Raw genomic sequence first — 57,671 nt, 5'->3', positions numbered from 1 at the left:
GGACTGAAATGGACCGATAGTCGTGAAATCGGGGAAGCGCTGTACGACGCTTTCCCGGATCTCGACCCGAAAACCGTTCGCTTCACCGATCTGCATCAGTGGATTTGCGATCTGGAAGAGTTTGATGACGATCCGAACGCATCCAATGAAAAAATTCTTGAGGCGATTCTGCTAGTCTGGTTAGACGAAGCAGAATAATTTTCGCGTCATGATTTACCCGGTGGTTTAAGCCGGATGAATCAACGAGCGAAAGAACTTTACGGGCTGCCATACGGCGGCCCGTTTGCTAAGAAGGATAATGATAATGACCGAAGCTATGAAAATTACGCTTACCGCTCAGCCAGCCGATGCGCGCTGGGGAGAAAAAGCATCTTACAGCATTAATAACGACGGCATCGCCCTGCATCTGAACGGCAAAGACGACCTCGGTTTGATTCAGCGCGCGGCGCGAAAAATTGACGGCATGGGCATCAAACATGTCGCGCTTGACGGCGAGGGCTGGGATATCGATCGCGCATGGGCGTTCTGGGCCGGTTATAAAGGCCCGAAAGGCAGCCGCAAAGTGGAGTGGCCGGCCCTCGACGATGCGCAGAAAAGCGAACTGGATAACCGCCTGACCATTATTGACTGGGTCCGCGACACCATCAACGCCCCGGCGGAAGAGCTGGGGCCGGAACAGCTGGCGCAGCGTGCGGTAGACCTGCTGTGCAGCGTGGCCTGCGATAACGTCTCTTATCGCATCACCAAGGGCGAAGATCTGCGCGAACAGAACTACCTGGGCCTCCACACCGTTGGCCGCGGCTCCGAGCGTCCGCCGGTCCTGCTGGCGCTGGACTATAACCCAACCGGCGACAAAGAAGCCCCGGTGTACGCCTGCCTGGTCGGTAAAGGCATCACCTTTGACTCCGGCGGATACAGCATCAAGCAGAGCGCGTTTATGGACTCGATGAAGTCCGATATGGGCGGCGCGGCGACGGTAACCGGCGCGCTGGCGTTCGCCATCACGCGCGGCCTGAACAAGCGCGTGAAGCTGTATCTGTGCTGCGCCGATAACCTGATTAGCGGTAACGCCTTCAAACTGGGCGATATTATTCACTATCGCAACGGCAAAACCGTGGAAATCATGAACACCGATGCGGAAGGTCGCCTGGTGCTGGCGGACGGCCTGATCGATGCTTCGGCGCAAAAGCCGGCGCTGATCATCGATGCCGCCACGCTGACCGGCGCGGCGAAAACCGCGCTGGGCAATGATTATCACGCGCTGTTCAGCTTTGATGATGCGCTGGCGAATCGCCTGCTGGCGAGCGCGCAGGCTGAAAACGAAGCTTTCTGGCGCCTGCCGCTGGCTGAGTTCCACCGCGGCCAGCTGCCGTCCAACTTTGCTGAACTGAACAATACCGGCAGCGCGGCCTATCCGGCCGGCGCCAGCACCGCGGCGGGCTTCCTGTCCCACTTCGTGGAGAATTATCATGAAGGCTGGCTGCATATCGACTGTTCGGCGACCTACCGCAAATCTGCGGTTGAGCAGTGGTCGGTGGGCGCGACCGGCCTCGGCGTGCGCACTATTGCTAATTTGCTGACCGCGGAATAACCCTTTCCCCTGACCCTCCCCCTGATGTTTCAGGGGGAGGTCACGTTCGGCTTTCTCCCGCTTCCTTCGTGGAGAGAGCCGGGGTGAGGGGATTTTCGTTGTGGAACTACTATGTCCGAAACTAAAAATGAGCTAGAAACCCTGCTGGAGAAGGCGGCTACCGAGCCAGGCCATCGTCCGGCGTTTTTCCGTACGCTGCTGGAAGCTACCGTGTGGGTACCCGGAGCCGCCGCTCAGGGCGAGCAGGTCGTTGAAGACAGCGTGCTGGATCTGCAGCACTGGGAAAAAGATGATGGCACATCGGTCATTCCTTTTTTCACCTCGCTGGAAGCGCTGCAGCAGGCCGTTGAGGACGAACAGTCTTTTGTGGTGATGCCGGTGCGCACGCTGTTCGCCATGACCCTCGGCGAAACGCTCTATCTCAATGCCAAACTCGCCACCGGCAAAGAGTTTGCGCCGCGTGAGATTAGCCATCTGCTGGGGGAAGAGGGCAGCCCGCTCAGCACCCAGACCGTGCTTGAAGGTGGAGAGTCGCTGCTGCTGTCTGAGGTTGCCGAGCCGCCCGCGCAGATGGTGGACTCGCTGACCGCGCTGTTTAAGACCCTGAAAACGGTGAAGCGCGCGTTTTTATGCTCTATCAAAGACAGCGCCGATGCGCCAGCCAACCTGCTGATTGGCATTGAAGCGGAAGGCGATATTGAGGAGGTTATTCAGGCGACCGGCAGCGTGGCGACCGATACGCTTCCCGGCGACGAGCCGATTGATATCTGTCAGGTGGTGGAGGGGGAAAAGGGGATTAGCCACTTTATGATCGCCCACATCACGCCGTTTTATGAAAAGCGCTGGGGCAGCTTCCTGCGCGACTTTAAGCACAATCGGATTATTTAACTCAACGGGGGCTCAGGCCCCCGTTGTTCTCTTTACTGCCTACTGCGCCGGTTCAATCGGCAAATCCGTCCGCGCGCCCCATTCGCTCCATGAGCCGTCGTACAGGCTAACGCCGTTAACGCCGAGGGTGGTGAGCGCCAGCACGACGACCGCCGCCGTTACGCCGGAGCCGCAGCTGGCAATAATCGGCCGTTCAAAATCGACGCCCTGACGCGCGAAGATCTCGTTGAGTTCATCGGTGGTTTTCAGTTCGCCGTTAATCACCAGTTCCGTCCACGGTACGTTTAGCGCGCCGGGAATATGCCCGCTGCGCAGTCCCGGTCGCGGCTCTGCCACCTGGCCATTAAAGCGTCCTGCCGGGCGCGCATCGACGATCTGCGCCGATCCTTCGTGGCTGACCAGCAGCACATCCGTCAAGCGCTTGATCGCCAGCGGATCGACGCGGCCGTCAAAATCACCTTCCGGCAGTTCGGGGAGGCCTTGCTCCAGCGGTAGCCCATCGCGGCGCCAGCCCTCCAGCCCACCGGCGACAATCGATACCTTTTCAACGCCGAACGTGCGCAGCATCCACCAGGCGCGCGGCGCGGAGAAGAGATTGCCTTCATCGTATACCACCAGATGCTTATCGCTGCTGACGCCAAGTTCGCGCATGGCGACGGCAAACGCCTCCGCGCGCGGTATCATGTGCGGCAGCGGGCTGGTGTGGTCAGAGAGGGCTTCGATATCGAAAAAGACGGCGCCGGGAATATGGCCTGCCTGATACTCGGCGTTAAGATCGCGCTCTTCCTGTCCCGGGGGGGCCATCCGCGCGTCGATAATCTGGATTTCCGGGTCATCAATATGCTCTGCCAGCCAGTCGGCAGCGACAAAAAACGAGGTAGACATGAGTGCCTCCGTGTCATCAACAATAGAGTGATTGTTGTTGTTTTTTGCGATATCGACAAGGCATTTTCAAGGAGAGGCGGCGGGAATGTGATATTCCCCCGAGCGGCGTCGGGGGAGAGTTGGCTTAAAACGCGTTTTGCTGCAGGTAGCGCCAGGCGTACTGCGCGTACAGTTCAGCGCCGCTTTTCATCACCTGCTCGTCGATATTAAAGCAGCCGTGATGGTGCGCGTAGTCGCTGCCTTTCTCTTTATTGCCCGAGCCGAGCAGCGCAAAGGCGCCGGGGATATTTTGCATATAAAAACTAAAATCTTCTCCGCCGGTGGTCGGTTTTTCATTGAAAAGGACGCCATCGCCGAACGCGTCGCGGATAACCGACTGCGCCAGCAGCGCGCTGCGCTCTTCGTTGATCACCGGTAGCGTACCGTAGCAGTAGTCAACCTGAGCGGTCGCCCCATATACCGCGGCGGTATGCTCGGCATAGCGGGTAATGGCCGTTTCCAGGCGCTGGCGCGCTTCCAGGCTGAAGCAGCGCACGGTACCGTCAAGAACGGCGTTCTCGGCAATGACGTTAAAGCGCGTGCCGACATCCATTTTGCCGATGGTGACTACCGCGGACTCCAGCGGGGAGGTTTCTCGCGCCACAATAGCCTGCAGATTCATCACGAAAGCGGAAGCGACCACCGCCGCATCGACGCAGGCCTCCGGCATCGAACCGTGGCCGCCGCGGCCGCGGAAGGTCACTTTCAGCAAATCGGCTGAGGCAAAGGAGGAACCGACGTTGCAGGAGATTTTGCCGGACGGCGTGCCGGACCAGATATGCATCCCGAAAACGTTATCCACGTTATCGATAGCCCCCTGCTGAATCATCGCCTTCGCCCCCTCGGCAATCTCTTCCGCAGGCTGAAAGATCAGCCGGACGTTGCCTGCCAGCTGCTCGCGGACGTCATATAACGCACGGGCGGCGGTCAGCAGCATGGCGGTATGGGCGTCATGGCCGCAGGCGTGCATTTTCCCGGGGGTTTGTGATTTATAGTCGAGCGGATCGTTCAGCTCCACCACCGGTAACGCATCCATATCGGCGCGCAGAGCCACGGTTTTACCCGGCTGGCCGCCGGCGATGTCGGCGATGATTCCGGTAGGATGCGTCCGGCGGTAAGGGATACCGATGGCCTCCAGTCCGGCGGCGACGCGATCCGTGGTGCGCTTCTCCTCCCAGGGAAGTTCCGGATGGGCGTGCAGGTCGCGACGAAAAGCGATCATCGCCTGTTCTTCTCTGGCGATAATCGCGGTGATGTCAGGGTTAATCATCAATGGCTCCATCATTTGCTAAAAATTCAACGCGCTCAGCCGATAGCGGGGGTCAGATAGCCGACCAGAATTCCGGCTAACACCACCGACACCATGGTGACGGAGACGAATCCGCCGACCAGCATCGGGCCCAGCATATGGTGGGTCAGCATCTGGCGCTCTTTTTCATCGTGGGTGAGGGCGTTAATGGCCTCGTTGGTAATAATATAGTCGGCGGGGAAACCGTACAGCGCGGTCAATGAGATGGCGAAAGCCATTGGGCCGCTGACGCCAAGCAGTTTCCCGACCAGCCAGGAGACAACAAACATCCCGATCGCCGCCGTGGCGATTAACACCACCATCGGGAAAAGCAGGCGCAGCAGCATCTCCGGCGTGGCTTTGTTTAAGGTATCAAAGATAAATAGCATCAATGCCATAATAGCGAAGCCAAAGCCGTTCGCCTTATGCAGCATATGCTTTTCAAGAAAGCCTAACGAGGTAAACACCACGCCAAAAAACAGGCACAGCACGAAGGGGCTGATATTCACTATCGGCTTCGCGAGATCGGCGACAAGCCAGGCCAGACAGCCGACCAGCGCCAGCCGCAGGAATTTAAAGTAGTTGCTGTTGTAGCTAACGGGGATTTTACTGAACAGGCGCGGCATTTTCTCCTCGCCAACGGTGAGCATCGCGTGCTCACCGGCGATGTCATCGGGTCGGTGCTCGCCGCTGCGGTAGCGGGCAAGCAGCGTTTTACCTTCGCGCTGCAGCATGATGGCGGTGAGCGGATATCCCGCAAACCCCTGCATTACGTAAATCAAAATGGCAAAAACCGACAGGTCGACCAGTCCGGCGCTGCTCGCGCCCTGAGACATAATCAGCGATGAGACGATACCGCCGACCAGCGGAGGAATGGTGACCAGAGCGGTGTTGCGGTCGAACAGCGCCAGGCTCACCGCAAAGACCGCCGCCGCGATCCCGGCAATGCCGGCGAGGGAGATGACTACGGTCTTCCACTGCTGCGCCAGCTCTTTTAGCGACAGCAGGGTGCCCATATTGGTGATTAACAGATACATCAGCATTATGGCAACCGGCGTGCCGATTCCGGCCCGGCTGATAATATCTGCCGGGAAAAATGTCCAGTACCCGATTAAAAACAGGACCGCACAGACAAATACGGAGGGAATCCAGGCTTTTGTGCGGGTTGAAACAACGTCGCCGATATAAAGAATTAAAATAATAATCGACAGTGCGACCATCTGAGACATAAATAACTTCCATATTATTAATCTCATATATATTGATATGAGATGGGTTGATGTTGTGTTATCTGGTAAACGCTGGAACGTACAGTCAATACCATCGCCAGCGTAATAATTTATATTTTAAAGGCAATGATATCCCGAACAATAAATAGAAAGCGCACGCCTTGTCAATTTATATGGGCGGAGAGAGTGGGATTTCAGAATAAAAAGTATTGATAGCTGAGCATATTAAAAGTTGATATAAGAAAAATCGTAGCGCGGTATATCCGCTAAATTAATCCACTCCAGCTATCCGTGGTCCCTACCAATATTGCTTGCTAGCGCGCTATTGGTAATTCTGCCGTTAACGCATAATAATGTGTTCACTGAAATTATCTGGCCTGCGGGCCGAGGGGTTAGAAGGATGAAACCATTTCGTTTGGCGGCGCTATCTCTGGCGCTACTTACCGCGCTATCGTTGACCGCCTGTGACGACAGCGGCAAACCGCAGGCGGTCGCGTCGGCGCCATCCGCGGCGTCAGATAGCGCGCCCGCAAAGCCGGACAGCGCCCAGCTGGCGGCGCTGGCTGAAAAAAGCAAAGGCAAAGCGTTAACGCTGCTGGATGCTTCTGAGGTTCAGCTCGACGGCGCGGCGACGCTGGTGTTGACCTTCTCTATTCCTCTGCAGCCGGATCAGGATTTCTCCCGCAGCGTGCATCTGGTCGACAAAAAAAGCGGCAAAGTCGATGGGGCATGGGAGCTGGCGCCCAACCTTAAAGAGCTGCGTCTACGCCATCTTGAGCCAAAACGCGAGCTGATCGTTTCGCTCGACCCCACCCTGACCGCGCTGAATAAAGCGACCTTAGACAGCAGCGTTGAAAAAACCATTACCACCCGCGATATCGCCCCGAGCATCGGCTTTGCCAGCCGCGGCTCGCTGCTGCCGGGGAAAGTGGTGGCCGGACTGCCGGTGATGGCGCTGAATGTCGATAACATCGACGTCAATTTTTTCCGCATCAAACCTGAATCGCTCTCCGCCTTCGTCAGCCAATGGGAATACCGCAATTCCCTGAGCAACTGGGAGTCGGACGAGCTGCTGAAGATGGCCGATCTGGTCTACACCGGCCGTTTTGACCTTAACCCGGCGCGCAATACGCGCGAAAAACTGCTGCTGCCGCTGGCGGATATCAAGCCGTTGCAGGAGCCGGGCGTCTATATCGCGGTGATGAACCAGGCGGGCCGCTACAGCTATAGCAACGCCGCGACGCTGTTCACCCTCAGCGATATCGGCGTATCCGCGCACCGCTACCACAACCGGCTGGATGTCTTTACCCAGAGCCTGGAGAACGGCGCGGCACAGTCCGGTATCGATGTGCAGCTGCTGAACGCCAAAGGGCAAACCCTGGCGCAGGCGAAGAGCGACGCTCAGGGGCACGTGACGCTGCAAACGGACAAAGAAGCGGCGCTGCTGCTGGCGCGTAAGGACGGGCAAACCACTCTGCTGGATCTCAAGCTCCCGGCGCTGGACCTGGCTGAATTTTCCATCGCCGGCGCGCCGGGCTTCAGCAAACAGCTATTTATGTTTGGCCCACGGGATCTCTATCGTCCGGGCGAAACGGTTATTCTCAACGCGCTACTGCGCGATAGTGACGGTAAACCGCTCCCCGAGCAGCCGGTGAAGCTGGAAGTCGTGCAGCCGGATGGCCAGGTTATTCGTTCGACGGTCAGCAAACCGGTTAACGGCCTGTATCAGTTGACTTATCCGCTCGATAGCGGCGCGGCGACCGGGATGTGGCACATTCGCGCCAGCACCGGCGACAACCAGCCGCGCGAGTGGGATTTTCACGTTGAAGATTTTATGCCTGAGCGCATGGCGCTGAATCTCACGGCGCAAAATGCCCCGGTTTCGCCGGCTGCGGATGTCAGCTTTGCCGTGAGCGGGGCGTATCTGTACGGCGCGCCGGCCAGCGGCAACTCGCTGCAGGGTAAACTGTTCCTGCGTCCGCTGCGCGATGCGGTGCCTGCGCTGCCGGGCTTCCAGTTTGGCGACATTGCCGAAGAGAACCTTTCCCGCAGCCTGGATGAAGTGCAGACCACCCTGGACGATCGCGGACATGCGGAAGTCACCGCCGCCAGCCAGTGGCAGGAGAGCCGCTCGCCGCTGCAGGTGATCCTGCAGGCCAGCCTGCTGGAGTCCGGCGGCAGACCGGTCACGCGCACCGTCAGGCAGCCGATCTGGCCGGCCGAAACGCTGCCGGGTATCCGACCGGAATTTGCCCTGAAAGAGGTTTACGACTATCGCACCGACAGCACTATCAAGCAGCCGGTGGTGGATGAAAACGGCACCGCCGCGTTTGAGATTGTGTATGCCGACGCCAAAGGTGAGAAGAAAGCGGTCTCCGGGCTGCAGGTTCGGTTGATTCGCGAACGCCGCGACTACTACTGGAACTGGTCCGAGAGCGAAGGCTGGCAGTCGCAGTTCGATCAAAAAGATCTTCAGGAAGGCGAGGAGTCGCTGGATATTTCAGCCGGACAAACGGCGAAAGTGAGCTTCCCGGTCGAGTGGGGTTCTTATCGCCTGGAAGTTAAAGGGCCGGATGATGCGGTCAGCAGCGTGCGCTTCTGGGCCGGATACAGCTGGCAGGATAACAGCGATGGCCAGGGGGCGGCGCGTCCGGATCGCGTCACCATGAAGCTGGACAAACCGACCTATAAACCGGGCGATACGATCAAGCTGCATATCGCCGCTCCGGCAGCCGGTAAAGGCTACGCGCTGGTGGAATCAAGCGAAGGGCCGCTGTGGTGGCAGGAGATTGACGTCCCGGCGGAAGGGATGGAGTTATCGATCCCGGTGGATAAAGCGTGGAATCGTCACGACCTCTACCTCAGCACCCTGGTGATTCGTCCGGGGGATAAATCCCAGTCCGCGACGCCAAAACGGGCGGTGGGTCTGCTGCATCTGCCGCTTGGCGATGAAAATCGCCGTCTGAACCTGACGCTGGAAGCGCCGGATAAAATGCGCCCCAACCAGCCGCTAACGGTCAACGTTAAGGCCAGCGTCAAAGGAGGCGAGACGCCGAAACAGGTTAACATGCTGCTCTCCGCCGTCGATAGCGGCGTACTCAATATCACCGACTATGCAACGCCGGATCCGTGGAACGCCTTCTTTGGCCAGAAACGCTACGGCGCCGATATTTACGATATCTATGGTCAGGTGATCGAAGGGCAGGGGAGACTCGCCAGCCTGCGCTTCGGCGGCGACGGTGATGAACTCAAACGCGGCGGCAAACCGCCGGTTAATCACGTGACGATTATCGCTCAGCAGGCGCAGCCGGTGGTGCTGGATGAGAAAGGCGAAGGGACGGTGACTTTGCCGATTGGCGACTTTAACGGCGAACTGCGGGTTATGGCCCAGGCGTGGACCGCAGAGGATTTTGGCAGCAGCGAAGGAAAAACGATCGTGGCGGCGCCGGTTATTGCCGAGCTGAATATGCCGCGCTTCCTCGCCAGCGGAGATACCACTCGCCTGGCGCTGGATCTCAGCAATCTGACCGATAAGCCGCAGACCCTCAACGTTGCGCTGGCCGCCAGCGGTCTGCTGCAGCTTGAAGGGGGAGAAATACCGCCGGTGCATCTGGCTCCCGGCGCGCGCAGCACCCTGTTTGTGCCGGTTCGCGCGCAGCAAGGCTTTGGCGATGGTCAGGTGAATGCCACCATCAGCGGCCTGAACCTGCCGGGTGAAACCTTCGCGCCGATGCAGAAGCAGTGGCAGCTGGGCGTGCGTCCGGCTTTCCCGGCGCAAACCGTGAATTCCGGCGCTGTCCTCCAGCCGGGTGAAAGCTGGCAGGCTCCGGCGGCGCAAAGTGAGGGCTTCTCGCCGGCCACGTTGCAGGGGCAGCTGGTGTTCAGCGGCAAGCCGCCGCTGAACCTGGCGCGCTATATACGCGACCTGAAAGCCTATCCTTACGGCTGCCTGGAGCAGACCACCAGCGGGCTGTTCCCGTCGCTCTATACCAACGCCGCCCAGCTTAAAGCCCTGGGGATCGGCGGCGATAGCGATGAAAAGCGACGCGCGGCGGTGGATATCGGCATTTCTCGTCTGCTGCAGATGCAGCGCGATGATGGCGGTTTCGCCCTGTGGGATAAAGAAGGGCCGGAGGAGTACTGGTTGAGCGCCTACGCGATGGACTTCCTCGTCCGGGCGGGCGAGCAGGGCTACAGCGTACCAACGAACGCCGTCAATAACGGCAACCAGCGCCTGCTGCGTTATTTACAGGAGCCGGGGCTGATGTCCGTCCGCTATAGCGATGATGCCCAGGCCAGCCGCTTTGCCGCTCAGGCCTACGCCGCGCTGGTACTGGCCCGGCAGCAGAAAGCGCCGCTCGGCGCGCTGCGCGAAATCTGGAGCCGTCACGACCAGGCGCGTTCCGGTCTGCCGCTGCTGCAGCTGGGCGTGGCCCTGAAATTGATGGGCGATGCGCCGCGCGGCGACGAAGCCCTGAAGCTGGCGCTGACGACGCCGCGGCAGGACGCGAACCGCTGGCTCGGCGATTACGGCAGCGAGCTGCGCGATGATGCGCTGAAGCTGGCGCTGCTGGAGGAGAACAAACTGCTGCCGGAAGCGCAAAATACGCTGCTCAGCCATCTGGCGGACGAAGCCTACGGCCAGCGCTGGCTCTCGACGCAGGAGAGTAACGCCCTGTTCCTGGCCGGGCGTACGCTGCAGGATCTCCCCGGCAGCTGGCAGGCGCAAACCTCCGTGCAGGCCGAACCGCTCTCCGGCGAGAAAGCGCAAACCCGCAACCTGACCGGCGACCAGCTGGCGGCCTTGCAGGTGACCAATACCGGCCAGCAGCCGCTGTGGCTCCGTCTCGACAGCAGCGGCTATCCGCAGAACGCGCCGCAGCCGGGGGGCAACGTGCTTGGCATTGAACGGCAAATTTTCGATACCCAGGGCCAGCAGAAATCGCTCTCTTCGCTGCGCAGCGGCGAACTGGTGTTGGTGAAGCTGGAAGTGACGGCTAAGCGTAACGTCCCGGACGCGCTGGTGGTGGATTTACTCCCGGCGGGGCTGGAGTTGGAAAACCAGAATCTGGCCAACAGCAGCGCCAGCCTGCAGGAGAACGGCGAGGTGGTGCAGAATCTGCTTAACCAGATGCAGCAGGCCGATATTCAGCACATTGAGTTTCGCGACGATCGCTTCGTCGCCGCGGTGGCTATCAATGAAGGCCAGCCGGTGACGCTGGTTTATCTGGCGCGCGCGGTGACGCCGGGCACCTATCAGGTACCGCAGCCGCAGGTCGAGTCAATGTACGTGCCGCAGTGGCGGGCAACCGGCGCGGCCAGCGGACCGCTCACCGTTGTACCCTAAATGCGGGCACTGAAGCGCATTAAACGCCGCTGGCGCTGGCTGGCGGCGTTTATTTTTTTGCTGTGGCTGCTGCTGCTGGCCGCCGATCGCCTGTGGCCGCTGCCGCTGCGCGAGGTGACGCCTGCCCGAGTGGTGGTGGCGGAAGACGGGACGCCGCTGTGGCGTTTCGCCGACGCGCAGGGCGTCTGGCGCTATCCGGTGACCCTGGCTGACGTTTCGCCGCGCTATTTACAGGCGCTGATCCAGTATGAAGATCGCTGGTTCTGGGATCACCCCGGCGTTAATCCGTTCTCGATCGTTCGCGCCGCCTGGCAGGATCTCACTTCCGGGCGGGTGATCTCTGGGGGCAGCACCCTGACCATGCAGGTGGCGCGCCTGCTCGATCCGCATCCCCGAACCTTCGGCGGCAAGCTGCGTCAGCTATGGCGCGCGCTGCAGCTGGAGTGGCATCTGTCAAAAAGCGAGATCCTCACGCTCTACCTCAACCGGGCGCCGTTCGGCGGTACGCTGCAGGGGATAGGCGCAGCCAGCTGGGCCTATCTCGGTAAACCGCCCGCGCAGCTTAGCTATGGCGAAGCGGCGCTGCTGGCGGTACTGCCGCAGGCGCCGAGCAGGCTGCGTCCGGATCGCTGGCCGGAGCGAGCGCAGGCGGCGCGCGATAAAGTGCTGCTGCGGATGGAAAATCAGGGCGTGTGGCCATCGCTGCCGGTACGAGAAGCTATCGAAGAGCCCGTCTGGCTCTTTCCGCGGCAGATGCCGCAGCTGGCGCCGCTTTTTGCCCGCCGCGCGCTGGCGAGCAGCCGCGCAGAGAAGGTGGTAACGACGCTGGATGCCGGACTGCAGCGGCAGCTGGAAGACCTGGCGCTGAACTGGAAATCGCGCCTGCCGCCGCGCAGCTCTTTAGCGATGATTGTAGTTGACCATACCAATATGAAGGTGCGCGGTTGGGTAGGGTCGGTGGATATCAACGATGATAGCCGCTTTGGTCATATTGATATGGTCTCGGCGATCCGCTCCCCGGGCTCGGTTCTGAAACCGTTTGTTTATGGTATGGCGCTGGATGAGGGGCTGATCCATCCGGCTTCGTTGTTACAGGATGTGCCGCGACGGTTTAGCGACTACCGGCCGGGGAATTTTGACAGCGGTTTTCACGGGCCGGTGAGCGCCAGCGACGCGCTGGTTCGCTCGCTGAACCTTCCGGCAGTGCAGGTGCTGGAGGCCTACGGGCCGAAGCGTTTTGCCGCCAGGCTACGCAATGCCGGATTACCGCTGATGCTGCCCGCCGGCGCGGAGCCGAATCTGTCGCTGATCCTCGGCGGAGGCGGCGCGCGTCTGGCGGATATCGTGGCGGCGTACAGCGCGTTTGCCCGCCATGGTAAGGCGGGACAATTGCGCATCACGCCAGACTCACCGCTGGTTGAGAGGCCGCTGCTGTCGCCGGGCGCCGCGTGGATCGTGCGGCGCATACTGGCCGGCGAAGCGCAGCCGGTGCCCGATGCGTCGCTGGTGCAGGTGGTGCCGCTGGCGTGGAAAACCGGAACCAGCTACGGCTACCGCGATGCCTGGGCGATCGGCGTGAACGCCCGCTATCTGATAGGTATCTGGACCGGGCGACCCGACGGCACGCCGGTCGTCGGGCAGTTTGGCTTCGCCAGCGCGGTGCCGCTGCTGAACCAGGTGAATAATATGCTGCTGGCGCGCCCGGCGATGAGCCGCGGCGGATTGCCTGCCGACCCTCGCCCGTCGTCGGTCAGCGCCGGGACGGTTTGCTGGCCCGGCGGGCAGAATTTACCCGCGGGCGACGCGAACTGCCGCCGACGGCTGGCCACCTGGCTGCTCGATGAGAGCCAGCCGCCGACCCTGCTGCTGCCCGGCCAGGAAGGTATCCGCGGGATTCGCTTCCCGGTGTGGCTGAATGAGAAAGGGCTGCGGGTGGCGGCAGATTGCCCCGGCGCGGTAGAGAAAAGCCTCGACGTCTGGCCGCTGCCGCTTGAACCCTGGCTACCCGCAGGCGAACGGCGTCGCGTCAGGCTGCCTGCGGTTTCGGCGGCGTGTCCGCCGGTGCAAACCGCTGATGCCGCTCCGCTGGTGCTCTCCGGTCTTCGTGAAGGCGCGGTGGTTAAACGGCTGCCCGGCGAGCAAAAGGTGATGCTGCCGCTGCAAACGACCGGCGGGGAAGGGCGCCGCTGGTGGTTTCTTAACGGTGAGCCTCTGTCGGCGGAAGGCGCCAGCGCGACCCTTAACATCGATCGCCCTGACCGTTATCAGCTGGTGGTGATGGACGAGGCGGGGCAAATTGTTGCCGCGAACTTCACCGTGCAATAAACGTAACGTGCCTTAATTGGCGGGATTTGTTGTTTAAGGTCGCTTTTTTTTAAAAAAATGTTACCTAAACACATAGGCAATCGCCTTAGATGATGATTATAATTCGCGCCGTATTTATCGGTCTCATCTGCTCATCTGCAAAACAGAACAACATATATAAAGAGGTTATCATGGCTATTGAACGTACTTTTTCCATCATCAAACCAAACGCGGTGGCAAAAAACGTTATTGGCGGCATCTTTTCTCGCTTTGAAGCTGCAGGGTTCAAAATTGTTGGCACCAAAATGCTGCATCTGACCGTTGAGCAGGCTCGCGGCTTCTATGCTGAGCACGAAGGTCGCCCGTTCTTTGACGGTCTGGTTGAATTCATGACTTCCGGCCCGATCGTGGTTTCCGTGCTGGAAGGCGAAAATGCGGTTCAGCGTCATCGTGACCTGCTGGGCGCAACCAACCCGGCGAACGCGCTGGCGGGTACCCTGCGCGCAGACTACGCTGACAGCTTCACCGAGAACGGCACCCACGGTTCCGATTCCGTTGAATCCGCTGCGCGCGAGATCGCGTTTTTCTTTGCTGAAGGCGAGGTTTGTCCGCGCACCCGCTAATCTCCCGCGTCTTTCACGCCACCGCTTTGTTGGCTTCATTCGCGCACCCCGGTCACATAGTTATCTATGCTCCCGGGATTTGCGAATTCGCCGCCTCGCCGTGACGTAAAATACTTTGGAGATACCCATCCTCGTCGTCTTTTCGACTATCGCGGTGTTGGCTGCGCGCGTTCACCCCGGTCGCTTATCTTTGCTCCCGGGGCTTCGCTTGCTTACCGCCTTGCGACAATCGAAAATCCTTAGAGGATCTGCCAGGCAGTTACAGATTTTTTCATCATTGCTGCGTGCAAACGTGGTATTGATGGACCAGAATTTGTAGAATACAGCGCCCCGGATGAGCAGTCGCTCCCGGGGCGTTTCTTTTTTCAACCCTCCAGGGGCCATAACGTGTAATAACGAGGCCGGAATCAATTATGTCTGAACAAATAGTCACACCTGATAGCGCCGCTCTGACGGTGCCGAACAAAGATGCCAAAATCAACCTGCTGGATTTGAATCGTCAGCAGCTGCGCGAGTTTTTCAAAAACATGGGCGAAAAGCCTTTCCGCGCCGATCAGGTGATGAAATGGATGTATCACTACTGCTGCGATAACTTTGATGAGATGACCGATATCAACAAAGTTCTGCGCGGCAAATTAAAGGAAGTCGCGGAGATTCGCGCCCCGGAAGTCGTTGAAGAGCAGCGCTCCAGCGACGGTACCATTAAGTGGGCGATTGCCGTTGGCGATCAGCGCGTCGAAACCGTGTATATCCCGGAAGACGATCGCGCCACCTTGTGCGTTTCTTCCCAGGTGGGCTGCGCGCTGGAGTGTAAATTCTGCTCTACGGCCCAGCAGGGCTTTAACCGCAACCTGCGGGTTTCGGAAATTATCGGCCAGGTCTGGCGCGCGGCGAAAATCGTCGGCGCGGTGAAGACCACCGGCGTACGTCCGATTACCAACGTGGTGATGATGGGGATGGGCGAGCCGCTGCTGAACCTGACTAACGTGGTGCCGGCCATGGAGATCATGCTCGACGACTTCGGCTTTGGTCTCTCTAAACGTCGCGTCACGCTCTCCACTTCCGGCGTGGTGCCGGCGCTCGATAAGCTTGGCGATATGATTGACGTCGCGCTGGCCATCTCTCTGCACGCGCCGAACGATACCATTCGTGATGAAATCGTGCCGATCAACAAGAAATACAATATTGAGACCTTCCTGAACTCGGTGCGTGGCTATATTTCGAAGTCCAACGCCAACCAGGGACGCGTCACTATCGAATACGTCATGCTGGATCACGTCAACGACGGCACCGAGCATGCGCACGAGCTGGCCGCGCTGCTGAAAGATACGCCGTGCAAGATCAACCTGATCCCATGGAACCCCTTCCCGGGCGCGCCGTATGGCCGTAGCTCCAACAGCCGTATCGACCGTTTCTCCAAGGTGTTAATGGAGTATGGTTTCACCACGATCGTGCGTAAAACCCGCGGCGACGATATTGATGCCGCCTGCGGTCAGCTGGCCGGCGACGTTATCGACCGTACCAAGCGTACGCTGCGTAAACGTATGCAGGGCGAAGCCATCGACGTGAAGGCGGTCTGATAATCAATGATGCAGCGCACAGCCCTGGCGGTGCGCTGCATATTTATGTGGAATCGCCGGGCGAAATACGCTGTTGTGGTTAATAATTACGGTGCGTTTTTGTCGACTTTGAGGCAGTATGTAGCGGTACAACAACCGCTTAGCATTCAATATTGATAAGTCTCTGTGATACCAGGTCATACGGACTTATACTGTTTGTCTGACGTTGAGCAGATGTCTCGCGGCGCGGGGTCACCGGCGCTGAATTTTAAATTTCACGTACCAGTAGTTGTAGCGAATGAATACTGAAGCCACTCAAGACCATCAAGAAGCAAACACCACGGGCGCGCGTCTGCGTAATGCCCGCGAACAACTCGGGCTCAGCCAGCAGGCGGTGGCTGAACGCTTATGCCTGAAGGTTTCCACGGTTCGTGATATTGAAGACGATAAGGCACCCGCCGATCTTGCTTCAACCTTCCTGCGCGGCTATATCCGCTCTTATGCCCGCCTTGTGCACATTCCTGAAGAAGAGCTGCTGCCGATGATGGCCAAGCAGGCTCCGATCCGGGCGGCGAAAGTTGCCCCCATGCAGAGCTTCTCGCTGGGTAAACGCCGTAAAAAGCGCGACGGCTGGCTAATGAGCTTTACCTGGCTGGTGCTGTTCGTGGTGATTGGCCTCAGCGGCGCCTGGTGGTGGCAGGACCACAAAGCGCAGCAGGACGAGATCTCCACGATGGCCGATCAATCCTCCGCCGAACTGAATGCGGGCGATAGCAACAGCCAAAGCATCCCTCTGGATAATCAATCGGCGAATTCTGCACCGGATACCGCCGCCAACAGCGCGCCTGTAGAAACGTCTCCGGCGCCAGCGGCGTCGACTCCGGCCCCGGCTCCGGCCGAGAATAACGCCGTTGTCGCGCCTTCTCAGGCCAACGTCGATACGGCGGCAGCGCCGGCAACTTCGCCGTTACCGACCGACCAGGCAAACGTGACCGCTGCGGCGGCCTCCGCCCAGGATCTGGTGCTGAATTTTACCGCCGACTGCTGGCTGGAAGTGAGCGATGCGACCGGTAAAAAGCTGTTCAGCGGTTTACAGCGTAAAGGCGGTAACCTCAATCTGAGCGGCCAGGCGCCTTATAAGCTGAAAATCGGTGCCCCGGCGGCGGTACAGATACAGTATCTGGGTAAACCAGTCGATTTGAGTCGTTTTATCAGAACTAACCAGGTTGCACGTCTGACCCTCAATGCCGAACAATCACCGGCGCAGTAACAGACGGGTAACGCGGGAGATTTTTCATGCATAACCAGGCTCCGATTCAACGTAGAAAATCAAAGCGAATTTACGTTGGGAATGTGCCGATTGGCGATGGCGCTCCCATCGCCGTACAGTCGATGACAAACACGCGCACCACCGATGTGGCGGCGACGGTAAATCAAATTAAAGCCCTTGAGCGCGTTGGCGCGGATATCGTGCGCGTTTCGGTACCAACGATGGATGCGGCGGAAGCGTTCAAGCTTATCAAACAGCAGGTTAGCGTACCGCTGGTTGCCGATATCCACTTCGATTACCGCATTGCCCTGAAGGTAGCGGAATACGGCGTTGATTGCCTGCGCATTAACCCGGGCAATATCGGCAACGAAGAGCGTATCCGCATGGTGGTGGACTGCGCTCGCGATAAAAACATCCCTATCCGTATCGGGGTGAATGCCGGTTCTCTGGAAAAAGATCTCCAGGAAAAATACGGTGAACCCACCCCGCAGGCGCTGCTGGAATCGGCAATGCGCCATGTCGATCACCTCGATCGTCTTAACTTCGATCAGTTTAAAGTCAGCGTGAAAGCTTCCGATGTGTTCCTGGCGGTTGAATCCTACCGCCTGCTGGCGAAACAGATCGATCAGCCTCTGCACCTCGGGATCACCGAAGCGGGCGGGGCGCGCAGCGGCGCGGTGAAGTCCGCGATCGGCCTCGGCCTGCTGCTGTCTGAAGGGATCGGCGATACGCTGCGCGTTTCTCTGGCGGCGGATCCGGTTGAAGAGATCAAAGTGGGCTTCGATATTCTCAAGTCGCTGCGCATTCGCTCTCGCGGGATCAACTTCATTGCCTGTCCGACATGTTCACGTCAGGAGTTTGACGTTATCGGTACCGTTAACGCGCTGGAGCAGCGGCTGGAAGATATCATTACGCCGATGGATATTTCGATCATTGGCTGCGTGGTAAACGGTCCCGGCGAGGCGCTGGTTTCCACCCTCGGCGTGACCGGCGGCAACAAGAAAAGCGGCCTGTACGAAGACGGCGTACGTAAAGACAGACTGGATAACGACGATATGATCGATCAGCTGGAAGCGCGTATTCGCGCTAAAGCATCGATGCTTGATGAGGCGCGTCGCATCGATATTCAGCAGGTTGAAGCGAAATAACGTGTTGGGAAGCGATACGCTTCCCGTGTATGATTGAACCTGCGGGCGCGAGGCGCCGGGGTTCATTTTTGTATATATAAAGAGAATAAACGTGGCAAAGAACATTCAAGCCATCCGTGGCATGAACGATTATCTGCCGGGCGAAACCGCTCTCTGGCAGCGCATTGAAGGCTCACTGAAGCAGGTGCTTGGTAGCTACGGTTACAGCGAAATCCGTTTGCCGATTGTAGAGCAGACCCCGTTATTCAAACGCGCTATCGGCGAAGTGACCGACGTGGTTGAAAAAGAGATGTACACCTTTGAGGACCGTAACGGCGATAGCCTGACTCTGCGTCCGGAAGGTACCGCTGGCTGCGTACGCGCCGGCATCGAACATGGTCTCCTGTACAATCAAGAACAGCGCCTGTGGTATATCGGGCCGATGTTCCGCCACGAACGTCCGCAAAAAGGGCGTTATCGCCAGTTCCACCAGATTGGCGCGGAAGCGTTCGGTCTGCAGGGGCCGGATATTGATGCCGAGCTGATTATGCTGACCGCCCGCTGGTGGCGCGAGCTGGGCATCTCCAGCCACGTTGCGCTGGAGCTGAACTCTATCGGTTCGCTGGAGGCTCGCGCTAACTATCGCGACGCGCTGGTGGCCTATCTTGAGCAGTATAAAGATAAGCTGGACGAAGACTGCAAACGCCGCATGTACACTAACCCGCTGCGCGTGCTGGATTCTAAAAACCCGGACGTCCAGGCGCTGCTGAACGACGCCCCGACGCTGGGCGACTATCTTGATGAAGAGTCCAAAGCGCATTTTGCGGGACTTTGCGCGCTGCTGGATGATGCCGGTATCCGCTATACCGTGAATCAGCGTCTGGTGCGCGGTCTCGACTATTACAACCGCACCGTGTTTGAGTGGGTCACCACCAGCCTCGGTTCCCAGGGCACCGTCTGCGCCGGCGGCCGTTACGATGGTCTGGTTGAGCAGCTTGGCGGTCGCGCAACCCCTGGCGTCGGCTTTGCGATGGGGCTGGAACGTCTTGTTTTACTGGTTCAGGCAGTGAATCCGGAATTTAAAGCCGATCCTGTTGTCGATATATACCTGGTAGCCTCCGGAACTGACACCCAGTCCGCAGCAATGCGTCTGGCTGAACAGGTACGCGATGCGTTACCCGGCGTTAAGCTGATGACCAACCACGGCGGCGGCAACTTTAAGAAGCAGTTTGCGCGCGCTGATAAATGGGGCGCTCGCGTTGCGCTGGTGCTGGGCGAATCAGAAATCGCTGACGGAAACGTGGTAGTGAAAGATTTACGCTCAGGAGAGCAAACTACCGTAACGCAGGATAGCGTTGCCGCGCATTTGCGCACACTTCTGGGTTAATCTCCCGGGAATCATTAGTCAGGAGAAGGACTGCGTGGAACTTTACAATAACGAAAACGATCAGGTCGACGCGCTGAAGCGTTTCTTTGCTGAAAATGGCAAGGCGCTGGCCGTTGGGGTGATTTTGGGCGTTGGCGCGCTGGTTGGCTGGCGCTACTGGACCTCCCATCAGTTGGATACCGCCAGAGGCTCGTCCCTGGCTTATGAAAATGCGATTTCCGCCCTCAAATCGGATAAACCAGAAGCGCTGAACGCTGCGCAGAAATTTGCCGCCGACAGCAAAAACACCTATGGTGCGTTTGCTTCTCTTGAGCTGGCGCAGCAGTTTGTCGATAAAAACGACCTGCAGAACGCTGAAAAGCAGCTTCAGCAGGGGCTTACGGCCGCTTCTGATGATAACCTGAAATCGGTTATCAATATGCGTCTTGCTCGCGTCCAGCTGCAGCTTAAGCAGCCTGATGCCGCGCTGAAAACCCTGGATGCCGTGAAAGGCGAAGGCTGGACCGCGATTGTCGCTGACCTGCGCGGCGAGATCCTGCTGAGCAAAGGCGATAAGCAAGGGGCGAAAGCAGCATGGGAAGCGGGCGCGAAAAGCGATGCCTCACCGGCGCTCAGCGAAATGATGCGTATGAAAATAAATAATTTGTCCATCTGAGAGGGACTCGATGCAATTGCGTAAATTACTTCTGCCAGGGCTGCTTTCCGTTACCTTATTGAGCGGCTGTTCGCTGTTTAACAGCGAAGAAGATGTGGTGAAAATGTCGCCACTGCCGACGGTGGAAAACCAGTTTACGCCGTCCACCTCCTGGAGCACCTCCGTTGGCGGCGGTATTGGCGAATTCTACTCTAACCTGCACCCGGCTTTTGCTGATGGCGTTGTGTATGCCGCCGATCGTAAAGGTACCGTTAAAGCCCTTAATTCAGGCGACGGCAAAGAGGTGTGGTCGGTTAATCTGGCAGAGAAAGACGGCTGGTTCTCCCGCGCGCCTGCGCTGCTCTCCGGCGGCGTGACCGTCTCCGGCGGCCACGTTTATATCGGTAGCGAAAAAGCGAAAGTTTATGCGCTGAACACCAGCGACGGTACCGTCGCGTGGGAAGCGAGCGTGGCGGGTGAAGCGATTTCTCGTCCGGTCGTCAGCGACGGCATGGTGCTGATTCATACCACTAACGGTCAGCTTCAGGCGCTGAACGAAGCCGATGGCGCGGTGAAATGGACCGTTAACCTTGATATGCCAGCGCTCTCCCTGCGCGGCGAATCCGCTCCGGCTACCGCCTACGGCGCAGCTATTGTGGGCGGCGACAACGGTCGCGTCAGCGCGGTGCTGATGCAGCAGGGCCAGATGATTTGGCAGCAGCGTATCTCTACCGCGACCGGTCCGACGGAAATCGACCGTCTTAACGACGTCGACACGACGCCGGTTATCGTGAACGGCGTGATTTACGCGCTGGCCTACAACGGCAACCTGACGGCGCTGGATCTGCGCAGCGGCCAGATTATGTGGAAACGCGAGCTGGGTTCAGTGAACGATTTCATTGTCGACGGCAACCGTATTTACCTGGTTGACCAGAATGACCGTCTGCTGGCGCTCACCACCGACGGCGGCGTGACGCTGTGGACGCAAAGCGATCTGCTGCACCGTCTGCTGACGGCGCCTGTGCTGTATAATGGCAATCTGGTTGTTGGCGATAGCGAAGGCTATATGCACTGGGTCAACCCTGAAGATGGTCACTTTGTGGCTCAGCAGAAGGTGGACAGCTCAGGCTTCCTGACCGATCCGGTTGTTGCTGACGGCAAACTGCTGATTCAGGCGAAAGACGGCACGCTGTACGCGATTACGCGTTAACAACAGCGGTAGTCTATTTTTGAGAAACGGCCCCTGGCAGACAGGGGCCGTTTTGGCTTTTTTAAAAACGCCGTGAAAACGGGCGTTGTATCGATTTTTGTATGAGGCATTTAACATGATACCTGTGGTCGCGCTTGTCGGGCGCCCTAACGTTGGAAAATCCACGCTCTTTAACCGCTTAACGCGCACTCGCGATGCGTTGGTCGCGGATTTCCCGGGGCTGACTCGTGACCGTAAGTACGGTCGTGCTGAAGTGGAAGGCCGCGAATTTATCTGTATCGATACCGGCGGGATCGACGGTACCGAAGATGGCGTAGAAACGCGAATGGCGGAACAGTCGCTGCTGGCGATTGAAGAAGCGGACGTGGTGCTGTTTATGGTCGATGCGCGTGCGGGCCTGATGCCGGCGGATTCGGCAATTGCGAAACATCTGCGCTCCCGTGAGAAACCGACTTTCCTGGTGGCAAACAAAACTGACGGTATCGATGCCGATCAGGCGATTGCCGATTTTTGGTCGCTGGGGTTAGGCGAGATTTATCCTATCGCCGCTTCCCATGGCCGCGGCGTCACCAGCCTGCTCGAGCACGTGCTGCTGCCGTGGGTTGACGAGGTGAACCCGCCGGAAGAAGTGGACGAAGACGCGGCATACTGGGCGCAGTTCGAAGCCGAGCAGAACGGCGAAGCGCTTGAAGAGCCGGAAGATGATTTTAACCCGCAGGATCTGCCGATTAAGCTGGCGATTGTGGGCCGCCCGAACGTGGGTAAATCAACGCTCACCAACCGTATCCTGGGTGAAGATCGTGTGGTGGTTTACGATATGCCGGGAACCACTCGCGACAGCATCTACATCCCGATGCAGCGCGATGAGCGTGAATACGTCCTTATCGATACCGCAGGCGTGCGCAAGCGCGGAAAAATTACCGATGTCGTCGAAAAATTCTCGGTGATCAAAACGCTGCAGGCGATTGAAGACGCCAACGTGGTGCTGCTGGTGATTGATGCGCGCGAAGGGATTTCCGATCAGGATCTCTCCCTGCTGGGCTTTATCCTCAACAGCGGTCGTTCGCTGGTGATTGTCGTCAATAAATGGGACGGCCTGAGCCAGGAAGTAAAAGAGCAGGTGAAAGAGACCCTGGACTTCCGTCTGGGCTTTATCGACTTTGCCCGCGTGCACTTTATCTCCGCGCTGCACGGCAGCGGCGTAGGCAATCTGTTTGAATCCGTGCGCGAGGCGTACGACAGCGCAACCCGTCGCGTGGGTACCGCTATGCTGACCCGCATCATGACCATGGCTGCTGAAGACCATCAGCCGCCGCTGGTGCGCGGCCGTCGCGTGAAGCTGAAATATGCCCACGCCGGTGGTTATAACCCGCCGATCGTGGTTATTCACGGTAACCAGGTTAAAGATCTGCCGGATTCTTATAAACGCTACCTGATGAACTACTTCCGTAAATCGCTGGAAGTGATGGGCACGCCGATTCGTATTCAGTTCAAGGAAGGGGAAAACCCGTTTGCCAACAAACGCAATACCCTGACGCCGAACCAGATGCGTAAGCGTAAGCGCTTGATTAAGCACATCAAGAAAAGCAAATAAGCTATCCGCCAGCATCAAAAACCTAAAGCCCGCATCCGCCGGGCTTTTTTATTATCGCCATTGTACATGCGCAGAATAATAATAAACTCGCTTGAGGCCGGGTTATAAATGTGAGAAAAACCAGGGAGGATAAATATTTTTGTGACAATGAGGTCAGAATGAAAAGCCTTTTAACTCTCCTGATGCTGTTTCTTATTCCCATAGCCTGTGCCGCTGAATCACAACCGATTGAACCGCGCGTTAAGCCTGCTTATCCCGCGAAAGCCGAAAAAAAAGGGATACCGGGTCAGGTTAAAGCGCAATTTGACGTTGATGAGAATGGGAGGGTGACTCACGTTCGGTTATTAAGCTCAGATCCTTCCGGAATGTTTGATAATGAAGTCAGGGCCGCAATGGAAAAATGGCGATACATCAAAGGGAAGCCTTCCAGCAATAACATCATTACCATTCATTTCAAGCCGGGGCCGCCTTGCGTAGAGGTGCCAGCGCCAAACCAGCCCGGCAGTATTCAAAGCAGCGGCGTTCCTTTTCGCTAAAGTAGAACGCAGGTAAATGAGCGTAGGGAGAATCGTGTCAAACGATGGGGGCAGGGATATGAAAAAAACAATAGTGATGGTCGGTTTGGTTATTTTAGCCAGCAGCTGTACGCCGTTTCATCCTTCTGACTGCCATAAAACATCAGCGCTTGGGAGCTGTAGCTCCGGACGCTTCAGCGATGACGATAAATATGGCAAACAGGCGAGAGCGATAAAAGAGTCTATTGATTCCCGGTTATCCAATCGCTACGGCTGGACGGGGAAAAAATGCAGAATACATCTGAGATTTAGCGATGAGGGGAAACTGAATAGCGTGACAACGAGTGAAGGTCATAAAGCCTATTGTGCCGCGCTGGTTGATGCCGCTAAACGGGCCACTTTTCCGCCGTTTACCGATAAGCAGGTCTATGATGCTTTTGCTCAGTCCCGATTCAGTATGCAGGGTGAATAAAATTAAAGGCGGCGGACCGCCTGGGGGCGAATAACCTGCTGGAGGATAATGACTGGCAGCAGCCACAGATTGTGCAACCGTGATAAAATAAAGCGATATACCCCTCGTCAGGAGTCACCATGGAATTTGATTGCCCCGTGTGCCATGCGCAGCTTGCTGTGCAGGGCAATAGCGCCCGCTGCGAGCGTTGTGCGAAAGAGTATGTTGTCGAAGCCCGCTGCCCGGACTGCCACAAGCCGCTGGAGGTGTTAAAAGCCTGCGGCGCGGTGGATTATTTTTGCCAGAATGGCCACGGGCTGATTTCGAAAAAACGCGTCGAGTTTGTGCCGATTTAATCTTTATCGCTGACGCAGCCTTCGCCGTCGCGCCAGAGTTCAACCAGTGAATCTGGCGCACGATCCTCCGGAATGAGAATAATCAGGCTGTGGTAGTGCTGCTCGCTGACGATCTGGATGCGAAAAAAACGCTGGTCGCCCCGTCCAGGCGAGTCGGGCTGGCCCGGCGGCTTGCCCAGCGGTAGCGACTGTTGGAGAATCGTCGCAATCCGCTGCTTCTGTTGCTCGTTGAGCTTCGCCACGACGATCTTACGCATCCCGCTGAGCGCCGGGATCCAGGCAACGCCGCCCTCGCGCGCCAGCTCAATCACCGCGTCATCGCTAAGATCGGCAAGATTCATAGCACCACTCCGACCCGCTCCCAGGCCTGAGTAATCGCCTCTGCGGTCTCTTTGCCAGAGCGTTTCTCGCCGTGGCGAATCGTCAGTCTGGCAAAGGCTGAGAAATCGGCGTCTTTTGCCAGAGATTGATCGCACACCGCGTCGTACCAGGCGTATCCCGCTTTCTCCCATGCAAAACCGCCGAGGGCGCTGGCGGCGAGATAAAAGGCGTGATTAGGAATGCCGGAGTTGATATGCACGCCGCCGTTATCCTGCTGGGTATGAACAAAATCTTTCATATGGGCGGGTTGCGGATCTTTGCCAAGGACAGGGTCATCGTATGCGGTACCCGGCTGCGACATTGAGCGCAGACCTTTGCCGTGGATGCCTTTCGCGAGTAGTCCCTCGCCAATGATCCAGTCCGCTTTGTCTGCCGTCTGCTGGCGCTGATACTGTTTGACCAGCGAACCGAAAACATCGGAAAGCGATTCGTTCAGCGCGCCGGATTGTTCGAAATAGATGAGACCGGCTTCGCTCTCCGTCACGCCGTGGCTTAGTTCGTGCGCCACTACGTCAATGGCGATAGTAAAACGATTAAAAATCTCGCCATCCCCGTCGCCAAACACCATTTGTTGGCCGTTCCAGAATGCGTTTTGATATTCGTGACCATAGTGGACGCTGCCGGTGAGCTTCAATCCGCGGTTATCCAGCGAATCGCGCTGGTAGCTCTTCCAGAAGAAATCATGGGTGATGCCGAGATAGTCATAGGCTTCATCAACGGCAACGTCGCCGTTGGAGGGCTGTCCCTCAAAACGGACCTGAGTACCCGGTAGATCCTGGGTCTGCCCGGCATCATAAATGTCGCGTTCAAGCAGGCCCGGCGTGGTGACGTGGGGCGCGGCAGGGCGCCCCGGAACGTGCGCCATCAGGGTCTGAACGTGGCTGAGGGTATTCTGCGCGCAGCGCTGCTGCTGAAGGGAACCACGATCGACAATGCGGCGTAAAATGTAGGGCGGAATTACAAAACGAGGATAAGCATCTGGCATATCACGCTCCTTAGCCGGATAGAACCGTTTAAAAAGGGCATGACAGCAGTATAGTTATCCTCGGTTGAAATGGCAGGCTTATCCGGCTTTTTTGCGAGAACGGGTTTTCTTCACCGGCGTGATGTTCTTCACTTCGCTCTCTACCCAGCCATCGTTCAGACGGGTAGTGAGAACGTCTCCCTCGCGCACCTGTTTCGTTTGTTTCAGCACCTTGCCGTCGCTGGCGGAAGTGACGCTATAGCCGCGGGCCAGCGTCGCCAGCGGGCTGACGGCTTCCAGGTGCGTGACCATATTACCGAAGCGTTCACGTTGCTCGCCAAGACGCGCGCGGATGTTTTCCGCCAGCCGGTATTCCAGCTGTTGAATACGGCTCTGGGCGCGGTGAATTCGCGGCTGTGGGTTTTGTTGATTCAGGCGCTGCGCGGCGCGCTGCTGGCGCTGGTCGGCGCGCTTTATTTGCGTCTCAAGAGCGAAACGCATGCGCTGACGCAATCTTTCAAGCTCCGTTTGCTGACGGGCCAGCCGCAGCTGAGGATGCTGTTGCTGCAGGCGGTGAAAAACCTGGGTAAAGCGACGATGGCGGTTGGCAAGGAAGTAGTCCATCGCCATTTCAAGGCGCTGCTGCACGGACTGGAGCTGGCGCAGCAGCTCCTGCTGGTTGCGGCTGACCATTTCCGCCGCCGCGGAAGGCGTCGGGGCGCGCAGGTCGGCGACAAAATCGGCGATAGTGACGTCAGTCTCATGGCCTACGGCGCTGACGATGGCAATAGGGCTGGCAAAAATCGCCCGCGCCACTCGCTCATCGTTAAAGCTCCATAAATCTTCCAGCGAACCGCCGCCGCGCCCGACAATCAGCACGTCGCATTCCTGGCGCGCGTTGGCCAGCTCAATCGCGCGAACGATCTGCCCCGGCGCATCTTCCCCCTGGACGGCGGTCGGGTAAATAATCACCGGCAGGGAAGGATCGCGGCGCTTGAGCACGTGTAAAATATCGTGCAGCGCAGCACCGGTTTTAGAGGTGATGACGCCGACGCAGTGCGCGGGAGAGGGGAGCGTTTTTTTATGCTGCTGATCGAACAAGCCTTCCGCCGCCAGCGCGGTCTTGAGCTGCTCATACTTCTGCTGAAGCAGACCTTCGCCCGCAGGCTGCATGCTTTCCACGATGATCTGATAATCGCCGCGCGGCTCGTACAGCGTGATATTGGCGCGGACCAGCACCTGCTGCCCGTGCTGCGGACGGAACGTCACGCGGCGGTTGCTGTTGCGGAACATTGCGCAGCGCACCTGGGCGTTATCGTCTTTTAGGGTGAAGTACCAGTGGCCGGAAGAGGGCTGGCTGAAATTGGAAATCTCGCCGCTGATCCATACCTGACCCATTTCACGTTCGAGCAGCAGCCGGACCGACTGATTGAGGCGGCTAACCGTGTAAATTGAGGGGGATTGAGATGGCAACATGTGAGCAAGATCAAATTCTAAATCAGCAGGTTATTCAGTCGATAGTAACCTGCTGGGAGGGGATCGCAAGTATTATTTGCAAAAAAGGGTAGATGCAATCGGTTACGCTCTGTATAATGCCACGGCAATATTTATCCACCCTGGTCGAGATATTGCCCATGCTACGTATCGCTAAAGAAGCCCTGACGTTTGACGACGTCCTCCTCGTTCCCGCTCATTCAACCGTTCTGCCAAATACCGCCGATCTCAGCACTCAGCTGACGAAAACCATTCGTCTGAATATTCCAATGCTCTCTGCTGCAATGGATACCGTGACGGAAGCGCGTCTGGCAATTGCCCTGGCACAGGAAGGCGGCATCGGCTTTATTCATAAAAACATGTCCATCGAGCGCCAGGCGGAAGAAGTTAAGCGCGTGAAGAAGCATGAGTCCGGCGTGGTTACCGACCCGCAGACCGTCCTGCCGACCACCACTCTGCGCGAAGTGAAAGAGCTGACTGAACGCAACGGTTTTGCTGGCTATCCGGTGGTGACCGAAGACAACGAGCTGGTCGGCATCATCACCGGTCGCGACGTGCGTTTCGTCACCGACCTGAATCAGCCGGTGAGCGTTTATATGACGCCGAAAGAGCGTCTGGTGACCGTTCGCGAAGGCGAAAGCCGCGAAGTGGTTTTTGCCAAAATGCATGAAAAACGCGTTGAGAAAGCGCTGGTTGTTGATGACAGCTTCCATCTTCTCGGCATGATCACTGTTAAAGATTTCCAGAAAGCGGAGCGTAAACCAAACGCCTGTAAAGATGAGCAGGGTCGCCTGCGCGTCGGTGCGGCGGTGGGTGCGGGCGCCGGTAACGAAGAGCGCGTGGATGCGCTGGTTGCCGCGGGCGTAGATATTCTGCTGATCGACTCCTCTCACGGCCACTCTGAAGGCGTATTGCAGCGTATCCGCGATACCCGTGCGAAATATCCTGACCTGCAAATCATCGGCGGCAACGTGGCGACCGGCGCGGGCGCACGTGCGCTGGCGGAAGCCGGCTGCAGCGCGGTGAAAGTGGGTATCGGTCCTGGCTCCATCTGTACGACTCGTATCGTGACCGGCGTGGGCGTTCCGCAGATCACCGCCGTTTCTGACGCGGTTGAAGCGCTGGAAGGCACCGGTATCCCGGTTATCGCCGACGGCGGTATTCGTTTCTCCGGCGATATCGCGAAAGCGATTGCCGCAGGCGCAGCCGCCGTCATGGTTGGCTCAATGCTGGCCGGTACCGAAGAGTCCCCGGGTGAAATCGAACTCTATCAGGGCCGTTCGTACAAATCTTACCGTGGTATGGGTTCCCTTGGCGCGATGTCTAAAGGTTCCTCCGATCGCTACTTCCAGACCGATAACGCCGCCGACAAACTGGTACCGGAAGGTATCGAAGGCCGCGTCGCCTATAAAGGCCGCCTGAAAGAGATCATTCACCAGCAGATGGGCGGCCTGCGCTCCTGTATGGGCCTGACCGGTTGTGGTACCATCGACACCCTGCGGACCAAAGCGGAATTCGTGCGCATCAGCGGCGCGGGTATCCAGGAGAGCCACGTTCACGACGTGACTATCACCAAGGAATCCCCGAACTACCGCATGGGCTCCTGATTTTCATCGCCCGGCCACGCGCCGGGCGATTTATTTAACCTGTATCACTTGCCTCGGAATTATCGTCAATGACGGATAACATTCATAAACATCGTATTCTTATCCTGGACTTCGGTTCTCAGTACACCCAGCTGGTTGCGCGTCGCGTTCGTGAATTAGGTGTCTACTGTGAACTGTGGGCATGGGACGTGACTGAAGCTCAAATTCGTGAGTTTAATCCTAACGGCATTATTCTTTCCGGCGGTCCGGAAAGCACCACCGAAGATAACAGCCCGCGCGCGCCGCAGTATGTCTTTGAAGCCGGCGTGCCGGTATTCGGCGTATGCTACGGCATGCAGACCATGGCGATGCAGCTGGGTGGCCACGTTGAAGCCTCTAATGAACGTGAGTTTGGCTATGCGCAGGTTGAAGTGCAGACCAATAGCGCCCTGATTCACGGTATCGAAGATGCGCTGAGCGCGGATGGTAAGCCGATGCTGGACGTCTGGATGAGCCACGGCGACAAAGTCACCGCCATCCCGTCTGACTTCGTCACCGTTGCCAGCACCGAAACCTGCCCGTTCGCCATTATGGCTAACGAAGAGAAGCGCTTCTACGGCGTACAGTTCCACCCGGAAGTCACCCACACCCGTCAGGGTCTGCGCATGCTGGAGCGTTTCGTACGCGATATCTGCCAGTGTGAAGCGCTGTGGACCCCGGCTAAAATTATCGACGATGCCATCGAGCGCATTCGTCAGCAGGTTGGCGACGATAAAGTGATCCTCGGCCTGTCCGGCGGCGTGGATTCCTCCGTGACCGCCATGCTGCTGCACCGCGCCATCGGTAAAAACCTGACCTGCGTCTTTGTGGATAACGGTCTGCTGCGTCTGAATGAAGCCCAGCAGGTTATGGATATGTTTGGCGATCGCTTCGGCCTGAACATCGTTCACGTCGAAGGCGAGGCGCGTTTCCTGGCTGCGCTGGCGGGCGAAAACGATCCGGAAGCGAAGCGTAAAATCATCGGCCGCGTGTTCGTTGAAGTGTTTGACGAAGAAGCGCTGAAGCTGGAAGACGTGAAATGGCTGGCGCAAGGGACCATCTACCCTGACGTCATCGAGTCCGCTGCTTCCGCAACCGGTAAAGCGCACGTCATCAAATCTCACCACAACGTGGGCGGCCTGCCGAAAGAGATGAAGATGGGCCTCGTTGAACCGCTGCGCGAGCTGTTCAAAGATGAAGTGCGTAAGATTGGCCTCGAACTGGGTCTGCCGTACGATATGCTGTACCGCCACCCGTTCCCGGGGCCGGGTCTGGGCGTGCGCGTGCTGGGCGAAGTGAAGAAAGAGTACTGCGACCTGCTGCGCCGCGCGGACGCAATCTTCATTGAAGAGCTGCACAAAGCCGACCTGTACAACAAAGTGAGCCAAGCGTTCACCGTGTTCCTGCCGGTCCGTTCCGTCGGCGTCATGGGCGATGGCCGTAAGTACGACTGGGTCGTTTCCCTGCGTGCGGTTGAAACCATCGACTTTATGACCGCTCACTGGGCGCATCTGCCGTACGATTTCCTCGGCCGCGTATCCAACCGTATCATCAATGAAGTCAACGGTATTTCCCGCGTGGTGTACGACATCAGCGGTAAGCCGCCGGCGACTATTGAGTGGGAATAAACTTTATTCTTTGCGTTAATTGAATAAAAAAATAATGCCATTAATGATTGACGTCATTAATGGCATTTTTCTTAACAAGATCGCCGAATTACGGCATTCCCTGAGACGATGAATACCGATACACCGGGTTTCTACTGTCAACCCCGTTCTTCAATCGCCGCTGGCGTATTCTCCCGCTGACACCATGCAATGGCCATCGCCAGAGCTGCCACCACCAGGGCCAGCGCGGCGGAAACCGCTAAACTGCCCCTTATCCCGAGATGATCATTCAGCCACGCGTAGGCAAACGGCGAGGCGGCGGCCAGCAGCTGCGCGGGAATCAACAGAATACCGGTTCGTCGGGCATAATCCTCGGCGGCAAAAAGCTGCAGCGGCAGAGTAGCTTTAAATACGGTCGTCAGGCCGTTGATCGCGCCGTAACCCAGCACAAATCCGCCGGCCGCCCACGACAGATATGGCCCGCTCAGGCCGAGCGCAAAGCAGAGCGGCATCAACAGGGTGGTCAGTATCGTTAGCCGCAACGGCGTAAGGACAGAACCGGATGCCACTTCGAGAAAGCGCGCGCCGGTTTGCCCAATCCCCCACAGCATTCCCACCGCGACAGGAAGCCCGACGCTGGCGATATACTCGGGGAGATGCGTCGAGGTACCGTTGGAAACAAAGGTTACCAGCGCAATCAGCGACGCGTACAGGAGGGCAGGGCGTTTATCGCGGTGGGAGAGCCGCTGGCGTTGCATTATCCGTTTCGGTGACGGCAGTCTGTGATTTGGCATTTTCCACAGCAGCATCGCGCTAAGCAGGCCAAACAGGGCATAAATCAGCAGCGCATGCCGCCAGTCCATCTGCGTCAACAACCCGGCGCCGAGCGGCCAGAACAGAGCCGAAGCCAGGCCGCCGGCCAGCGTCACGCGCGAGATAGTTAATCTGGCGCTTTGCCCATAGATATTCACCAGCGCGGCGAACAGCGCGTCGTAGAGCGCCAGACGCATCCCGGCGCCGGTCAGAACCCAGGCGGCGAACCAGCCCGGCAGACTCTGGACGTAAGCCATTACCAGGCAGCCCGCTGAAATCATCAGCGTACCCGTGACCACCACCCGTTGGCCCCCAAAGCGGGCCAGTAGCCGGGCGACAAACGGGGAGAGCATCGCCATCATCAGCATGGCGATAGTCAGGCCAAAGTAGATTTCCGTTGCGGCCCAGCCGGTCTCCTGAGCAATAGCTCTGGCGAAAGTGCCGGGCATATAAAATGAGATTCCCCAGTTTATTAGCTGGTTGCACCCGGCGGCAAGCGTGACAGCGCCCGGCGCGGAGAGTGGTTTTGCAGATGTTTTCATGATCGTCCATTTTGTTACGCTGTTGTCGGCAGCATACCCTGCACGCTATTGTGGAGGCAGGCCGGTCCATTTATGACCCTTATAAGAGAAACTTTGTGATGATGACGCTCAATCTGGGAAATCTGGCGACGTTCCGCCTGGTGGTACAGCGCGGAAGCTTTTCCGCCGCAGCTGACCTGCTGGGGCTGTCGCAGCCTGCGGTAAGTCTGCAGGTACGTCAGCTGGAACAATTTCTCCAAACCAGACTGCTTGAGCGAACAGGACGAGGCATCAAAGCGACGGCGGCCGGCATCGCCCTGCTGGCGCACAGCGAGCGGATTGAACTGGCGGTGGGCGCGGCAGTGCAATCGGTTAGCGAATTCAATCGAGAAATCAGCGGCTCGATAACGTTGGGTACCGGGGCGACCGCCTGTATCCACCTGTTACCGCCGCTGCTGCAGAAGCTGCATCAGGATCACCCTCTGCTGACGGTGAGGGTCACGGTTGGCAATACCCTGGAAGTGGTTCGGGCTATCGAGGAGAACCGGCTTGATCTGGGCCTTTGTACGCTTCCGGCGAACGGACGCAGCCTGGCGGTGACGCCAGTTTTAGATGAAGAGTTTGTCGGTATTTTTAGCGATGCTCATGACGACCTGCCCTCGCCGCTGACGCCAGAGGTTCTGCAATCATTGCCGCTAATTGCTTTTGAAGCGGGGAGCGGAACCCGGGATCTGATTGACGGCTGGTTTCGCCATAATGGACTGATGGTCGTGCCAGTCATGCAGTTAGGCAGCATTGAGGCGATTAAGCGCATGGTGCGAGCGGGGCTGGGATACAGCATCGTGCCGCGTATGGCGGTAGAGGATCCGCAGGATCGCGTCGGCCTGAACGTGCAATCGTTGACTCCGCGCCTGTATCGGCAGTTAGGCATCGTCATGCGGCAGGATAAAATCATCAGCAAAGGCATCGCTGAAGTGCTGCGTTTGCTCTCTCAGGCCGGTTGCTGAACAACGTACCGCGCTTATTTTTGTACCGGCGTTTTTAGCGGATCTGAAGGTTCAACGGTGATAGTGGATTGCTGCGATTGCTTTTTGTCCTGATGATGGTACCAGGCACCGATGGAGGAGTAGACAAAGCGTCCAAAGAAGAAGATAAAGCTGATAAGCAGTACGATACGGGTCATGCGACGGTTAAATCGATGTCGTTTACGCATACTGGGTGCCTGACTCACAAAAGGTTCCTTAAAGTATACCCAAAGGATGGGCGATGTGCGTATTAAGGCACAGTAACGCGGAAGGGTCAATTGATGAGGATGTAAAAATCCCAGGGGTAAAACATTAATTAATGTTATATAAGATAATCCTCGTATTTACATGCTTTCTGCTTATCGCAAATTGATGTTAAAAAAAAGACATTATTAATATTAGCGACGTGATTTTTTGATTTATATCAATCGTCTATTCTCACCGACAACTAAAATCACCAGCCAGTTCCGCGTTGTTATTCCTTGCGCGATTATGACGGTTGGTTGGATGCCTGCCTGAATATACCCTGCAGGATTTAGGGTTATCCGTAGAGCATCTATGAACATTATTAAACTTTACAGACGATATCGGGATAAATGGTGGTCGCTGCCGCTCATCTTACCCATCCTTTTACTCCCCCTGGCAAGATGGGCGAACACCGTTGCTGTACTGAATGGTAATGAAGTTTATCTTTACTATTTACCTCTGGCGTTAGTGCTGAGCCTGATGCTGTTTTTCGGCTGGGCTGCTTTACCGGGGATCGTTGTCGGTTTGCTGCTTTCCATTACGCGCGGCATGGCGCTGGAAGATTCCATCGGCGTGATTTTCCATTTTCTTATTCCGACCGTCCTTTGCTGGGGCGGGTATCGCGTTTTTGTCCCGCGAAGACAGCAAATCTCGCATGGCAATGTGCGACTGATGCCTCAGCGATTGTTCTGGCAAATGTTGCTGCCATCGCTGATCTTTCTTATCCTTTCCCAGCTCGCCGAGTATTTGGGGATCCATCCTCGCGCGACCGGGTTGATCGGAGTCAATCCCTTAAGTTTGCGTTCGCTTATCACCTTTCAGGCCCTGATGGCCGGATGCCTGACCGGCGTGCCGCTATGCTACTTTCTGATTCGAATTATCCGCAACCCGCTCTATATTCGGGGTTTTGTTTCTCAGATTCGCCTGCAGATCGATCCGAAAATAAAGTACTTTGAGTTTATTTTATGGGCGGTAGTGCTGTTAATTTTATTAGTTTTGCTATTAATGCCGCTAAGTAGTACGAGCACTATTTTTAGTACAAATTATACCTTGTCCTTGCTTATGCCGGTGATGCTGTGGGGGGCGATGCGTTTTGGCTATCGCTTCATTTCATTGGTCTGGTCCCCTATATTAATTGTTATTATCCACTTTCATTATCAATATCTCCCGCATTCACCGATTTACAGTAATCAGCTGGCTATTATCTCCTCAAGCTATCTGGTGTTTTCATTTATTATCGCCTATATGGCGATGCTGGCGACGCAGCAGAGAATTTTTTATGCGCGTATGCGGCGGATGGCCTTCATTGATCCGGTTGTACGCTTGCCCAATATCCGCGCGCTGAGCCGGGCGTTAAATAAATCCTCCTGGTCAGTACTGTGCTTCTTACGCATTCCCGAGCTGGAAATATTGGGCCGCCATTACGGCGTTCTGTTGCGCATTCAGTACAAGCAGCTGCTGGCCGAGTCGCTTGGCGATCTATTGCAGCCCGGGGAGGATATCTATCAGATGGCCGGGCACGAGCTGGTTATCCATCTGCACAGTGAAGACCATCAGCAGCGAGTCCCCCTGCTGTTTGACCATCTCAAAAAGTTTCGCTTTGTCTGGAACGGTATGCCGCTGCAGCCGCCCGTGGGATTCAGCTATTGCAACGTTCGCTCTCCGGTGATGCATCTGCATTTACTGCTTGGAGAACTCAGCGGCGCGGCTGACCTTTCCCTGGCGACCGGAAGTCCTGAAAATTTACAGCGTCGCGGCGCCATTAATACGCAGCAGGAGCTGAAAGACAAAGTCATGATAATGAATCAGCTGGTGAAGGCGCTGGAGCACGATCGCTTCGTTCTGATGGCACAACCGATCGTCGGCATCCGGGGGGATAGCTATCATGAAGTTCTGCTGAGAATGCTGAACGACAACGATGAAATCATCATGCCGGATGTCTTTTTACCGGTGGCGCACGAGTTTGGACTGTCGGCGCGTATCGATAGCTGGGTCCTCGAACATACGCTGATCTTTATGGACAAGCGGCGCAAAAAGCTTCCTGGAATGCGCCTGGCGATAAATATCTCGCCGTTTTCAGTGAGTAACAGTTATTTTCATCAGCAGGTAAAAACGCTGCTGGAGCATTATGACATTGAACCCTGGCAGATTATTTTTGAGCTGACGGAGAACCATTCACTGACCAATCCCGAGCAGGCGCGGAAAACCCTGGCGCAGCTTCAGGACCTGGGCTGTCGGGTAGCGATTGATGACTTTGGCACCGGCTATGCCAGCTACGCGCGGCTGAAAACGATGAATGCGGATCTGCTGAAAATCGACGGTAGTTTTATTCGTAATCTGGTGACCAGCAGTCTGGACTATCAGGCCGTTGCCTCTATTTGCCTTCTGGCGAGGATGAAAAATATGCAGGTGGTGGCCGAATATGTCGAAACGCCCGAGATTCGGCAGGCTGTGGTTTCGCTGGGGATTGATTATATGCAGGGCTATGATATCGGCAAACCGGCCCCGCTTGAGGCGCTGGTTGAGGATTGATAAGCGAATGGGCCGGACGTCCGGCCCATATGCGCGAAACTAGCTTGCCGCGTCAGGCTTCTCTTCTTCGCTGATTTTCAGCCACCAGTCAGGTACCCCTTCCCAGTATTCCTGCTCTTTTTCCAGGTCGAGCAGCACCAGCGCATTCTGGCTAAACCAGTCGTGCGGGAAGGTCAGCGTCCAGTGGTTTGCCTCGGTTTTCAGCGTAAGGCTCGGCGGCGTTGTCGTTGCCTGACGCTGGTTATTCAGCAGCACGCCAAGGCGCAGCAGCTGAATTAACGGCAGAAACTGCTTCTTCTTAAACAGCGTGAAACGCGGTAAATCATCCAGCTTAATCGCTTTACGGTGATAGCGAACTAAGGTGGCCATCAGCATCTGCTGTTCCTGATTAAAGCCCGGCAGATCGCTGTTTTGCAGGATATAAGCCGAATGACGGTGCATGCCGCTGTGGTTAATATTCAAGCCGACTTCATGCAGCATGGTCGCCCATTTCAGCAGCGCCGCCAGATGGGGGTTCGCGAGCTTGGGATTCTGCTCCTGCCATTGCTCATAAATATGCGTGGTGGTCTCCAGCACCCGACGCGCCTGCTCGCGATCGATATTGTACTGGTTCGCCAGGCTCTGCGCGGTGCGGCTACGGATATCCTGGTGACGGAAACGTCCTTCCATCTCGTACAGTACGCCTTCGCGCAGCGCGCCGTCGGACAAGCGCAGCTCTTTAATCGCCAGCGCGTCAAACACCCCGCACAGGATAGCCAGACCGGGCGCAAAAACGGCTTTCCGATCTTCAGACAGCCCGGGCAGGCTTAGCGAGTCGAAGTTTTTATACTTCAGCAGCTCTTCGACCAGCATCTCGAGGCGCTCGGGAGTGATGAAGCCGTCTTTCTCGCCCATGGCCACCAGCACTTCGTGAGCGGCTTTAATGGTGCCCGATGCGCCCAGAGCGACGTTCCACCCCTGGATGCGGAACTGCCAGGCCAGAGTTTCCAGCTTCTGCACGGCGGAAAGACGCGCGCGCTGGAAATTCTCTTTGTTGATGACGCCGCCAGCAAAGTAGGCCTGAGAGAAGCTCACGCAGCCCATACGGCGGCTTTCCACCAGACGAGGCTCGAAATCCTCGCCGATAACCAGCTCGGTAGAGCCGCCGCCGATATCGATGACCAGCTTACGGCCTCGCTCCGGCTGCGTGTGCTCCACGCCCATAAAAATCAGACGCGCTTCTTCGTTGCCGGGAATGATTTCGATCGGGTAGGGGATGACCTGCTCCGCGCGCTTGAGGAACTCTGCGGCGTTTGTCGCCTGGCGCAGCGTGTGCGTGCCGACGATACAGACGCTTGATGGGTCAAAACCCTGCAGGCGCTCGGCGAACAGCGACAGGCAGTTCAGCCCGCGCGCAATAGCCTCTTCGCTCAGTACAGAGTTTTCATCCAGGCCGTCGGCCAGATGTACGCGCTGCTTCAGACGACCGATGATCTGCATTGCCCCGTCAACGACACGGGCGATCACCATATGAAAACTGTTCGAACCGAGGTCGACCGCAGCGAACTCCTGCGGCCGAGGGGCATTTTCGTTTATTGGCATAGGTTAATCGGGCTGTTCAAGTGATTTGAGGTAGTCGTATATCGCCATCTGTGCGCGCACTTTGCGGCGATTGCCGCGCGGCACGTAGCGATTACTCAGTTCTTTATCAAGATAGCGTGCTTTCACCGTATCGTTGAAGAGGAGATCGAAAATATCCAGCACCCGCTGTTTCAGGCGCGGATCCAGCAGCGGCGCGGCCACTTCGATACGATAGTCAATATTGCGCGTCATCCAGTCCGCGGACGATAGCCAAACCTGCTTATCGCCGCCGTTTTCAAAGCAATAAACGCGGTCATGCTCAAGGAAACGGTCAACAATGCTGGTCACGCGAATATTTTCGCTGATTCCTTCCAGACCGGGGATCAGCGAGCACATACCGCGAATAAGCAAATTAACCGGCACGCCGGAGCTGGAAGCGGCGTAGAGACGGTCTACCAGCCCCTTATCGACCAGGTTGTTCAGCTTCAGCATGATGCCCGATGGCTGACCATTTTGCGCGTTGGCGATTTCACGATCGATCATCTCATAAAGCAGGCGACGCGAGTTTTGCGGCGACACCAGCAGATAATCGAAGCTGACCGGGCGGTAGGGGTTTTCGATAAAGTTAAATACCCGGCGGACTTCATTGGTGATGCGCGCATCGGCGGTCAGCAGCGAGTAGTCGGTGTAAAGACGCGCGGTTTTTTCGTTGAAGTTGCCGGTACCGATATGCGCATAGCGCACGACTTCATCGCCCTCTTTGCGCGAAACCAGGAACAGCTTGGCGTGGATCTTGAGGCCCGGCGCGGAGAAGATAACGTGCACGCCAGCTTCGGTCAGGCGTTTAGCCCAATGAATATTGGCTTCTTCATCGAAACGCGCCTGCAGCTCCACGACCACCGTCACTTTCTTACCGTTGTGGGCGGCGTGAATCATCGAGTCGATAATCCGTGAATCTTTCGCGACGCGGTAGATGTTGATTTTGATAGCCAGCACGCTTGGGTCGAAAGAGGCCTGGCGCAGCAGCTCAAGGACGTGTTCAAACGTATGGTACGGGTAGTAAAGCAGCACGTCGCGTTCGCGGATTGCGTCAAAGCCGTTGCGGAATTTATCAAACCACAGATGACGCAGACGCGGCATCGGTTTGTTGACCAGATTGGCTTTGCCGACGTTCGGGAAGCCGATAAAGTCTTTAAAGTTGTGGTAACGACCGCCCGGCAGCATTGAATCGTAGTTGGAGATGGAGAGCTTATCGCGCAGCATTTCGACCATCGCGTCGGGCATATCGCGCTGATAAACGAAGCGCACCGGCTCGGCGGTCAGGCGCTGTTTCAGGCTGGAGGACATCAGCTCCATCAGGCTCGATTCCATCTCGTGCACCAGATCGTATTCGGCGTCACGGGTCATTTTCATCGAGTAGGCGTTCAGCGCGTCGTAATCAAAAAAGCCCTTGAAGATATCATCCAGGCAGTAGCGCAGGATATTATCTAACAGAATCATCGGCTTGCGGCGGCGAGGCGCTTCCGGCGGCAGGTTCACAAAACGCGGCACCTTGTCTGACGGAATTTCAAGCAGCGCGTAATTGATGGTATCCCCGCGAATAATCTCGACGGCCAGGTAGGTGTAATCATCCTTCAGGAACTGCACCAGATCCGTTTCGCGGTTAATCAGTATTGGCGTGATGTGCTGACGAAGATACAGCTTGAAGTAGTTACGCAGCCAGGACTGCTGGTTGACGGAGAGCTGGCGTTCGTTGATCAGGAAAATCTGGTTACGCGCCATTTCCAGCAGCAGCTCGTTGTATAAGCCGTCAAACTCCTGATCGGCCTTGAGCACGCGGGCCTGAATTTTGCCCAGCAGATGGCGAGAGTGTGCGGTACTGCCTTGTTCTTCGCTGATGATGATGCGGCGCTTCAGCTCGGCAAAGCGCACTTTATAAAATTCATCGAGGTTATTGGAGTAAATCCCTAAAAAGCGCATGCGCTCGATCAGCGGGTTGCTTTTGTCCGCCGCTTCCTGAAGTACGCGCTCGTTAAAGGATAACCAGCTGAGTTCTTTTTCGATGTATAGCTTTTCCTGGCCCATTACAGCTCACACTCCGTTTTACTCACAGGACATAGACTATTATGACGAAATTTTCCGCATAGCGATTCACTCTGTCACAACTATATGACAGTAAGAAGAACTATTTCTTCAATATGATTGATTGTTAAACGATTTTAATCAAAAAAAAGCCCCGCGTGGATAAAACGCAGGGCGATGGATTACTCTTCGGCGGCGTAGCCTTGCGGCGGTAGTTTTATTTCATCAAGCCAGGCTTCGTTTCCTTCCGCGCGCAGGCGGCCGTCGACAAACCAGCTGATAGCCAGGGGATAGATATCGTGTTCCTGCGCCTGTACGCGGGCGGTAATGTCGTCCTCGGTATCTTCAGCGAAAACCGGTACCTTTGCCTGCAGAACCACCGGACCTCCGTCCAGCTCATCGGTCACAAAATGCACCGACGTCCCGTGCTCCTCATCGCCATTTTCCAGCGCCTGACGATGGGTGTGCAGCCCCGGATATTTTGGCAGCAGGGAAGGGTGGATATTCAGCATGCGCCCCTGGTAGTGGGCGACAAAAGCCGGGCTAAGAATACGCATGTAGCCGGCGAGAACCACCAGATCCGGCGCGTAAGCATCGATCTCGTGCATCAGCTCTCGGTCGAAAGCTTCCCGGTTGGCAAACTGGCTGGCGGCGAGCGCGTGAGCCGGAATATTGGCCGCGCGCGCGCGCTCAAGGCCGAACGCGTCGGCCTTGTTGCTGAAGACTGCACGCAGGGTGCCGTTGATTTTTTTCCGGGCGCAGGCGTCAATAATCGCCTGCAGGTTGCTACCGTTACCGGAAATCAGCACCACGATGTTTTTCATTCAATGACCACACGCTGTTCGGAATCAGAGGCTTTGATATACCCTATTTTCCACGCGCTTTCACCTTTGTCGTTCAGGAAGGCAATGGCTTTATCCGCCGCTTCCGCCGGCAGCGCGATGACCATGCCGACGCCGCAGTTAAAGGTGCGATACATTTCGTGGCTGCTAACGTTACCCGCGGTTTGCAGCCAGTTGAACACGTCCGGCCACTGCCAGGAGGATTCATCAATGACCGCCTGGGTGTTGTCCGGCAGCACGCGCGGGATGTTTTCCCAGAAGCCGCCGCCGGTCAGGTGGGCGATGGCGTGCACGTCAACGTTGGCGATCAGGTCGAGTACGGATTTCACATAAATGCGGGTCGGCGCCAGCAGATGGTCGGCCAGCGGCTTACCGTTGAGATCGGTGGTTTGCGGGTCAACGCCGCTGACTTCGATAATTTTGCGCACCAGAGAGTAGCCGTTAGAGTGCGGGCCGCTGGAAGCCAGCGCCACCAGCACGTCGCCATCGGCCACTTTGCTGCCATCGATAATTTCTGATTTTTCTACCACCCCAACGCAGAAACCGGCCACGTCATAATCTTCGCCGTGGTACATGCCCGGCATTTCCGCCGTCTCGCCGCCCACCAGCGCGCAGCCTGACTGCAGACAACCTTCGGCAATGCCGCTGATTACGCTCGACGCAGTATCGACATCCAGTTTGCCGGTCGCGTAGTAATCAAGGAAGAACAGCGGCTCTGCGCCCTGAACCACGAGGTCGTTTACGCACATAGCGACCAGGTCGATACCGATAGTGTCGTGACGCTTGAGGTCCATCGCCAGACGCAGCTTGGTGCCGACGCCGTCGGTGCCGGAGACCAGAACCGGTTCGCGATACTTCTGCGGCAGCGCGCACAGCGCGCCGAATCCGCCCAGTCCACCCATCACTTCCGGGCGGCGGGTTTTCTTCACCACGCCCTTAATACGGTCGACGAGAGCGTTGCCTGCATCAATATCCACGCCGGCATCTTTATAGCTGAGAGAGGTTTTATCGGTCACTGCGAAGTCTCCACGCGTTTGCGGTAGCAATAAAAAACGGCGCAATTCTAACAGGGATAGCAAACGTTTGCGAGCCTGCTTTGCAGCCGATATAAAACGGCCGTTAAGTGCGCAAATTTGATACTGTTCACGAAAATGAAACCGGGTACATTCTTCTGCTTGCCAGCGTTGTCGGGAATAATCATCATGCCAGTGAAACCGGTTTCTTTCCTGATTTCTGGAGAGATAAACCGCGAATGTGATGGATTCTGGAGGAAAGCTGAGGATGAACATTGCCGCATTTGATATCGGTGGCACGGCGCTAAAAATGGGGGTAATGACGCGCGAAGGCACGCTGCTGGAGAAAGGAAAGCAGAACATCGTCGACAGCGACGGCGACCAGATCCTGCAGGCGATGCTGGCGTGGATCGCCGCTCACCCGGCGTGTGAAGGGGTGGCAATCAGCGCGCCCGGCTACGTTAACCCGCACACCGGCTTTATCGAAATGGGCGGCGCCATCCGTAAATTCGATAACTTCGCCATCAAACGCTGGCTTGAGCAGCAGGTTCGCCTGCCCGTGGCCATTGAGAATGATGCCAACTGCGTGCTGCTGGCCGAGCGCTGGCGGGGTAAAGCCGCCGACATGAGCAACTTTCTGGTCCTGACCATCGGCACCGGCATCGGCGGGGCGATTTTCTGTAATAACCAACTGGTCCACGGCGCGCGCTTCCGCGCCGGCGAGTTTGGCTATATGCAAACCGCGCGTCCGGGCACCCGCGATGTGCGGCGCTATTCGATGAACGAAAATTGCACGCTGCGCGTGTTGCGCCATCGCTACGCTGAACATATCGGCAAGGCGCTGGATGACGTCACTGGCGAAGAGATTTTTGACCGCTACGATGCGGGCGACGCCACCTGTCGACGTCTGGTCGCTGAATTCTTTAACGGCCTGGGTACCGGGCTTTACAACCTCGTCAACTTATTCGACCCGCAAACGATTTTGATCGGCGGCGGGATTGTGGAACGACCGGGCTTTCTGGCGCTGCTGCGCGAACATCTGGCCTGGTTTGGCATTGCGGAATATATCGACACCGTCAGCCACGGCAACGATGCCGGGCTGGTAGGCGCGGTTTACCATTTCAATCAGCAATACCGGTCGCAGAGCGGCGACTGCGCATAGGGAGAGAACATGTCCGGATTTAAAGAAGGTTTTCTGTGGGGCGGCGCGGTGGCGGCGCATCAGCTGGAAGGCGGCTGGAAAGAGGGCGGTAAAGGGGTGAGCGTCGCCGACGTGATGACCGCAGGCGCGCACGGCGTACCGCGCGAAATCACCGATGGCGTGCTGCCGGGGAAAAACTACCCCAACCACGAAGCGATCGATTTTTATCATCGCTATAAAGACGACATTCGGCTGTTTGCCGAAATGGGCTTCAAATGCTTCCGCACCTCTATTGCCTGGACGCGCATCTTTCCGCTGGGCGATGAGCAAGAACCTAACGAGGCCGGGCTGCAGTTTTACGACGACCTGTTCGATGAGTGCCTGAAGCACGGTATTGAGCCGGTGATTACGCTCTCCCACTTCGAAATGCCGTACCATCTGGTGACGGAGTACGGCGGCTGGCGTAACCGTAAACTGATTGATTTCTTCGTCCGCTTTGCCCGGGTGGTATTTACCCGCTACCAGCACAAAGTGAAGTACTGGATGACCTTCAATGAGATCAATAACCAGGCCAACTTCCACGAAGATTTTGCGCCGTTCACCAACTCCGGACTGAAATATCTGCCGGGGGAGGACCGCGAGCCGGTCATGTTTCAGGCGGCGCACTATGAGCTGGTCGCCAGCGCGCTGGCGGTTAAAGCCGCCCGCGAAATTAACCCGTCATTGCAGATTGGCTGCATGATAGCCATGTGTCCGATTTACCCGCTGAGCTGCGCGCCCAACGATATGATGATGGCGATGAACGCCATGCATCGCCGCTACTGGTTTACCGACGTTCACGTGCGCGGCCGCTATCCGCAGCACCTGCTGAACTACTTCGAGCGTCGCGGTTTTGCGCTGGACATCACCGAAGAAGACCGCGTGGCGCTGACTCAGGGCTGCGTCGACTATATCGGCTTTAGCTACTATATGTCGTTCGCCACGAAAGCAACGGATGATAATCCGCAGCTGGATTACGATGAAAGCAAGAGCCTGGTTTCCAACCCGTACGTGCAGAAGTCAGACTGGGGCTGGCAGATTGATCCGGTCGGGCTGCGCTACTCCCTGAACTGGTTCTGGGATCATTACCAGCTGCCGCTGTTTATTGTGGAGAACGGCTTTGGCGCCATCGACGTGCGCGAAGCGGACGGCTCGGTGGATGACCAGTATCGTATTGACTACCTTTCCGCCCATATCGCCGAAATGAAAAAAGCGGTTGTTGAGGATGGCGTCGACCTGATGGGCTATACCCCGTGGGGCTGTATCGACCTGGTTTCCGCGGGAACCGGTGAGATGAAAAAACGCTACGGCTTTATCTACGTGGATAAAGATAATGAGGGCAACGGCACGCTGGCGCGTAGCCGTAAGAAATCTTTTGCCTGGTATCAGCAGGTTATCGGCAGCAACGGCGAAAAGCTATAAACGGCCGTAAAGCCCCATTCAGCCCCGCCTTCGCGGGGTTTTTTTATTTTGTCTTATACTGGCTCAGGCAGCGTAAAGCATTTTGGTTGATCCCGGTCAAACATATCGGCTATGGCGTAAAAGGAAAAAGGCGGTATAATCCGGCGATTTTTTTTGTGGCTGCCCCTCAGAGGAGAAAGAGAATGAAGATCGTGGAAGTGAAACACCCACTCGTCAAACACAAGCTGGGCCTGATGCGTGAGCACGACATCAGCACCAAACGCTTCCGTGAACTCGCCTCAGAAGTTGGCAGCTTACTGACTTATGAAGCTACTTCCGATCTGGCGACCGAAAAAGTCACCATCGAAGGCTGGAACGGCCCGGTAGAAATTGAGCAGATCAAAGGCAAGAAAATTACCGTAGTGCCGATTCTGCGCGCGGGTCTGGGGATGATGGAAGGCGTGCTTGAGCACGTGCCGAGCGCGCGTATCAGCGTGGTGGGCATCTATCGTAACGAAGAGACCCTTGAGCCGGTGCCTTACTTCCAGAAGCTGGTATCCAACATCGACGAACGCATGGCGCTGGTGGTTGACCCGATGCTGGCGACCGGCGGCTCCATGATCGCCACCATCGACCTGCTGAAAAAAGCGGGCTGCTCCAGCATTAAGGTGCTGGTTCTGGTGGCGGCGCCGGAAGGCATCGCCGCGCTGGAGAAAGCGCATCCGGACGTTGAGCTGTACACCGCGTCCATCGACCAGGGCCTGAACGAGCACGGATACATTATTCCGGGGCTCGGCGACGCCGGCGATAAGATTTTTGGTACGAAATAAATGATGAAGTAGAAAAAGCCGACTTTGAGAGTCGGCTTTTTTTTGAATAAAACACACCAACAGCAATCAACAAACGACTCTCAGAGGAAAATGCCATGACGCGCCGTGCTATCGGGGTGAGTGAAAGACCGCCGCTTTTACAGACAATCCCGCTTAGTTTGCAACATCTGTTCGCCATGTTTGGCGCAACGGTACTGGTGCCCGTTCTGTTCCATATCAACCCGGCCACGGTACTGCTGTTTAACGGCATCGGAACGCTGTTATATCTTTTCATCTGCAAAGGCAAAATTCCGGCTTATCTCGGATCGAGCTTTGCGTTTATCTCCCCGGTGCTGCTTCTGCTGCCGCTGGGCTACGAAGTCGCTCTCGGCGGCTTTATCATGTGCGGCGTGCTGTTTTGCATCGTCTCCTTTATTGTCAAAAAAGCCGGAACCGGCTGGCTGGACGTGATGTTCCCACCGGCGGCGATGGGCGCGATTGTCGCGGTTATCGGCCTGGAGCTGGCGGGTGTGGCGGCGAATATGGCCGGTCTGCTGCCCGCTGACGGGCAATCGCCGGACAGCAAAACCATTATTATTTCGATGGTGACGCTGGCGGTGACGGTTTTCGGTTCGGTGCTGTTCCGCGGTTTCCTGGCGATTATCCCGATTTTAATCGGCGTCCTGGTCGGCTACGCGCTCTCCTTCGTGATGGGCGTCGTCGATACCACGCCCATCGCCGAGGCCCACTGGTTCGCGCTGCCGACCTTCTATACCCCGCGCTTTGAATGGTTTGCGATTTTCACCATTCTCCCCGCCGCGCTGGTGGTGATCGCCGAGCACGTTGGACATCTGGTAGTCACGGCCAATATCGTCAAAAAAGATCTGATCCGCGATCCGGGCCTGCATCGTTCAATGTTTGCCAACGGCCTGTCTACGGTGATCTCCGGCTTCTTTGGCTCCACGCCAAACACCACCTACGGCGAGAACATTGGCGTGATGGCGATCACCCGCGTCTACAGCACTTGGGTTATCGGCGGCGCGGCGATCATCGCGATTCTGCTCTCCTGCGTCGGCAAGCTGGCGGCGGCGATCCAGATTATCCCGCTGCCGGTAATGGGCGGCGTCTCGCTGCTGCTGTACGGGGTTATCGGCGCTTCGGGTATTCGCGTGCTGATCGAATCTAAAGTCGATTACAACAAGGCGCAGAACCTGATTCTGACCTCCGTTATCCTGATCATCGGCGTCAGCGGGGCAAAAGTGCATATCGGCGCCGCCGAGCTGAAAGGCATGGCGCTGGCGACCATCGTTGGCGTCGGGCTGAGCCTGATCTTCAAACTGATTAGCGTGCTGCGTCCGGAAGAGGTGGTTCTCGACGCTGCGGATAGCGAAGAAGCAAAACATTGATCCTTATACCGGGCGGCGATCCTGCCCGGTTCTCTCCTTGCGTATTTCTGTGCTAAACTCTCCGCGTTTTTCTGCAAGCCTATGTTGAGGTCCATCTGAACGCACCGGCACAGCTCTCTTTGCCACTGTATCTTCCCGATGATGAAACTTTCGCGAGTTTCTGGCCGGGCGATAACCCTTCTCTTCTTGCCGCCCTTCAGAACGTGCTGCGGCAGGAACATAGCGGATACATCTACATCTGGTCACGCGAAGGGGCGGGGCGCAGCCATCTCCTGCACGCGGCCTGCGCGGAGCTCTCTCAGCGCGGCGATGCGGTGGGCTACGTACCTCTGGATAAACGGACGTGGTTTGTTCCTGAAGTGCTGGACGGGATGGAGCACCTGTCGCTGGTTTGTATCGATAATATTGAGTGCGTAGCGGGCGATGAACTGTGGGAAATGGCGATTTTCGACCTCTACAACCGCATTCTCGAGTCCGGTAAAACCCGGCTGTTGATTACCGGCGACCGACCGCCGCGCCAGCTCAAGCTTGGCCTGCCGGATCTGGCTTCGCGTCTTGACTGGGGGCAAATCTACAAGCTGCAGCCGCTGTCGGATGAAGACAAACTCCAGGCGCTTCAGCTTCGCGCCAGACTGCGCGGTTTCGAAATGCCGGAAGACGTCTGTCGGTTCCTGCTTAAGCGGCTGGATCGCGAAATGCGTTCGCTGTTTATGACGCTCGATCAGCTCGATCGCGCTTCCATTACCGCCCAGCGCAAGCTGACCATTCCTTTCGTGAAAGAGATCCTCAAGCTTTAGCGGGCCGCGGCCTGAGGATCAACAACTTAGTTAACGATTTCCAGAACCTGCTCCGGTGGGCGACCGATACGGGCCTCGCCGTGGCTAACGACGATAGGCCGTTCAATCAGCTTTGGATTATCAACCATCGCCTGGATCAGCGCATCTTCGCTCAGCTGCGGGTTAGCGAGATCGAGGGATTTATAGAGATCTTCTTTCTGGCGCATTAAGTCGCGCGCGCTGGCCATCCCCAGCATCTTCAGCAGCTGGCGCAGCGTGGCGGCATCCGGCGGCGTCTCCAGATAGAGCACCACTTCGGGGTCGATGCCGTTAGCCTTCAGCAGGCTCAGCGTGTCGCGACTCTTGGAGCAGCGCGGGTTGTGATAGATTTTGACCGTATCGGACATGAGGTCTCCTTACATTTTCTGGTACGGTTTGAAGCGTTCCTGCAGCTGACGCAGCTGATCGATACGCGCATCGTAGCGGGCCTGCTGCAGGCTGCCTAATTTTACCTGTGAGCTGGCGCTGCTGAGCAGGGTAATGGCCTGATCGAGTCGGCCAACCAGCGCCATGCCTTCCGCTCGGGCTGCCAGCTCCTGATCGCGATTTCCCAGTTTAGCTTCCGCTTGCGCCAGCAAATCCCAACCATTGACGTCATCTTTATTATTGAAGGTATAGCGGTTAAGGATCGTCGCCGCTTCCCCCGGCTGCCCGCCTTCCAGCAGGGCGTTGGCGAGGTTGAGCTGCAGCACCGGATTAGTACGCAGCTCGCGGGCGCCCTTCAGGCGATTAATCGCGTCTGTGGCTCTCTTTTGCCCGAGATCGATATCGGTCGCCAGGTCAAGGTACCAGGCGTTCTGCGGTTCGGCGCTCAGCAGCGGCTGCAGCGTTTTGCGCGCCAGATCGTAATTGTTATTGCCCATGGCCAGCAGCGCGCGGCCGTACTGGGCGGCGTGCTGCTCGCGAATATTGCCTTTTTCCCAGCTGCTCAGCAGGTCGTTGCCCAGCTTATTGTCGCCGGAGGTGTACATGCCCAGCGTTCTGGCCTTCGCCAGGTAGAAGTCAGCGGAGGACTGCACGACAACCGGGCGCATCTGGTTCGCACGGTTGCGGGCGTCGGCGAGACGGCTTTCCGGTAAGGGGTGGGTCAGCAGCATTTCCGGCGGCCGGGTGGAGTAGCGCGACTCGTCGAGCAGCTTACCCATAAACGCCGGCATTGCCTGCGGGTCGAACCCGGAGCGCTGAAGGACCTGAATGCCAATGCGGTCGGCCTCTTCTTCGTTTTGACGGGTAAAGCTGATCAGCCCCTGCTGGCTGCCCGCCAGGGTGCCGGTCAGCGCGGCCATCCCGGCCTGCGGGCTGGCCATCGCCAGCAGAATCGAGCCCAGCGCGCCGACCCAGGTCAGCGGAGCGTTACGCTTTTGGTCTTCCATCGCGCGGGCGAGATGGCGCTGGGTGACGTGAGAAATTTCGTGCGCCATTACCGACGCCAGCTCGCTTTCATTATCCGAGTAGCGGAACAGGGCCGAGTGCAGTACGACGTTACCGCCGAAGAAAGCAAAGGCGTTTATTTGATCGTTATTAATCAGATAAAAGTGGAACGGGGTGCGAACGGAATTGGCGTGCGACACCAGGCGCATGCCTAAACCGTTAATATACTGCACCAGCAGCGGATCGTTGATCAACGGCGCGCTGCCGCGCAGCTGGCGCACGTAGTAATCTCCCATCTGCATTTCCTGGCCGATGGAGAGCGTGCTTCCTGCGGAGGTGCCCATGTCCGGCAGAGTGTCTGCGGTATCGGCAAAAGCAGGTAATATTGAACCCAGCGTCAGCGACGCTATGACGGTCGCCACCAGCGTTTTCTTCAACTGCCTGAACATAACCTCTGTCCTGTAATGTAGGTGTGCCAGTTTGACCGATTGTGCGGCGTAATGTTCCCTGACCGCAAGCAGGTCCAGCGAGTTTAGCCGTCGTTCGCGGCGTTGCAAATATGATATTCATCCGGCCAGTAATGTTTGTGGTTTTACCCATAAAAAGCGAAGTCTTTTTTGTGACATTTCGATACAATTCCTGAGATTGTTACAGCTCCGCTCTTCAGGGAAGGGTTTTATGCTCCAGATGTTAATGCAGTGGTACCGTCGTCGGTTCAGCGACCCGGAGGCGATAGCGCTGCTGGTCATTTTGCTGGCTGGGTTCGGCATTATGTTTTTCTTCAGCGGCCTGCTGGCACCTTTGTTAGTGTCGATTGTTCTGGCCTATCTGCTGGAGTGGCCCACCGTCAGACTGGAGCGTATCGGGTTTTCACGTACCTGGGCCACCTCGGTCGTTCTGATTCTGTTTGTCGGCATTCTGCTGCTGATGGCGTTTGTGGTGATGCCGGTTGCCTGGCAGCAGGGCATTTATCTGATTCGCGATATGCCCGGGATGCTGAATAAACTTTCCGATTTCGCCGCCACGGTGCCGCGCCGTTATCCGGCCCTCATGGATGCCGGCATTATCGATGCGATGGCGGAGAATATGCGCAGCCGGATGTTAACCGTCGGCGACTCGGTGGTGAAATATTCGCTGGCCTCTCTGGTCGGGCTGCTGACCCTGGCGGTCTATCTGGTGCTGGTGCCGCTGATGGTTTTCTTTCTGCTGAAAGATAAAGAGCAGATGCTTAATGCCGTACGCCGGGTGCTGCCGCGCAACCGCGGCCTGGCCGGGCAGGTATGGAAAGAGATGAACCAGCAAATTACCAACTATATTCGCGGTAAGGTGCTGGAGATGATTGTCGTCGGCGTGGCGACGTGGATTGGCTTTATCCTTTTTGGCCTCAACTATTCGCTGCTGCTGGCGGTGCTGGTAGGGTTCTCGGTATTAATCCCCTATATCGGCGCGTTTGTGGTCACCATTCCGGTGGTGGGCGTGGCGCTGTTCCAGTTTGGCGCGGGAACCGAGTTCTGGAGCCTGTTTGCGGTGTACCTGATTATTCAGGCACTGGATGGCAACCTGCTGGTGCCGGTACTCTTCTCGGAAGCCGTTAACCTGCATCCGCTGGTGATTATTCTGTCGGTGGTTATTTTTGGCGGTCTGTGGGGATTCTGGGGCGTGTTCTTCGCTATTCCGCTGGCGACGCTCATCAAAGCGGTGGTGCACGCCTGGCCGGATGGCCTGATAGTGGAAGACGAGCATTAGCGCTAAGCCGCAAGGAATGCCCTAAAAAAAGACGCCGGGTGGTTGAGAACGACCCGGCGTCTTGCGTTTATCTTAGCGTCAGGCGTTTTCTTTCAGCCAGTTCAGCACCACGTCGTGGTGATTGCTGGTTTTGAAATCATCAAACACATGTTCGATTTTGCCGTTGGCGTCGATGAGGAAGCTAATACGATGGATACCGTCGTAGGTTTTCCCCATAAAGGTTTTTTCACCCCAGATACCAAACTGCTCGCATACCTGATGATCTTCATCAGACAGCAGAGTGAAGTTCAGCAGCTCTTTTTCGGCGAAACGGGAGAGTTTTTCTGGTTTATCCGTACTGATACCCAGTACTTCAACGCCTGCTTTTTTCAGGTCGTCCATATTATCGCGTAAACCGCACGCCTGTACGGTGCAGCCCGGGGTCATGGCTTTCGGATAAAAATAAACCAGAACACGCTGTCCCTGGAAGTCGGTCAAATTTACTTCCTCGCCGTCCTGGTCCGGTAAGCTAAATTTCGGTGCAATATCACCGGCTTTCAGTGGGTTCATCACTCAAACTCCATCCTGTTCATCATGCTGTGAATAATTAACAATGTTAATACTGCCTTGTGCATTCAGTTCTGTACATAGGGCTTTGAACGCTTGTTCGATATTTGATGCATTTTGCGTAGTCGGGCTGTGGGCGGTGATTTGAATAAAAAGCTGTGCTGACTCGTCGTTCGCTCCGGGCTGAGTGCGGGAAACCAGCTCGGCAATGTTCATTTTCCACGTATCGCACAGCGCCGTAAACCGCTCAATGATATGCGGCGAATCCGGCACCTCAACCTGAACCCAGACGGTGTTCTGCATCGCCTGAGGCGGTCTCGCGGTTGTACGCTTCATCACGATAAGCAGATCCAGCTCGGCGCCTTTCAGCGGCAGAGTGGATTCAATCAGGTTAATTGCATTCCACGAGCCGGAAAGCAGCATGATAAACGTAAACTCATCGCCAAGCATGGCCAGCCGACTGTCTTCAATATTACAGCCGCAGCTGCTGACGTGACGAGTGATCGTATTCACGATGCCTGGGCGGTCAGCACCCAACGCGGTAATAACCAGATAGTGTTGTAATGAGGCTGTCAAACCTGTTCTTCCTTTAAAAAGGTGAGGTAACGTTAGGAAAGCATAAAAAAAACCGGCATACAACATCCCTGATGGCATCGGGTCTCTTGCTTTTATTACGACTCCAAACGTAACATTGAGAATCTTGTCCCACTTATGCTCTGAGGATGGCCCATGTTTACGGGAAGTATTGTAGCGCTTGTCACGCCAATGGATGAAAACGGCAACGTCTGCCGGTCAAGCCTGAAAAAACTGATTGATTATCATGTCGCCAGCGGAACCTCGGCGATCGTTTCGGTAGGGACTACCGGAGAGTCCGCAACATTGAGCCATGAAGAGCATGGTGATGTGGTGATGCAGACGCTGGAGCTGGCCGACGGGCGTATCCCGGTCATTGCCGGTACCGGTGCAAATGCAACCGCAGAGGCGATTAGCCTGACCAAGCGATTTAACGATAGCGGCGTGGTTGGCTGCCTGACGGTAACGCCGTATTACAACCGTCCGACCCAGGAAGGGCTGTTCCAACACTTTAAAGCTATCGCAGAACATACTGACCTGCCGCAAATCCTGTATAATGTGCCGTCCCGTACCGGTTGCGATATGCTGCCTGAAACCGTTGGTCGTCTGGCGGAAATTAAAAATATTATCGGTATTAAGGAAGCGACGGGGAACTTAAGCCGCGTTCATCAGATCAAAGAGCTGGTTTCAGATGACTTTATTCTGCTGAGCGGCGATGACGCGACCGGAATGGACTTTATGCAGCTTGGCGGTCATGGCGTGATTTCCGTAACGACAAACGTTGCGGCGCGCGAAATGGCCGAGATGTGCCGACTGGCGCTAGCAGGTCAATTTGCCGAAGCTCGTGCGATTAACCAGCGTCTGATGCCATTGCATACCAAATTATTTGTCGAACCCAACCCTATTCCGGTCAAATGGGCCTGTAAGGCGTTGGGTCTTGTGGCGACCGATACGCTACGCCTGCCGATGACCCCGATTACCGAAAACGGTATTAAGGTTGTGACCGCAGCGCTGAAGCATGCCGGTTTGCTGTAAAGTTTAGGGAGATTTGATGGCTTACTCAGTACAGAAGTCGCGCCTGGCGAAGGTTGCGGGTGTTTCGCTGGTTCTACTCCTCGCGGCCTGTAGTTCTGACTCGCGCTACAAGCGTCAGGTGAGCGGCGACGAGGCCTATTTGCAGGCTACGCCGCTTAGTGAACTTCACGCGCCAGCAGGGATGATCCTGCCGATTCAGGTGGGTGATTATAATATTCCGGTTGCGACCAGCACCGGTAACACTGGCAAAGCCCTGGACATTCGTCCGCCGGCCCAGCCACTGGCGCTGGTCAGCGGCGCGCGTACGCAGTTTAACGGTGATACCGCGACGCTGATGGTGGAAAACGGACGCAGTGGTTCGCTGTGGGCGCAGGTGGCAAGCATCGTGCAGTCGAAAAACTACACTATCGCGAAACGCGACGATGCCAGCCAGACGCTGAATACCGACTGGGTCGAATGGAATCGCCTCGATGAAGACCAGCAGTATCGTGGTCGCTATCAAATCTCAGTTAAGCAGCAGGGCTATCAGCAGGCGGTGATCGTGAAGCTGGTGAATCTGGAGCAGGCGGGTAAACCTGTTGCCGATCCGGCTTCGCTGCAGCGCTACAGTACCGCCATGCTGAACGTCATCTCCGAAGGTCTGGATCTGAACGCCACCAGCGCGCAGAACGCCGCGCAGAAAAACGCCGGGGCGACCTTCGACGTGCAGAGCGGCGCTGATGATACCGGCCTGCCGATGCTGATCGTTCGCGCGCCGTTTAACCTGGTGTGGCAACGCCTGCCGGGCGCGCTGGAAAAAGTGGGCATGAAGGTCACCGATAGCTCTCGTTCTCAGGGCAGCTTCTCCGTCACCTACAAACCGCTTTCCGACAGCGGCTGGACCGATCTGGGCGCCCGCGACCCGCAGCTGGTTTCCGGCGATTATAAACTGCAGGTCGGGGACCTCGATAACCGCAGCAGTCTGCAGTTCATCGACCCGAAAGGCCATACGCTGACGCAGTCGCAAAATGATGCCCTGGTTGCCGTATTCCAGGCCGCATTAAGTAAGTAATTAACAGGGCTGGAGCAATCCGGCCCTTTTTAATGTATAGTGACGCAAACGTGTGCGTCAGCAGAAAAGCACAAATTTTTATCGTTAATCATCACTGGAGTGACAAAGATGCAAAAGCAAGCTGAGTTGTATCGTGGTAAAGCGAAGACGGTATACAGCACCGAAAACCCGGATCTGTTGATACTCGAATTCCGTAACGATACGTCAGCAGGGGACGGCGCTCGCATTGAGCAGTTCGATCGTAAAGGCATGGTGAACAACAAGTTCAACCATTTCATTATGAGCAAGCTGGCGGAAGCGGGTATCCCGACCCAGATGGAAGCGCTGTTGTCCGATACCGAGTGTCTGGTTAAAAAGCTGGATATGGTGCCGGTGGAGTGCGTGGTGCGCAACCGCGCTGCCGGTTCGCTGGTGAAACGCTTAGGGATTGAAGAGGGCATCGAGCTCAACCCGCCGCTGTTCGACCTGTTCCTGAAGAACGACGCCATGCACGATCCGATGGTCAACGAATCCTACTGTGAAACCTTTGGCTGGGTGAGCAAAGAGAACCTGGCGCGTATGCAGGAGCTGACCTACAAAGCTAACGATGTGCTGAAAAAGCTGTTTGACGATGCGGGCCTGATCCTGGTGGACTTCAAGCTGGAGTTTGGTCTGTTCAAAGGCGAAGTGGTGCTGGGGGATGAATTCTCTCCGGACGGCAGCCGTCTGTGGGATAAAAAAACCATGGATAAAATGGACAAAGACCGCTTCCGCCAGAGCCTTGGCGGCCTGATTGAAGCCTACGAAGAAGTCGCTCATCGCCTGGGCGTGAAGCTCGACTAATCCCCCGACGCCAGAAGAAGTTTTCTTCTTCTGGCGCTCTTCTTGCTGTTTCCTGTGGTAATCCTCCGCTGAACCGCCTACGATCTTATTCATTGGTTAATATGATGAATTGAGGTGCTTATGCGCTGGCAAGGACGTCGCGAGAGCGACAATGTGGAAGATCGTCGTGGTCAATCTGGTTCACCGATGGGCGGCGGAGGCGGTTTTCGTCTCCCCAGCGGTAAAGGCGGCATTGTACTGCTGATTATTGTTCTGGTGGCGGGCTATTACGGCGTGGATTTAACCGGCATGCTGACCGGCGAGCCGGTATCTCAACAGCAAACCACCCAACGCTCCATTAGCCCGCAGGATGAAGAGGCCGCGAAATTCACGAAGGTGATTCTGGCGGACACGGAAGATACCTGGGGCGCTATTTTTAAAGATATGGGTCGTCAGTATCCGCAGCCCAAACTGGTGATGTACCGCGGCGCGACGCGGACCGCCTGCGGCACCGGTCAATCGGTCATGGGGCCTTTTTACTGCCCTGCGGACAGCACGGTGTATATCGACCTGTCATTCTACGATGAGATGAGAAACAAGCTTGGCGCCGGCGGCGATTTCGCGCAGGGTTACGTTATCGCCCACGAGGTTGGCCATCACGTACAAAAGCTGTTGGGTATTGAATCGAAAGTGCGCCAGCTGCAGCAAAACGCTTCGCAGGCGGAAGCGAACCGTCTGTCGGTAAAAATGGAGCTACAGGCGGACTGCTTTGCCGGCGTCTGGGGCTACAACATGCAGAAGCAAGACTACATGGAGACCGGCGATCTGCAGGAAGCGCTGAATGCCGCAGAGGCGATTGGCGACGATCGCCTGCAGCAGCAGAGCCAGGGGCGCGTCGTGCCGGACAGCTTTACCCACGGAACGTCGCAGCAGCGCTATACCTGGTTTAAACGCGGTTTCGATAGCGGCGACCCGGCGCAGTGCAACACCTTCGGCAACGCGCTGTAATGCTCTGTTGTCATGGATGAACTGCGTCACCTGACGGCGCAGATGGCGCGCGAAGGCGTTCGTCGTCTGCTGGTTCTCAGCGGCGACGATGCCTGGACCCTGCGTCAGGCGCAAAGAGTACGTACCGCGCTGGCGGGCGACGGGCTGTGGGTCGGCCCGCGTCCGATGCCCGAGCCGTACGTCTCGTCTGCTGCCCTGAAATCGCTGCTGGGCCGCGAATTCCAGCACGCCTTTTTCGATGCCCGCGAGGGTTTTGATGTGGCGGCCTTTGCCGCATTAGCCGGTACGCTGCGCGCCGGAAGCTGGCTGGTATTGCTCACTCCCGACTTTGCGCAATGGCCGGCCCGTCCTGATGCGGATTCTCTGCGCTGGAGCGACGCTCCCGACCCCATCCCTACGCCGAATTTTGTTTATCGTTTTTGCCAACAGATTAGTGCGGATAACGCGTCCATTCTCTGGCGGCAGGGCAATGAACTTGCGGTGCCCGCGTTACCCGTGCGCCCGCCATGGCATCCCGCCGACGGACATCCGCAGGCGGAGCAGGCTGTCGTGCTTGCCGAACTGGCCCGGTTCCCTCCCGGTATTGCGGCGCTAACCGCCGAGCGCGGGCGAGGCAAGTCCGCGCTCGCGGGAATGCTTATTCGCCATCTGGGGGGAGATGCCATCGTCACGGCACCGGCGCGGGGAGCAGCGGAGGTGATGGCGACATTCGCCGGGGAGGCTTTCCGCTTTATGGCCCCCGACGCATTGCTGGCTTCCGGCTGCACCGCTGGATGGCTGATTGTCGATGAGGCCGCGGCCATCCCCGGGCCGCTGCTGCGCCAGCTTGTCTCCCGCTTCCCGAGGACGCTGTTGACCACTACCGTTCAGGGGTACGAGGGGACGGGACGCGGCTTTTTGCTTAAGTTTTGCGCCAGTTTTGCGCACTTACGGCAGTTTAGCCTGACGACGCCCATCCGTTGGGCAAGCGGCTGCCCGCTGGAGGCAGCGATTGCGCGGCTGCTGCTGTTCAACGACGAGACCTTTCAGCACGCGCCAGGCGGCGATATCGCGCTGGAAAGCGTCAACCAGGAGAGCTGGCGGCGACAGCCTGCGTTACCGGAAGCGATGTATCAACTGCTCTCCGGGGCCCACTATCGCACCTCGCCGCTGGACCTCCGGCGCATGATGGATGCGCCGGGGCAGCATTTTACCTGCGCCCGCGGCGGGGAGCGCATCGCCGGAGCGCTATGGCTGGTGGAGGAGGGCGGTCTTGAGCCGCCGCTTAGCCAGGCGGTGTGGGCCGGCTATCGCCGTCCGCGCGGCAATCTGGTGGCGCAGTCGCTGGCGGCGCACGGCGGTAGCCCACTGGCGGCTACGTTGGTGGGGCTGCGCATCAGCCGTATTGCCGTGCATCCGGCTTGCCAGCGCGAAGGGCTGGGGCAGCGGCTGGTGGCCCGGGCGGCGTCGCAGGCTGCGGACCGGGATTATCTCTCGGTGAGTTTTGGCTACACGCCTGAGCTGTGGCGCTTCTGGCAACACTGCGGTTTTACGCTGGTGCGGCTGGGCACGCATCGGGAAGCCAGCAGCGGCTGTTACACCGCGATGGCGCTCTATCCTCTCAGCGAAGCGGGCCATCGCCTGGCAAGCGAAGAAGCCCAACGGCTGCAGCGCGACGAATTCTGGCTGCGCGAGTGGCGAGATGAACCTGTGCCGCTGGCGGCGCTGAAAGCGACTATTCTTACTGAAGAAGACTGGCTGGAGGTGGCGGGTTTTGCTTTTGCCCATCGTCCGCTACTGACCTCGGCGGGTAGCCTCAATCGCCTGCTTATATTGGTGGAGCTGCCGCTTCCGGCGCTGCGGGCCCGCCTGCAGCAGCAGGATGAGGCCGCGCTTTGCCGGACGTTAGGCTTATCCGGACGGAAAGCGCTCCTGGCCAGGCTGCGCGAAGAGGCGGCGCAGGCGCTGCTCAGCCTGGATGAAAACCGCGCCAACGACCTGCGCCGGCAGGTTAAAATGCTGCAATTTTTTTAACTAACTCCTTCAGTTAAATGGCATGGTCATATTTCGCCTGCGGCGTAAACTTCCTTGCAGACATTAAGGAGACAGCCATGAAACACGATCATTTTATTGTTCAGAGCCCCGCGACACCTGCACAGCAACTGCTGCTGCTGTTTCATGGCGTCGGCGATAACCCGGTGGCCATGGGGCAAATCGGTAGCTGGTTTGCGCCGCTGTTTCCCGATGCGCTGATTGTCAGTATCGGCGGCGCTGAGCCGTGCGGTCCGCCTCCGGGACGCCAGTGGTTTTCCGTGCAGGGCGTTAGCGAAGAAAATCGCCAGCAGCGGGTGGATGCCATCATGCCGACCTTTATTGAAACGGTGCGCTACTGGCAACAGCAGAGCGGCGTCAGCCCGCAGGCGACGGCGCTGATCGGCTTCTCACAGGGGGCGATTATGTCGCTGGAGAGCATTAAAGCCGAGCCGGGTCTGGCATCGCGGGTGATCGCCTTTAACGGCCGCTATGCGACGCTGCCGGAGACCGCGACGACCGCGACCACTGTTCACCTGATCCACGGCGGTGAAGATCGGGTGATCGATCTGGCGTGGGCGGTAGCGGGGCAGGAGGCGCTGCAGCAGGCCGGCGGTGACGTGACGCTGGATATTGTTGAAGATCTGGGGCACGCGATTGACGATCGCAGTATGCAGTTTGCCCTCGATCATCTGCGCTTTACCGTACCGAAGCATTATTTCGATGAAGCCCTCAGCGGCAGCACGCCGAAAGACAGCGATATTATTGAACTGCTGTGAATAATAAACCCGGAGGCGGCGCGATGCGCCTGTCCGGGCTACCGGACCTGCAGACGAGCTGTAAACCCGTAGCCCGGGCAAGGCGCGTTAAGCGCCGCCCCCGGGAAAAGAGCGCAG

47 protein-coding genes and 1 pseudogene (1 of these 48 running past the window's edge) are annotated in these 57,671 nt (G+C 57.1%); 32 read left to right on the top strand and 16 right to left on the bottom strand.

All coding sequences use genetic code 11. The annotated features are described in order from the left end of the window. The 3 genes from iscX to sseB form a co-directional block, all read left to right on the top strand. On the top strand, nt 1-198 hold the 3' portion of the coding sequence (gene iscX / locus ABLV30_RS07260) for a Fe-S cluster assembly protein IscX (RefSeq protein WP_004104502.1). 3 nt of this gene lie to the left of the window's left edge; 198 of the gene's 201 nt are visible here — the last part of the coding sequence; the start codon falls outside the window, past its left edge; its stop codon occupies nt 196-198. A gap of 106 nt (nt 199-304) precedes the next feature. Further along, a complete protein-coding gene (gene pepB / locus ABLV30_RS07255; RefSeq protein WP_049083404.1) occupies nt 305-1,591 on the top strand; it encodes an aminopeptidase PepB in 1,287 nt (428 codons plus the stop codon). Nucleotides 1,592-1,702: 111 nt separating this feature from the next. Continuing rightward, on the top strand, nt 1,703-2,479 hold the full coding sequence (gene sseB / locus ABLV30_RS07250) for an enhanced serine sensitivity protein SseB (protein WP_025106598.1): 777 nt from the start codon (nt 1,703-1,705) through the stop codon (nt 2,477-2,479). 39 nt (nt 2,480-2,518) lie between these two features. Here the strand turns inward: sseB and sseA are convergent, their stop codons facing one another. The 3 genes from sseA to ABLV30_RS07235 form a co-directional block, all read right to left on the bottom strand. Continuing rightward, complete coding sequence (sseA, locus tag ABLV30_RS07245; RefSeq protein ID WP_265801306.1) at nt 2,519-3,364, bottom strand: 3-mercaptopyruvate sulfurtransferase; 846 nt, start codon at nt 3,362-3,364, stop codon at nt 2,519-2,521. A 124-nt stretch (nt 3,365-3,488) separates the two neighbouring features. After that, nucleotides 3,489-4,673, bottom strand: a complete 1,185-nt coding sequence (locus ABLV30_RS07240; RefSeq protein WP_025106599.1) for a M20 family metallopeptidase — start codon at nt 4,671-4,673, stop codon at nt 3,489-3,491. 35 nt (nt 4,674-4,708) lie between these two features. After that, nucleotides 4,709-5,920 (bottom strand): hypothetical protein, encoded by a 1,212-nt coding sequence (locus tag ABLV30_RS07235; protein WP_064404365.1) that lies wholly within the window; start codon nt 5,918-5,920, stop codon nt 4,709-4,711. A 400-nt stretch (nt 5,921-6,320) separates the two neighbouring features. Here ABLV30_RS07235 and ABLV30_RS07230 point away from each other — a divergent pair, with 400 nt between their 5' ends. The 13 genes from ABLV30_RS07230 (at nt 6,321) to ABLV30_RS07170 (ending at nt 24,297) form a co-directional block, all read left to right on the top strand. After that, the gene (locus ABLV30_RS07230; RefSeq protein ID WP_265801309.1) at nt 6,321-11,267 is read left to right on the top strand and encodes an alpha-2-macroglobulin; all 4,947 of its coding nucleotides are present in this window, start codon (nt 6,321-6,323) and stop codon (nt 11,265-11,267) included. After that, complete coding sequence (pbpC, locus tag ABLV30_RS07225; protein ID WP_128334636.1) at nt 11,268-13,592, top strand: peptidoglycan glycosyltransferase PbpC; 2,325 nt, start codon at nt 11,268-11,270, stop codon at nt 13,590-13,592. It abuts the gene before it with no gap. 170 nt (nt 13,593-13,762) lie between these two features. Next, complete coding sequence (gene ndk / locus ABLV30_RS07220) at nt 13,763-14,194, top strand: nucleoside-diphosphate kinase (RefSeq protein WP_004114414.1); 432 nt, start codon at nt 13,763-13,765, stop codon at nt 14,192-14,194. 413 nt (nt 14,195-14,607) lie between these two features. After that, nucleotides 14,608-15,774 (top strand): bifunctional tRNA (adenosine(37)-C2)-methyltransferase TrmG/ribosomal RNA large subunit methyltransferase RlmN, encoded by a 1,167-nt coding sequence (locus tag ABLV30_RS07215; protein WP_004123586.1) that lies wholly within the window; start codon nt 14,608-14,610, stop codon nt 15,772-15,774. A 277-nt stretch (nt 15,775-16,051) separates the two neighbouring features. Then, nucleotides 16,052-17,023 (top strand): cytoskeleton protein RodZ, encoded by a 972-nt coding sequence (gene rodZ, locus ABLV30_RS07210; RefSeq protein WP_025106603.1) that lies wholly within the window; start codon nt 16,052-16,054, stop codon nt 17,021-17,023. 26 nt (nt 17,024-17,049) lie between these two features. Next, nucleotides 17,050-18,171, top strand: coding sequence for a flavodoxin-dependent (E)-4-hydroxy-3-methylbut-2-enyl-diphosphate synthase (gene ispG / locus ABLV30_RS07205; protein ID WP_004104485.1), 1,122 nt, complete (start codon nt 17,050-17,052; stop codon nt 18,169-18,171). Nucleotides 18,172-18,262: 91 nt separating this feature from the next. Next, complete coding sequence (hisS, locus tag ABLV30_RS07200) at nt 18,263-19,537, top strand: histidine--tRNA ligase (protein ID WP_025106604.1); 1,275 nt, start codon at nt 18,263-18,265, stop codon at nt 19,535-19,537. 34 nt (nt 19,538-19,571) lie between these two features. Then, nucleotides 19,572-20,192 carry a YfgM family protein gene (locus ABLV30_RS07195; RefSeq protein ID WP_004853194.1) on the top strand — a complete coding sequence of 207 codons (621 nt, stop codon included), beginning with the start codon at nt 19,572-19,574 and terminating at the stop codon, nt 20,190-20,192. A 10-nt stretch (nt 20,193-20,202) separates the two neighbouring features. Continuing rightward, nucleotides 20,203-21,381, top strand: a complete 1,179-nt coding sequence (gene bamB, locus ABLV30_RS07190) for an outer membrane protein assembly factor BamB (protein WP_004104478.1) — start codon at nt 20,203-20,205, stop codon at nt 21,379-21,381. A 115-nt stretch (nt 21,382-21,496) separates the two neighbouring features. Beyond that, entirely contained in the window at nt 21,497-22,975 is a 1,479-nt protein-coding gene (gene der, locus ABLV30_RS07185) for a ribosome biogenesis GTPase Der (protein ID WP_014230361.1), read from the top strand. A 158-nt stretch (nt 22,976-23,133) separates the two neighbouring features. Beyond that, entirely contained in the window at nt 23,134-23,511 is a 378-nt protein-coding gene (locus ABLV30_RS07180; protein ID WP_025106606.1) for a TonB family protein, read from the top strand. Nucleotides 23,512-23,569: 58 nt separating this feature from the next. Then, nucleotides 23,570-23,962 carry a cell envelope integrity TolA C-terminal domain-containing protein gene (locus ABLV30_RS07175; protein WP_048260601.1) on the top strand — a complete coding sequence of 131 codons (393 nt, stop codon included), beginning with the start codon at nt 23,570-23,572 and terminating at the stop codon, nt 23,960-23,962. Between the two features lie 119 nt (nt 23,963-24,081). Beyond that, nucleotides 24,082-24,297 carry a zinc ribbon domain-containing protein gene (locus ABLV30_RS07170; RefSeq protein WP_004853184.1) on the top strand — a complete coding sequence of 72 codons (216 nt, stop codon included), beginning with the start codon at nt 24,082-24,084 and terminating at the stop codon, nt 24,295-24,297. On the opposite strand, the gene ABLV30_RS07165 is transcribed toward ABLV30_RS07170, so the two are convergent. The 3 genes and pseudogenes from ABLV30_RS07165 to xseA form a co-directional block, all read right to left on the bottom strand. Beyond that, a complete protein-coding gene (locus tag ABLV30_RS07165) occupies nt 24,294-24,638 on the bottom strand; it encodes a protealysin inhibitor emfourin (RefSeq protein ID WP_009654386.1) in 345 nt (114 codons plus the stop codon). The genes ABLV30_RS07170 and ABLV30_RS07165 overlap by 4 nt on opposite strands. After that, entirely contained in the window at nt 24,635-25,663 is a 1,029-nt protein-coding gene (locus tag ABLV30_RS07160) for a M4 family metallopeptidase (RefSeq protein WP_064375075.1), read from the bottom strand. Before ABLV30_RS07160 ends, ABLV30_RS07165 begins: the two co-directional genes overlap by 4 nt. Before the next feature lie 71 nt (nt 25,664-25,734). After that, nucleotides 25,735-27,118, bottom strand: a pseudogene (gene xseA / locus ABLV30_RS07155) (exodeoxyribonuclease VII large subunit); the annotation flags it as partial. 158 nt (nt 27,119-27,276) lie between these two features. Here xseA and guaB point away from each other — a divergent pair. Together guaB and guaA are read left to right on the top strand one after the other, a co-directional pair. Next, nucleotides 27,277-28,743 (top strand): IMP dehydrogenase, encoded by a 1,467-nt coding sequence (guaB, locus tag ABLV30_RS07150; protein WP_014230355.1) that lies wholly within the window; start codon nt 27,277-27,279, stop codon nt 28,741-28,743. A gap of 68 nt (nt 28,744-28,811) precedes the next feature. After that, the gene (guaA, locus tag ABLV30_RS07145; protein WP_200914030.1) at nt 28,812-30,389 is read left to right on the top strand and encodes a glutamine-hydrolyzing GMP synthase; all 1,578 of its coding nucleotides are present in this window, start codon (nt 28,812-28,814) and stop codon (nt 30,387-30,389) included. Nucleotides 30,390-30,526: 137 nt separating this feature from the next. On the opposite strand, the gene ABLV30_RS07140 is transcribed toward guaA, so the two are convergent. Continuing rightward, a complete protein-coding gene (locus ABLV30_RS07140; RefSeq protein WP_025106609.1) occupies nt 30,527-31,723 on the bottom strand; it encodes an MFS transporter in 1,197 nt (398 codons plus the stop codon). Nucleotides 31,724-31,821: 98 nt separating this feature from the next. Between ABLV30_RS07140 and ABLV30_RS07135 the strand changes: the two genes are divergently transcribed. After that, entirely contained in the window at nt 31,822-32,709 is an 888-nt protein-coding gene (locus ABLV30_RS07135; protein WP_265801314.1) for a LysR family transcriptional regulator, read from the top strand. Nucleotides 32,710-32,723: 14 nt separating this feature from the next. Here ABLV30_RS07135 and ABLV30_RS07130 read toward each other — a convergent pair whose 3' ends face one another. Continuing rightward, nucleotides 32,724-32,915 (bottom strand): YfgG family protein, encoded by a 192-nt coding sequence (locus ABLV30_RS07130; protein ID WP_009654356.1) that lies wholly within the window; start codon nt 32,913-32,915, stop codon nt 32,724-32,726. A gap of 370 nt (nt 32,916-33,285) precedes the next feature. Between ABLV30_RS07130 and ABLV30_RS07125 the strand changes: the two genes are divergently transcribed. Then, nucleotides 33,286-35,505 (top strand): EAL domain-containing protein, encoded by a 2,220-nt coding sequence (locus ABLV30_RS07125; protein ID WP_025106610.1) that lies wholly within the window; start codon nt 33,286-33,288, stop codon nt 35,503-35,505. Between the two features lie 39 nt (nt 35,506-35,544). Here ABLV30_RS07125 and ppx read toward each other — a convergent pair whose 3' ends face one another. The 4 genes from ppx to purM all read right to left on the bottom strand — a co-directional run bounded on the left by ppx (nt 35,545) and on the right by purM (nt 41,005). Beyond that, the gene (gene ppx / locus ABLV30_RS07120; protein WP_004853121.1) at nt 35,545-37,086 is read right to left on the bottom strand and encodes an exopolyphosphatase; all 1,542 of its coding nucleotides are present in this window, start codon (nt 37,084-37,086) and stop codon (nt 35,545-35,547) included. 3 nt (nt 37,087-37,089) lie between these two features. Then, nucleotides 37,090-39,150, bottom strand: coding sequence for a polyphosphate kinase 1 (gene ppk1, locus ABLV30_RS07115; RefSeq protein WP_004123499.1), 2,061 nt, complete (start codon nt 39,148-39,150; stop codon nt 37,090-37,092). 179 nt (nt 39,151-39,329) lie between these two features. Next, nucleotides 39,330-39,971: a phosphoribosylglycinamide formyltransferase gene (gene purN, locus ABLV30_RS07110; RefSeq protein ID WP_004123497.1), complete on the bottom strand. Its 642-nt coding sequence runs from the start codon at nt 39,969-39,971 to the stop codon at nt 39,330-39,332. Beyond that, complete coding sequence (gene purM, locus ABLV30_RS07105) at nt 39,968-41,005, bottom strand: phosphoribosylformylglycinamidine cyclo-ligase (protein ID WP_004853107.1); 1,038 nt, start codon at nt 41,003-41,005, stop codon at nt 39,968-39,970. The genes purN and purM overlap by 4 nt, the downstream gene beginning before the upstream one ends. Before the next feature lie 265 nt (nt 41,006-41,270). Here purM and bglK point away from each other — a divergent pair, with 265 nt between their 5' ends. The 5 genes from bglK to ABLV30_RS07080 all read left to right on the top strand — a co-directional run bounded on the left by bglK (nt 41,271) and on the right by ABLV30_RS07080 (nt 46,595). Beyond that, entirely contained in the window at nt 41,271-42,164 is an 894-nt protein-coding gene (bglK, locus tag ABLV30_RS07100; protein ID WP_014230345.1) for a beta-glucoside kinase BglK, read from the top strand. A gap of 9 nt (nt 42,165-42,173) precedes the next feature. Next, nucleotides 42,174-43,604: a 6-phospho-beta-glucosidase gene (locus tag ABLV30_RS07095; protein WP_014230344.1), complete on the top strand. Its 1,431-nt coding sequence runs from the start codon at nt 42,174-42,176 to the stop codon at nt 43,602-43,604. 182 nt (nt 43,605-43,786) lie between these two features. Continuing rightward, the gene (gene upp, locus ABLV30_RS07090) at nt 43,787-44,413 is read left to right on the top strand and encodes a uracil phosphoribosyltransferase (RefSeq protein ID WP_004123492.1); all 627 of its coding nucleotides are present in this window, start codon (nt 43,787-43,789) and stop codon (nt 44,411-44,413) included. Between the two features lie 95 nt (nt 44,414-44,508). Further along, on the top strand, nt 44,509-45,798 hold the full coding sequence (gene uraA / locus ABLV30_RS07085) for a uracil permease (protein ID WP_004853099.1): 1,290 nt from the start codon (nt 44,509-44,511) through the stop codon (nt 45,796-45,798). A gap of 95 nt (nt 45,799-45,893) precedes the next feature. Continuing rightward, nucleotides 45,894-46,595 carry a DnaA inactivator Hda gene (locus ABLV30_RS07080; protein ID WP_211800913.1) on the top strand — a complete coding sequence of 234 codons (702 nt, stop codon included), beginning with the start codon at nt 45,894-45,896 and terminating at the stop codon, nt 46,593-46,595. A 26-nt stretch (nt 46,596-46,621) separates the two neighbouring features. Here ABLV30_RS07080 and arsC read toward each other — a convergent pair whose 3' ends face one another. Both arsC and bepA read right to left on the bottom strand, forming a co-directional pair. Further along, the gene (arsC, locus tag ABLV30_RS07075; RefSeq protein WP_004853095.1) at nt 46,622-46,981 is read right to left on the bottom strand and encodes an arsenate reductase (glutaredoxin); all 360 of its coding nucleotides are present in this window, start codon (nt 46,979-46,981) and stop codon (nt 46,622-46,624) included. A 9-nt stretch (nt 46,982-46,990) separates the two neighbouring features. Beyond that, complete coding sequence (bepA, locus tag ABLV30_RS07070; protein WP_004853093.1) at nt 46,991-48,454, bottom strand: beta-barrel assembly-enhancing protease; 1,464 nt, start codon at nt 48,452-48,454, stop codon at nt 46,991-46,993. 229 nt (nt 48,455-48,683) lie between these two features. Between bepA and ABLV30_RS07065 the strand changes: the two genes are divergently transcribed. Further along, on the top strand, nt 48,684-49,751 hold the full coding sequence (locus ABLV30_RS07065) for an AI-2E family transporter (protein ID WP_004123481.1): 1,068 nt from the start codon (nt 48,684-48,686) through the stop codon (nt 49,749-49,751). 78 nt (nt 49,752-49,829) lie between these two features. On the opposite strand, the gene bcp is transcribed toward ABLV30_RS07065, so the two are convergent. Then, nucleotides 49,830-50,300: a thioredoxin-dependent thiol peroxidase gene (gene bcp, locus ABLV30_RS07060; protein WP_004104423.1), complete on the bottom strand. Its 471-nt coding sequence runs from the start codon at nt 50,298-50,300 to the stop codon at nt 49,830-49,832. Nucleotides 50,301-50,303: 3 nt separating this feature from the next. Continuing rightward, a complete protein-coding gene (locus ABLV30_RS07055) occupies nt 50,304-50,873 on the bottom strand; it encodes a glycine cleavage system transcriptional repressor (protein ID WP_004123480.1) in 570 nt (189 codons plus the stop codon). Nucleotides 50,874-51,026: 153 nt separating this feature from the next. Here ABLV30_RS07055 and dapA point away from each other — a divergent pair, with 153 nt between their 5' ends. From dapA to ypfH, 6 genes are all read left to right on the top strand, one after another. Next, nucleotides 51,027-51,905 carry a 4-hydroxy-tetrahydrodipicolinate synthase gene (dapA, locus tag ABLV30_RS07050; RefSeq protein ID WP_004853086.1) on the top strand — a complete coding sequence of 293 codons (879 nt, stop codon included), beginning with the start codon at nt 51,027-51,029 and terminating at the stop codon, nt 51,903-51,905. 16 nt (nt 51,906-51,921) lie between these two features. Further along, nucleotides 51,922-52,956: an outer membrane protein assembly factor BamC gene (bamC, locus tag ABLV30_RS07045; protein ID WP_004853085.1), complete on the top strand. Its 1,035-nt coding sequence runs from the start codon at nt 51,922-51,924 to the stop codon at nt 52,954-52,956. Between the two features lie 108 nt (nt 52,957-53,064). Next, a complete protein-coding gene (gene purC, locus ABLV30_RS07040) occupies nt 53,065-53,778 on the top strand; it encodes a phosphoribosylaminoimidazolesuccinocarboxamide synthase (RefSeq protein WP_004104417.1) in 714 nt (237 codons plus the stop codon). 120 nt (nt 53,779-53,898) lie between these two features. Further along, complete coding sequence (locus ABLV30_RS07035) at nt 53,899-54,765, top strand: neutral zinc metallopeptidase (RefSeq protein WP_014839185.1); 867 nt, start codon at nt 53,899-53,901, stop codon at nt 54,763-54,765. A gap of 12 nt (nt 54,766-54,777) precedes the next feature. Beyond that, complete coding sequence (locus ABLV30_RS07030) at nt 54,778-56,778, top strand: GNAT family N-acetyltransferase (protein WP_064404380.1); 2,001 nt, start codon at nt 54,778-54,780, stop codon at nt 56,776-56,778. A gap of 77 nt (nt 56,779-56,855) precedes the next feature. Continuing rightward, complete coding sequence (ypfH, locus tag ABLV30_RS07025) at nt 56,856-57,554, top strand: esterase (RefSeq protein WP_004853078.1); 699 nt, start codon at nt 56,856-56,858, stop codon at nt 57,552-57,554. The last annotated feature ends 117 nt before the right edge of the window (nt 57,555-57,671 follow it).

This window comes from Klebsiella sp. CN_Kp113 (assembly GCF_040064585.1).
GTDB classification, from domain to species: Bacteria; Pseudomonadota; Gammaproteobacteria; order Enterobacterales; family Enterobacteriaceae; genus Klebsiella; species Klebsiella michiganensis.
The sequence above is the reverse complement of the archived record's forward strand: the minus strand, read 5'-3'. Positions and strand labels throughout refer to the sequence as shown.

What these genes read in the sequence shown, in the direction of transcription:
- sseA (WP_265801306.1), bottom strand. Translation starts at nt 3,364, where the DNA reads ATGTCTACCTCGTTTTTTGTCGCTGCCGACTGGCTGGCAGAGCATATT.
- bcp (WP_004104423.1), bottom strand. Translation starts at nt 50,300, where the DNA reads ATGAACCCACTGAAAGCCGGTGATATTGCACCGAAATTTAGCTTACCG.
- ABLV30_RS07125 (WP_025106610.1), top strand. Translation starts at nt 33,286, where the DNA reads ATGAACATTATTAAACTTTACAGACGATATCGGGATAAATGGTGGTCG.
- ispG (WP_004104485.1), top strand. Translation starts at nt 17,050, where the DNA reads ATGCATAACCAGGCTCCGATTCAACGTAGAAAATCAAAGCGAATTTAC.
- upp (WP_004123492.1), top strand. Translation starts at nt 43,787, where the DNA reads ATGAAGATCGTGGAAGTGAAACACCCACTCGTCAAACACAAGCTGGGC.
- ABLV30_RS07170 (WP_004853184.1), top strand. Translation starts at nt 24,082, where the DNA reads ATGGAATTTGATTGCCCCGTGTGCCATGCGCAGCTTGCTGTGCAGGGC.
- ABLV30_RS07235 (WP_064404365.1), bottom strand. Translation starts at nt 5,920, where the DNA reads ATGTCTCAGATGGTCGCACTGTCGATTATTATTTTAATTCTTTATATC.
- guaA (WP_200914030.1), top strand. Translation starts at nt 28,812, where the DNA reads ATGACGGATAACATTCATAAACATCGTATTCTTATCCTGGACTTCGGT.
- ABLV30_RS07175 (WP_048260601.1), top strand. Translation starts at nt 23,570, where the DNA reads ATGAAAAAAACAATAGTGATGGTCGGTTTGGTTATTTTAGCCAGCAGC.
- ppx (WP_004853121.1), bottom strand. Translation starts at nt 37,086, where the DNA reads ATGCCAATAAACGAAAATGCCCCTCGGCCGCAGGAGTTCGCTGCGGTC.
- der (WP_014230361.1), top strand. Translation starts at nt 21,497, where the DNA reads ATGATACCTGTGGTCGCGCTTGTCGGGCGCCCTAACGTTGGAAAATCC.
- ABLV30_RS07130 (WP_009654356.1), bottom strand. Translation starts at nt 32,915, where the DNA reads ATGCGTAAACGACATCGATTTAACCGTCGCATGACCCGTATCGTACTG.
- ABLV30_RS07165 (WP_009654386.1), bottom strand. Translation starts at nt 24,638, where the DNA reads ATGAATCTTGCCGATCTTAGCGATGACGCGGTGATTGAGCTGGCGCGC.
- uraA (WP_004853099.1), top strand. Translation starts at nt 44,509, where the DNA reads ATGACGCGCCGTGCTATCGGGGTGAGTGAAAGACCGCCGCTTTTACAG.
- purN (WP_004123497.1), bottom strand. Translation starts at nt 39,971, where the DNA reads ATGAAAAACATCGTGGTGCTGATTTCCGGTAACGGTAGCAACCTGCAG.
- ABLV30_RS07065 (WP_004123481.1), top strand. Translation starts at nt 48,684, where the DNA reads ATGCTCCAGATGTTAATGCAGTGGTACCGTCGTCGGTTCAGCGACCCG.
- sseB (WP_025106598.1), top strand. Translation starts at nt 1,703, where the DNA reads ATGTCCGAAACTAAAAATGAGCTAGAAACCCTGCTGGAGAAGGCGGCT.
- ndk (WP_004114414.1), top strand. Translation starts at nt 13,763, where the DNA reads ATGGCTATTGAACGTACTTTTTCCATCATCAAACCAAACGCGGTGGCA.
- ABLV30_RS07035 (WP_014839185.1), top strand. Translation starts at nt 53,899, where the DNA reads ATGCGCTGGCAAGGACGTCGCGAGAGCGACAATGTGGAAGATCGTCGT.
- pepB (WP_049083404.1), top strand. Translation starts at nt 305, where the DNA reads ATGACCGAAGCTATGAAAATTACGCTTACCGCTCAGCCAGCCGATGCG.
- arsC (WP_004853095.1), bottom strand. Translation starts at nt 46,981, where the DNA reads ATGTCCGATACGGTCAAAATCTATCACAACCCGCGCTGCTCCAAGAGT.
- bamC (WP_004853085.1), top strand. Translation starts at nt 51,922, where the DNA reads ATGGCTTACTCAGTACAGAAGTCGCGCCTGGCGAAGGTTGCGGGTGTT.
- purC (WP_004104417.1), top strand. Translation starts at nt 53,065, where the DNA reads ATGCAAAAGCAAGCTGAGTTGTATCGTGGTAAAGCGAAGACGGTATAC.
- ABLV30_RS07230 (WP_265801309.1), top strand. Translation starts at nt 6,321, where the DNA reads ATGAAACCATTTCGTTTGGCGGCGCTATCTCTGGCGCTACTTACCGCG.
- bepA (WP_004853093.1), bottom strand. Translation starts at nt 48,454, where the DNA reads ATGTTCAGGCAGTTGAAGAAAACGCTGGTGGCGACCGTCATAGCGTCG.
- dapA (WP_004853086.1), top strand. Translation starts at nt 51,027, where the DNA reads ATGTTTACGGGAAGTATTGTAGCGCTTGTCACGCCAATGGATGAAAAC.
- bglK (WP_014230345.1), top strand. Translation starts at nt 41,271, where the DNA reads ATGAACATTGCCGCATTTGATATCGGTGGCACGGCGCTAAAAATGGGG.
- bamB (WP_004104478.1), top strand. Translation starts at nt 20,203, where the DNA reads ATGCAATTGCGTAAATTACTTCTGCCAGGGCTGCTTTCCGTTACCTTA.
- ABLV30_RS07160 (WP_064375075.1), bottom strand. Translation starts at nt 25,663, where the DNA reads ATGCCAGATGCTTATCCTCGTTTTGTAATTCCGCCCTACATTTTACGC.
- ABLV30_RS07240 (WP_025106599.1), bottom strand. Translation starts at nt 4,673, where the DNA reads ATGATTAACCCTGACATCACCGCGATTATCGCCAGAGAAGAACAGGCG.
- ABLV30_RS07135 (WP_265801314.1), top strand. Translation starts at nt 31,822, where the DNA reads ATGATGACGCTCAATCTGGGAAATCTGGCGACGTTCCGCCTGGTGGTA.
- ABLV30_RS07095 (WP_014230344.1), top strand. Translation starts at nt 42,174, where the DNA reads ATGTCCGGATTTAAAGAAGGTTTTCTGTGGGGCGGCGCGGTGGCGGCG.
- ABLV30_RS07215 (WP_004123586.1), top strand. Translation starts at nt 14,608, where the DNA reads ATGTCTGAACAAATAGTCACACCTGATAGCGCCGCTCTGACGGTGCCG.
- ABLV30_RS07180 (WP_025106606.1), top strand. Translation starts at nt 23,134, where the DNA reads ATGAAAAGCCTTTTAACTCTCCTGATGCTGTTTCTTATTCCCATAGCC.
- guaB (WP_014230355.1), top strand. Translation starts at nt 27,277, where the DNA reads ATGCTACGTATCGCTAAAGAAGCCCTGACGTTTGACGACGTCCTCCTC.
- rodZ (WP_025106603.1), top strand. Translation starts at nt 16,052, where the DNA reads ATGAATACTGAAGCCACTCAAGACCATCAAGAAGCAAACACCACGGGC.
- ypfH (WP_004853078.1), top strand. Translation starts at nt 56,856, where the DNA reads ATGAAACACGATCATTTTATTGTTCAGAGCCCCGCGACACCTGCACAG.
- ABLV30_RS07030 (WP_064404380.1), top strand. Translation starts at nt 54,778, where the DNA reads ATGGATGAACTGCGTCACCTGACGGCGCAGATGGCGCGCGAAGGCGTT.
- pbpC (WP_128334636.1), top strand. Translation starts at nt 11,268, where the DNA reads ATGCGGGCACTGAAGCGCATTAAACGCCGCTGGCGCTGGCTGGCGGCG.
- ABLV30_RS07140 (WP_025106609.1), bottom strand. Translation starts at nt 31,723, where the DNA reads ATGAAAACATCTGCAAAACCACTCTCCGCGCCGGGCGCTGTCACGCTT.
- ppk1 (WP_004123499.1), bottom strand. Translation starts at nt 39,150, where the DNA reads ATGGGCCAGGAAAAGCTATACATCGAAAAAGAACTCAGCTGGTTATCC.